This window comes from Amycolatopsis nalaikhensis (assembly GCF_030264295.1).
In the GTDB taxonomy this organism is placed as follows: domain Bacteria; phylum Actinomycetota; class Actinomycetes; order Mycobacteriales; family Pseudonocardiaceae; genus Amycolatopsis; species Amycolatopsis nalaikhensis.
The window spans coordinates 2,721,767-2,779,437 of the sequence record NZ_CP127173.1 but is presented as its reverse complement, the minus strand read 5'-3'; the positions used below and the strand labels follow the sequence as shown (position 1 = coordinate 2,779,437).

At 70.0% G+C, this 57,671-nt stretch carries 49 protein-coding genes, 2 tRNA genes and 3 pseudogenes (2 of these 54 running past the window's edge); 31 read left to right on the top strand and 23 right to left on the bottom strand.

Annotation, left to right across the window (positions count from 1 at the left end):
• Positions 1 to 1,009: the 3' end of an ADP-ribosylglycohydrolase family protein gene (locus QP939_RS13765; RefSeq protein WP_285457141.1), read on the top strand. Its footprint begins 1,823 nt before the window's first position; only the last 1,009 of its 2,832 coding nucleotides appear in the window; its start codon lies beyond the left edge, outside the window; its stop codon occupies positions 1,007 to 1,009.
• A gap of 35 nt (positions 1,010 to 1,044) precedes the next feature.
• Positions 1,045 to 2,952 carry a TNT domain-containing protein gene (locus QP939_RS13760; protein WP_285457140.1) on the top strand — a complete coding sequence of 636 codons (1,908 nt, stop codon included), beginning with the start codon at positions 1,045 to 1,047 and terminating at the stop codon, positions 2,950 to 2,952.
• Here QP939_RS13760 and QP939_RS13755 read toward each other — a convergent pair.
• The 3 genes and pseudogenes from QP939_RS13755 to QP939_RS13745 all read right to left on the bottom strand — a co-directional run bounded on the left by QP939_RS13755 (position 2,939) and on the right by QP939_RS13745 (position 6,665).
• Positions 2,939 to 3,781 (bottom strand): class I SAM-dependent methyltransferase, encoded by an 843-nt coding sequence (locus QP939_RS13755; RefSeq protein ID WP_285457139.1) that lies wholly within the window; start codon positions 3,779 to 3,781, stop codon positions 2,939 to 2,941. The two genes, QP939_RS13760 and QP939_RS13755, sit on opposite strands and share 14 nt — an antisense overlap.
• 12 nt (positions 3,782 to 3,793) lie before the next feature.
• A complete protein-coding gene (locus tag QP939_RS13750) occupies positions 3,794 to 5,122 on the bottom strand; it encodes a sensor histidine kinase (protein ID WP_285457138.1) in 1,329 nt (442 codons plus the stop codon).
• A gap of 101 nt (positions 5,123 to 5,223) precedes the next feature.
• Positions 5,224 to 6,665, bottom strand: a pseudogene (locus QP939_RS13745) (CCA tRNA nucleotidyltransferase).
• 100 nt (positions 6,666 to 6,765) lie between these two features.
• Here QP939_RS13745 and QP939_RS13740 point away from each other — a divergent pair.
• Positions 6,766 to 7,308, top strand: a complete 543-nt coding sequence (locus QP939_RS13740) for an NUDIX hydrolase (protein WP_285457137.1) — start codon at positions 6,766 to 6,768, stop codon at positions 7,306 to 7,308.
• Complete coding sequence (locus QP939_RS13735) at positions 7,305 to 9,461, top strand: DUF6049 family protein (protein WP_285457136.1); 2,157 nt, start codon at positions 7,305 to 7,307, stop codon at positions 9,459 to 9,461. Before QP939_RS13740 ends, QP939_RS13735 begins: the two co-directional genes overlap by 4 nt.
• Before the next feature lie 123 nt (positions 9,462 to 9,584).
• On the opposite strand, the gene QP939_RS13730 is transcribed toward QP939_RS13735, so the two are convergent.
• A complete protein-coding gene (locus QP939_RS13730; RefSeq protein WP_285457135.1) occupies positions 9,585 to 9,974 on the bottom strand; it encodes a hypothetical protein in 390 nt (129 codons plus the stop codon).
• A gap of 339 nt (positions 9,975 to 10,313) precedes the next feature.
• Between QP939_RS13730 and murJ the strand changes: the two genes are divergently transcribed.
• The 7 genes from murJ (at position 10,314) to QP939_RS13695 (ending at position 18,124) form a co-directional block, all read left to right on the top strand.
• Complete coding sequence (gene murJ / locus QP939_RS13725; protein WP_434219675.1) at positions 10,314 to 12,158, top strand: murein biosynthesis integral membrane protein MurJ; 1,845 nt, start codon at positions 10,314 to 10,316, stop codon at positions 12,156 to 12,158.
• A gap of 82 nt (positions 12,159 to 12,240) precedes the next feature.
• Positions 12,241 to 13,830: a hypothetical protein gene (locus tag QP939_RS13720; protein ID WP_414641800.1), complete on the top strand. Its 1,590-nt coding sequence runs from the start codon at positions 12,241 to 12,243 to the stop codon at positions 13,828 to 13,830.
• Between the two features lie 31 nt (positions 13,831 to 13,861).
• Positions 13,862 to 14,485 carry an RNA polymerase sigma factor SigM gene (sigM, locus tag QP939_RS13715; RefSeq protein WP_103353831.1) on the top strand — a complete coding sequence of 208 codons (624 nt, stop codon included), beginning with the start codon at positions 13,862 to 13,864 and terminating at the stop codon, positions 14,483 to 14,485.
• Positions 14,482 to 15,273, top strand: coding sequence for an RsmA family anti-sigma factor (locus QP939_RS13710; protein ID WP_285457133.1), 792 nt, complete (start codon positions 14,482 to 14,484; stop codon positions 15,271 to 15,273). The genes sigM and QP939_RS13710 overlap by 4 nt, the downstream gene beginning before the upstream one ends.
• 79 nt (positions 15,274 to 15,352) lie before the next feature.
• The gene (trxB, locus tag QP939_RS13705) at positions 15,353 to 16,345 is read left to right on the top strand and encodes a thioredoxin-disulfide reductase (protein WP_285457132.1); all 993 of its coding nucleotides are present in this window, start codon (positions 15,353 to 15,355) and stop codon (positions 16,343 to 16,345) included.
• Positions 16,346 to 16,378: 33 nt separating this feature from the next.
• Positions 16,379 to 16,702, top strand: a complete 324-nt coding sequence (trxA, locus tag QP939_RS13700; protein ID WP_285457131.1) for a thioredoxin — start codon at positions 16,379 to 16,381, stop codon at positions 16,700 to 16,702.
• Between the two features lie 273 nt (positions 16,703 to 16,975).
• Complete coding sequence (locus tag QP939_RS13695; RefSeq protein WP_285457130.1) at positions 16,976 to 18,124, top strand: N-acetylmuramoyl-L-alanine amidase; 1,149 nt, start codon at positions 16,976 to 16,978, stop codon at positions 18,122 to 18,124.
• A gap of 208 nt (positions 18,125 to 18,332) precedes the next feature.
• On the opposite strand, the gene QP939_RS13690 is transcribed toward QP939_RS13695, so the two are convergent.
• A complete protein-coding gene (locus tag QP939_RS13690) occupies positions 18,333 to 18,977 on the bottom strand; it encodes a GNAT family N-acetyltransferase (RefSeq protein ID WP_285457129.1) in 645 nt (214 codons plus the stop codon).
• A 188-nt stretch (positions 18,978 to 19,165) separates the two neighbouring features.
• Between QP939_RS13690 and QP939_RS13685 the strand changes: the two genes are divergently transcribed.
• Positions 19,166 to 20,485: an aminotransferase-like domain-containing protein gene (locus QP939_RS13685; protein ID WP_285457127.1), complete on the top strand. Its 1,320-nt coding sequence runs from the start codon at positions 19,166 to 19,168 to the stop codon at positions 20,483 to 20,485.
• 28 nt (positions 20,486 to 20,513) lie between these two features.
• Positions 20,514 to 21,458: a D-alanine--D-alanine ligase family protein gene (locus QP939_RS13680; RefSeq protein WP_285457126.1), complete on the top strand. Its 945-nt coding sequence runs from the start codon at positions 20,514 to 20,516 to the stop codon at positions 21,456 to 21,458.
• Here the strand turns inward: QP939_RS13680 and QP939_RS13675 are convergent.
• The 9 genes from QP939_RS13675 to rpmH form a co-directional block, all read right to left on the bottom strand.
• Positions 21,455 to 22,075: a hypothetical protein gene (locus QP939_RS13675; protein WP_285457125.1), complete on the bottom strand. Its 621-nt coding sequence runs from the start codon at positions 22,073 to 22,075 to the stop codon at positions 21,455 to 21,457. The two genes, QP939_RS13680 and QP939_RS13675, sit on opposite strands and share 4 nt — an antisense overlap.
• A 79-nt stretch (positions 22,076 to 22,154) precedes the next feature.
• Positions 22,155 to 23,153, bottom strand: coding sequence for a ParB/RepB/Spo0J family partition protein (locus QP939_RS13670; RefSeq protein ID WP_285457123.1), 999 nt, complete (start codon positions 23,151 to 23,153; stop codon positions 22,155 to 22,157).
• Positions 23,150 to 24,076 (bottom strand): ParA family protein, encoded by a 927-nt coding sequence (locus tag QP939_RS13665; RefSeq protein WP_160697572.1) that lies wholly within the window; start codon positions 24,074 to 24,076, stop codon positions 23,150 to 23,152. The genes QP939_RS13670 and QP939_RS13665 overlap by 4 nt, the downstream gene beginning before the upstream one ends.
• 77 nt (positions 24,077 to 24,153) lie before the next feature.
• Positions 24,154 to 24,816: a 16S rRNA (guanine(527)-N(7))-methyltransferase RsmG gene (rsmG, locus tag QP939_RS13660; RefSeq protein ID WP_285457121.1), complete on the bottom strand. Its 663-nt coding sequence runs from the start codon at positions 24,814 to 24,816 to the stop codon at positions 24,154 to 24,156.
• Between the two features lie 241 nt (positions 24,817 to 25,057).
• Positions 25,058 to 25,624, bottom strand: a complete 567-nt coding sequence (locus tag QP939_RS13655) for a Jag family protein (protein ID WP_285457120.1) — start codon at positions 25,622 to 25,624, stop codon at positions 25,058 to 25,060.
• 30 nt (positions 25,625 to 25,654) lie between these two features.
• Complete coding sequence (yidC, locus tag QP939_RS13650; RefSeq protein ID WP_285457119.1) at positions 25,655 to 26,770, bottom strand: membrane protein insertase YidC; 1,116 nt, start codon at positions 26,768 to 26,770, stop codon at positions 25,655 to 25,657.
• Positions 26,771 to 26,774: 4 nt separating this feature from the next.
• On the bottom strand, positions 26,775 to 27,110 hold the full coding sequence (gene yidD / locus QP939_RS13645) for a membrane protein insertion efficiency factor YidD (protein WP_285459737.1): 336 nt from the start codon (positions 27,108 to 27,110) through the stop codon (positions 26,775 to 26,777).
• A gap of 5 nt (positions 27,111 to 27,115) precedes the next feature.
• Positions 27,116 to 27,568: a ribonuclease P protein component gene (gene rnpA / locus QP939_RS13640; RefSeq protein WP_285457118.1), complete on the bottom strand. Its 453-nt coding sequence runs from the start codon at positions 27,566 to 27,568 to the stop codon at positions 27,116 to 27,118.
• 20 nt (positions 27,569 to 27,588) lie between these two features.
• Entirely contained in the window at positions 27,589 to 27,732 is a 144-nt protein-coding gene (gene rpmH / locus QP939_RS13635) for a 50S ribosomal protein L34 (protein ID WP_043787046.1), read from the bottom strand.
• 575 nt (positions 27,733 to 28,307) lie between these two features.
• Here rpmH and dnaA point away from each other — a divergent pair.
• The 9 genes and pseudogenes from dnaA (at position 28,308) to QP939_RS13590 (ending at position 40,304) form a co-directional block, all read left to right on the top strand.
• Positions 28,308 to 29,928, top strand: a pseudogene (dnaA, locus tag QP939_RS13630) (chromosomal replication initiator protein DnaA).
• A gap of 845 nt (positions 29,929 to 30,773) precedes the next feature.
• Positions 30,774 to 31,907 carry a DNA polymerase III subunit beta gene (gene dnaN, locus QP939_RS13625; RefSeq protein WP_072475326.1) on the top strand — a complete coding sequence of 378 codons (1,134 nt, stop codon included), beginning with the start codon at positions 30,774 to 30,776 and terminating at the stop codon, positions 31,905 to 31,907.
• 34 nt (positions 31,908 to 31,941) lie between these two features.
• Positions 31,942 to 32,832 carry a phosphogluconate dehydrogenase (NAD(+)-dependent, decarboxylating) gene (gene gnd, locus QP939_RS13620; protein ID WP_285457116.1) on the top strand — a complete coding sequence of 297 codons (891 nt, stop codon included), beginning with the start codon at positions 31,942 to 31,944 and terminating at the stop codon, positions 32,830 to 32,832.
• Between the two features lie 10 nt (positions 32,833 to 32,842).
• The gene (recF, locus tag QP939_RS13615) at positions 32,843 to 33,997 is read left to right on the top strand and encodes a DNA replication/repair protein RecF (protein WP_285457115.1); all 1,155 of its coding nucleotides are present in this window, start codon (positions 32,843 to 32,845) and stop codon (positions 33,995 to 33,997) included.
• A 136-nt stretch (positions 33,998 to 34,133) separates the two neighbouring features.
• On the top strand, positions 34,134 to 34,709 hold the full coding sequence (locus QP939_RS13610; RefSeq protein WP_285457114.1) for a DciA family protein: 576 nt from the start codon (positions 34,134 to 34,136) through the stop codon (positions 34,707 to 34,709).
• 197 nt (positions 34,710 to 34,906) lie between these two features.
• Complete coding sequence (gyrB, locus tag QP939_RS13605) at positions 34,907 to 36,874, top strand: DNA topoisomerase (ATP-hydrolyzing) subunit B (RefSeq protein WP_285457113.1); 1,968 nt, start codon at positions 34,907 to 34,909, stop codon at positions 36,872 to 36,874.
• Positions 36,875 to 36,916: 42 nt separating this feature from the next.
• Entirely contained in the window at positions 36,917 to 39,454 is a 2,538-nt protein-coding gene (gyrA, locus tag QP939_RS13600) for a DNA gyrase subunit A (RefSeq protein ID WP_285457112.1), read from the top strand.
• Positions 39,455 to 39,503: 49 nt separating this feature from the next.
• Positions 39,504 to 40,181 (top strand): DUF3566 domain-containing protein, encoded by a 678-nt coding sequence (locus QP939_RS13595; RefSeq protein WP_285457111.1) that lies wholly within the window; start codon positions 39,504 to 39,506, stop codon positions 40,179 to 40,181.
• Positions 40,182 to 40,230: 49 nt separating this feature from the next.
• A tRNA-Ile gene (locus tag QP939_RS13590) sits at positions 40,231 to 40,304 on the top strand.
• Between the two features lie 115 nt (positions 40,305 to 40,419).
• Here the strand turns inward: QP939_RS13590 and QP939_RS13585 are convergent.
• The 5 genes from QP939_RS13585 to QP939_RS13565 are packed head-to-tail and all read right to left on the bottom strand — an operon-like array spanning position 40,420 to position 44,263.
• Positions 40,420 to 41,652 carry a tyrosine-type recombinase/integrase gene (locus QP939_RS13585; RefSeq protein ID WP_285457110.1) on the bottom strand — a complete coding sequence of 411 codons (1,233 nt, stop codon included), beginning with the start codon at positions 41,650 to 41,652 and terminating at the stop codon, positions 40,420 to 40,422.
• On the bottom strand, positions 41,652 to 41,948 hold the full coding sequence (locus QP939_RS13580) for a helix-turn-helix domain-containing protein (protein ID WP_285457109.1): 297 nt from the start codon (positions 41,946 to 41,948) through the stop codon (positions 41,652 to 41,654). The genes QP939_RS13585 and QP939_RS13580 overlap by 1 nt, the downstream gene beginning before the upstream one ends.
• A 43-nt stretch (positions 41,949 to 41,991) precedes the next feature.
• The gene (locus tag QP939_RS13575; protein WP_285457108.1) at positions 41,992 to 43,380 is read right to left on the bottom strand and encodes a replication initiator; all 1,389 of its coding nucleotides are present in this window, start codon (positions 43,378 to 43,380) and stop codon (positions 41,992 to 41,994) included.
• Entirely contained in the window at positions 43,380 to 43,709 is a 330-nt protein-coding gene (locus QP939_RS13570; RefSeq protein ID WP_285457107.1) for a hypothetical protein, read from the bottom strand. Before QP939_RS13570 ends, QP939_RS13575 begins: the two co-directional genes overlap by 1 nt.
• On the bottom strand, positions 43,709 to 44,263 hold the full coding sequence (locus tag QP939_RS13565) for a hypothetical protein (protein WP_285457106.1): 555 nt from the start codon (positions 44,261 to 44,263) through the stop codon (positions 43,709 to 43,711). The genes QP939_RS13570 and QP939_RS13565 overlap by 1 nt, the downstream gene beginning before the upstream one ends.
• A gap of 169 nt (positions 44,264 to 44,432) precedes the next feature.
• Between QP939_RS13565 and QP939_RS13560 the strand changes: the two genes are divergently transcribed.
• From QP939_RS13560 to QP939_RS13550, 3 genes are all read left to right on the top strand, one after another.
• Positions 44,433 to 44,777 carry a putative quinol monooxygenase gene (locus QP939_RS13560; protein ID WP_285457104.1) on the top strand — a complete coding sequence of 115 codons (345 nt, stop codon included), beginning with the start codon at positions 44,433 to 44,435 and terminating at the stop codon, positions 44,775 to 44,777.
• Complete coding sequence (locus QP939_RS13555) at positions 44,770 to 45,972, top strand: helix-turn-helix domain-containing protein (protein WP_285457103.1); 1,203 nt, start codon at positions 44,770 to 44,772, stop codon at positions 45,970 to 45,972. The genes QP939_RS13560 and QP939_RS13555 overlap by 8 nt, the downstream gene beginning before the upstream one ends.
• A gap of 193 nt (positions 45,973 to 46,165) precedes the next feature.
• On the top strand, positions 46,166 to 46,441 hold the full coding sequence (locus QP939_RS13550; RefSeq protein WP_285457102.1) for a hypothetical protein: 276 nt from the start codon (positions 46,166 to 46,168) through the stop codon (positions 46,439 to 46,441).
• A gap of 528 nt (positions 46,442 to 46,969) precedes the next feature.
• On the opposite strand, the gene QP939_RS13545 is transcribed toward QP939_RS13550, so the two are convergent.
• Positions 46,970 to 47,626: a pentapeptide repeat-containing protein gene (locus QP939_RS13545; protein ID WP_285457101.1), complete on the bottom strand. Its 657-nt coding sequence runs from the start codon at positions 47,624 to 47,626 to the stop codon at positions 46,970 to 46,972.
• Between the two features lie 91 nt (positions 47,627 to 47,717).
• Between QP939_RS13545 and QP939_RS13540 the strand changes: the two genes are divergently transcribed.
• A protein-coding gene (locus QP939_RS13540) for an IS3 family transposase (RefSeq protein WP_434219586.1) occupies positions 47,718 to 48,877 on the top strand; the annotation gives its coding sequence in 2 pieces (ribosomal slippage) (positions 47,718 to 47,996 and positions 47,999 to 48,877; 1,158 coding nt in all).
• Positions 48,878 to 49,392: 515 nt separating this feature from the next.
• Here the strand turns inward: QP939_RS13540 and QP939_RS13535 are convergent.
• Positions 49,393 to 50,268, bottom strand: a pseudogene (locus QP939_RS13535) (helix-turn-helix transcriptional regulator).
• Between the two features lie 29 nt (positions 50,269 to 50,297).
• The gene (locus tag QP939_RS13530; protein WP_285457100.1) at positions 50,298 to 51,101 is read right to left on the bottom strand and encodes an SDR family oxidoreductase; all 804 of its coding nucleotides are present in this window, start codon (positions 51,099 to 51,101) and stop codon (positions 50,298 to 50,300) included.
• 405 nt (positions 51,102 to 51,506) lie between these two features.
• On the opposite strand from QP939_RS13530, the gene QP939_RS13525 reads away from it, so the two are divergent.
• The 4 genes from QP939_RS13525 to QP939_RS13510 all read left to right on the top strand — a co-directional run bounded on the left by QP939_RS13525 (position 51,507) and on the right by QP939_RS13510 (position 53,547).
• Positions 51,507 to 51,674 carry a DLW-39 family protein gene (locus tag QP939_RS13525; protein ID WP_020642567.1) on the top strand — a complete coding sequence of 56 codons (168 nt, stop codon included), beginning with the start codon at positions 51,507 to 51,509 and terminating at the stop codon, positions 51,672 to 51,674.
• Between the two features lie 31 nt (positions 51,675 to 51,705).
• Positions 51,706 to 51,778: transfer RNA gene (locus tag QP939_RS13520), tRNA-Ala, on the top strand.
• 99 nt (positions 51,779 to 51,877) lie between these two features.
• Positions 51,878 to 52,810: an ATP-binding cassette domain-containing protein gene (locus QP939_RS13515; protein ID WP_285457098.1), complete on the top strand. Its 933-nt coding sequence runs from the start codon at positions 51,878 to 51,880 to the stop codon at positions 52,808 to 52,810.
• Positions 52,807 to 53,547 (top strand): ABC transporter permease, encoded by a 741-nt coding sequence (locus QP939_RS13510; protein WP_285457097.1) that lies wholly within the window; start codon positions 52,807 to 52,809, stop codon positions 53,545 to 53,547. The genes QP939_RS13515 and QP939_RS13510 overlap by 4 nt, the downstream gene beginning before the upstream one ends.
• Here QP939_RS13510 and QP939_RS13505 read toward each other — a convergent pair.
• Entirely contained in the window at positions 53,531 to 56,650 is a 3,120-nt protein-coding gene (locus QP939_RS13505; protein WP_285457095.1) for an AfsR/SARP family transcriptional regulator, read from the bottom strand. The genes QP939_RS13510 and QP939_RS13505 overlap by 17 nt on opposite strands.
• 124 nt (positions 56,651 to 56,774) lie before the next feature.
• Here QP939_RS13505 and QP939_RS13500 point away from each other — a divergent pair, with 124 nt between their 5' ends.
• Positions 56,775 to 57,671: the 5' portion of a cytochrome P450 gene (locus QP939_RS13500; RefSeq protein ID WP_285457093.1), read on the top strand. 318 nt of this gene lie beyond the right edge of the window; 897 of the gene's 1,215 nt are visible here — the first part of the coding sequence; it begins with the start codon at positions 56,775 to 56,777; the stop codon falls past the right edge of the window.

Genomic DNA, 57,671 nt, shown 5'->3' with positions numbered 1-57,671 from the left:
GTTCGACTCGATCGACCGGATCCGCGAGATCGCCGGGCCGGACGGCATCACCGACTTCATCCCCGCGTACGGCGGCGTCGGCCGGATCACCGACGACACGCAGATGACGCTCTTCACGCTCGAAGCGCTGATCCGCGCGCACGCCCAGCGGCGGCGCACGGGTTCGGCCGACGTCGTGCACTCGCTGCAGCTGGCCTACCAGCGCTGGCTGCACACGCAGGGCGTCGCCTGGGACCGGGCGCGCGGGCCGCAGTCGACCGTCGAAGCGCCGGACGGCTGGCTGATCACGCACCAGGAGTTGTTCAGCCGTCGCGCGCCGGGACTGACCTGCTTCGGCGAGCTGGAGGCGTACGGCCGCTCAGGCGTCCGGGGCACGATCGAGCGTCCGGTGAACAACTCGAAGGGCTGCGGCGGGGTCATGCGGGCCGCGCCGATCGCGCTGTGGTCCGACGACCTCGCCGAGGTCTTCCGGCTCGGCGCCGAGAGCGCGGCGCTGACCCACGGTCACCCGAGCGGGTATTTGTCGTCGGGGTGTTTCGCCGTGGTCGTCCACGAGCTGCTGCACGGAAAACCGCTGCTCGAGGCGGTCGCGACCGCGCGGGCCGAGCTGGTCAAGCACCCGGGACACGAAGAGCAGAGCGACGCGCTCGACGCGGCTCTCGCGCTCGCGCGGCAGGGACCGCCGACGCCGGAAAAGCTCGAATCCTTGGGGCAGGGCAACGTCGGCGAGACCGCGTTGTCGATGTCGGTGTACGTCGCTTTGGCCACGACCGACGCCGACTCGGCGCTGCTCGCGGCGGTCAACCACAGCGGGGACAGCGACTCGACCGGCTCGGTCTGCGGCAACCTCGTCGGCGCGATGTACGGCGAGGAAGCCCTGCGGGGCGGCTGGCTGGACCAGCTCGAGCTCCGCGACGTCATCGTCGGCCTGGCGGACGACGCGCTCACCGAGTTCGGTCCGGATGCGCCGGACGACGACCGGTGGTTCGCTCGCTACCCGGTCGACTAAGTTTCCGGTGTCACTGGGGTCAGGGGAGGACAAACGTGCGTTACCGGGTAGAGGTGGCCGAACGCCCGGACGGCCTGTACGCGACGTGGGGCGAGGGGACGTTCCGCGCGCAGCGATCGACCACGGACGGCACCGTGCTGCTGTCCGTGCTGCCGGAGGAAGAGGCACCGGAGGGCTTCGACAAGGAGTACGAAGGCCGTCCGGCGAAGGTCGTGCCGGCGAGCGAGGTGCCGTCGACGTTCACGCTGCGCACCTTCGCCGAGTACGACGACGAGGTCTACGAGGTCGCGCCGGGCACGCGACCCGAGCTGACCTTGCGCTGGGTCCGCGACGACGCCGTCCGCGCGGCGCAGCTGGGCCTGACCGACTTCTCGGTCACGGTGCCGGCGAAGCAGCTCACGGCGTTGTGGCAGACGCGGCTGGACTTCACGGAGACGCCGGAGGCGCGGCCGCAGCCGGGCACCGGCGACCAGAACGCGCTGCTGCGCGCGATCGGCCGGACGTTGCTGCACACGGTGCCGGGCGGCTGGGCGCGGGTCGGCGCGCAGTTCCGGCAGGTCGGCGACTACTCCGAGATCGAGCTGCGCGCGGTCGGCGACGAGGACGGCCCGGTTTCGGTGTCGCTCCCGGCGGTGCCGCGGCTCGGCGGGCTCTTCGCCCGGCTGCGGGCGGCGATGTACGAGCCCGAGGCGGGCACCTGGTTCCAGGGCACGTTCACCCTCGACGCGCAGTCGCAGTTCGACTTCGACTTCGACGCCGACCGCGAGCCGGACTGGCGGGTGCCGCCGAACGACGGCGGCCGCCCGTCGACCGCCGCCTACGAGCTGGAGCTGGCGACCTTCCCGCGGAAGTCGAAGCAGCTGCCCGCGTGGCTGACCGCGAAGGCCGGGCTCCCGCTCGACGTCGTGTTCCGGCACGCGCGGCCCGCCGACTCGCACACCGAGGGCGAGCGCCCGGTGGTCAACCGGCCGCCGGTGCCGCCGGACCAGGTCCGCGGCGTGCTCGACTACCTGTTCCGGGCCCCGGTCGCGCTGCACCGGCCCGCGCCGCTGCCGGACATCTTCGGCGCGCCGGGCGCGAAGCCGGACGTGCCGAACGCGTTCCACACCGACGGCACCTGGATCTGGCCCGCCGCCGTGCCGCACTACCTGCGCAAGTACGGGGTGCCGCCGGAGCCGGAGCTGGTCGAGCACATCCGCGCGGCCGGGTTCCGCCCGCCGTTCGTCGGGGAGCTCGTCCGCGCGACGGCGGAGGCGGAGGTCCTCGGCCAGCCGCGGCCCGCGCAGACGACCGCCGACCTGCCGGACGAGCGCGCGCTCACCCGCGTCGCCCGCGGTGAGCCGGTGCGGAACCTGAAGGGCGCGGAGACGCTGGAGCTGCTCCAGCAGCGGCTCGCCGAGCACGGCGTGCCGCCCGCGGCCTACCGGATCGGGGCGAACGAGGTCCCCGCCGAGGGTGTCTGGACGCTTCGCCGGGCCGAGAACGGCTGGGAGGTCTCGCGGCCGCCGTCCGACGAGCCGGTCGCGTTCGGCTCGCTCGGCGACGCGGCCCGGTTCCTGCTCGGCGTGCTGCTGATGCTGCCGCCGCGGCCGGCGGAGGAGTCCGACCAGCCCGCCGACTGGCCGATCCTGCCGATGCGCGGCGAACCGCCGTTGAACTTCTACCGCGGCAAGCGCCTGATCGTGCTGGCTCCGGGCACGACGGTCGTCCGGTTCGGCAACGAGACCGGCAACCTGGTGCACGCCGAGGGGACGCGGTTCGCGGAGACGTCGCTGGCGTTCGAGCGCGAGCGCGAAATGCGGCTCTACCGGGTGCAGCGCACGCTGCGGGTGCTGACCGGCGTGACGGCGCCGTGGAGCGGGATGCCGGGCGGCGGCGTCGCCTACCTGCTGCCGCGGCCGCTCGCCCAGCACCTCGAAACGGGCTCGCTCAGCAGGCAGTGACCAGGACGGCGGGCGACCACCAGTAGTCGGCGAGCGGTTCGACGTCGACCTGCGTGAAGCCCGCCGTCTTCAGCTGCCCGGCCCAGACGGCGGCCGGGTGCTCCCAGTTCGTCCGCTCCCGCCCGGAGACGATCCCGAGCAGGACGGGCAGCAGGAATCCCTGCGCGACCAGGGAAGCGTCTTCGCCGTACTCGGCGAGCCCACGCTCGTAGCGCGCGACGAGCGAGCGAAGGTGTTCGACTGAGCCTTCGGTGAACTCGGGGACGTCGAACTCGGCGAGCACCAGCGTCCCGGTGCGCGGCTGCAGCGCGCGCAAGACGTCCGCGCGCTGCTCCGGCTCGATCGACTGCAGGGCGAACGTCGACTGCGTGAAGTCCCAGCCGAGGTCGTCGCGGGCGAGGAACTCCTGCGCGGTGGCCTGCCAGCAGGTCGCGGACGGCACGCGTTCGCGGACGCCGTCGAGCAGGGCGGCCGACGGTTCGACGAGGTCGATCCGCGTCGGCGTGTGCGCGGCCCGCTCCAGCGCGGGCACCACCGCGAGACCGTCGCCGCAGCCCAGGTCGAGCAGCGATTCCGGCTTCGAGGTGTCGTAGCGGGCGGCGAGCGCGTCGCTCAGCTTTTCGTAGAGCTCGACGTTGCCGCCGCCGCGGATGAACGCCGTGAACGCGCTCGGCTGGTCGTAGACGGCGGCCGAACTTTCCCCGGCGAGGTGGATCCGCAGTTCGTCGGCCAGCGGGGACCCGGCCCGGCGGGCCAGCTCGACGGCCCGGTCGCGGTCACCGGACCGGTGCGCGGCGAGGGCGTCGGCGAGCAGCTCGATCGAAGTCATGATCCGGGGATATCAGAAGGGCACCCACAACGTCACCCGCGTGCCGCCGCCGGGCAGGCCCGACTCGACCAGCGACGTGCCGCCGACCTCGGCCAGCCGCGCGGTGATCGACTCGCTGATGCCGAACCCGGCCGGCCGCTCGGCCTGGTCGAAGCCGCTGCCGTGGTCGCGGGTGATCACCGCGATCCCGCCGTCGCGTTCCTCGACGCGCACCACGACCCGGTCGGTGCCCGAGTGCTTCATCGTGTTCCGCAGCGCCTCGCGCACAGCGTCGCGGATGGCGATCTGCCGGACCTCCGACAGCGTGTCGTCGTCCAGTTCGGCCACCACGAGCTGGGCGCGCAGGCCGTCGCGCGCCATCTCGGCGGCCAGCGCGGCGAGCTTCTCGCCCAGCGGCCGGGCGCCGTCCTCGGCCCGCTCCGACTTCGCCGTCTCGATCGTGTGCCGGATCTCCATCGCCTGCGCCCGCGCGAGCCGCTGGATCTCGACCAGCCGCTCTTCGGCGTTGGACGTGCTGGTCAGTGCCATCGCTTCGAGGGTCTGCAGCACGGTGTCGTGCAACATCCGATGCTGTTGCGCGCGCTCGGCCAGCCGCCCGTTGCGGGTGCCGTAGGCCAGGGCCAGCCGGGTGCCGAGCCCGGTCAGCACCAGCGCGGCGGTGGCCAGGAACAGCTCGGCGAGCAGCGCCGAGTACGTCGAGAACGCGGCGGAGACGTGGAACCGACCGGTGTTCAGCCAGTTCGCCAGCATCCGCAGCGGGAAGCTCGCCAGCCCGAACACCAGCCCGGTGGGCACGCCGAGCGCGAGCGTCAGCAGCCCGGCCTCGCCGAAGAGGTGGACGCTGCTGACCGCGAGCGCGTCGAAGTACACCTCCGGCGGCACGGTCAGCGCGAGGACCAGCGGCGAGAGCACGGTGAAGACCAGGTCGACGGCCAGCAGCTTCCCCGCGTCCCGGCCGCGGTAGGGCGCCGAGCGGAACATCCAGCGGAAGCCGATCACGTTCAGCGCGACCGACAGCAGGCTGAACACCCCGACCGGCAGCAACCCGGTCGAGCCGTGCTGGAACGCGAAGACGCCGAACTGGCCCGGCACGGCCAGCAGCCGGTAGGCGAGCGGGATGAGCACGACGTACCGGGTGGCGCGCAGCAGCAGGCCGTCGCGACGGCTCGGGTCGATCGGCCCGGCCATCTTCGCGATCCGCTTCAGCGCGTGGATCGGGGTCGGGTCGCCGATCTCGTCCGCCAGCTCGCTGGTCGCCGTCGCGATCGCGGGTGCACCCTGCCGCAGCAACGCCACGAAGAAGCTGCCCGGTTTCGGCGGACCGGGCGCTTCAGTGGACATCGGCCGGACAACCCCCTGGTCACGTCGGTGAACCGAGGTTGGGAGTATCACCGATCCGCGGCCGCCAGGTCCAGCTTTCCCCGGAATTCACCGCGAGTTCGTCAGGAATTCCCGATGCCCTGCTCGGCCGCCCACTTCTTCAGCTCGGCCACGGCGTCGTCGTGCTCCAGCGGACCGCGGTCGAGGCGCAGCTCCTTGAGGAACTTCCACGCCTTGCCGACGTCCGGTCCTGGCTTGAGGCCGAGCAGCTCCATGATCTGCTCGCCGTTGAGGTCCGGCCGGACGCGGTCGAGGTCCTCCTTGGCCTTGAGGGCGGCGATGCGGGCCTCGAGGTCGTCGTAGGTCGCCTGCAGCGCGGCGGCCTTGCGGCGGTTGCGCGTGGTGCAGTCGGCGCGGACCAGCTTGTGCAGCCGGGTCAGCAGGTGGCCGGCGTCGGTGACGTACCGGCGGACCGCCGAGTCCGTCCACTCGCCCTTGCCGTAGCCGTGGAACCGCAGGTGGAGGAACACGAGCTGGGAGACGTCGTCGACGATCTCCTTCGAGAACTTCAGCGCCCGCAAACGCTTGCGGGCCATCCGCGCGCCGACCACCTCGTGGTGGTGGAAGCTCACCCCGCCGCCCGGCTGGAACTCCCGCGTCGCGGGCTTGCCGACGTCGTGCAGCAGCGCCGCCAGCCGCAGGATGAGATCCGGCTCCGACGTCGGCTCGTGCGACTTCTCCAGCTCGATCGCCTGCGCCAGCACGGTCAGCGAGTGCTGGTAGACGTCCTTGTGCTGGTGGTGTTCGTCGATCGCGAGCCGCATCCCGGGCACCTCGGGCAGCACCCGGTCGGCGAGCCCGGTGTCGACCAGCAGCTCCAGCCCCGGCCGCGGGTCGGCCGCGAGCAGCAGCTTCGACAGCTCGGCCTGGACGCGCTCGGCGGTGATCCGGTCGATCTCACCCGCCATCGACGCCATCGCGTCGACCACCCGCGGCGCGGCGGTGAAGCCCAGCTGCGCGGCGAACCGCGCGGCCCGCAGCATCCGCAACGGGTCGTCGGCGAACGACTCCTGCGGCGTCGCCGGCGTGTCGAGGGCCTTCTCCCGCAGCGCGCTCAAGCCGTCGTGCGGGTCGATGAACGTCTTCGACGCCAGCTCGACGGCCATCGCGTTGACCGTGAAGTCGCGGCGCAGGAGGTCGCCCTCGATGCTGTCGCCGAAGGTGACCTCGGGGTTGCGGCCGACGCGGTCGTAGCTGTCCGCGCGGAACGTCGTGATCTCGAGCTGCATGCCCTTCTTCGTCACGCCGACAGTGCCGAACGCGATCCCGACGTCCCAGACCGCGTCGCCCCACTCGCTGACGATCTTCAGCACCCGGTCCGGGCGCGCGTCCGTGGTGAAGTCCAGGTCACCGGAGCGCCGGCCGAGCAGCGCGTCGCGCACGCTCCCGCCGACGAGGTACAGGCGGTGCCCGGCCCGGGCGAACCTTTCGGCCAGCTCGTCCGCCAGGGGGAGAGCCGCATCAGCTCGACCACCGCGTTCTCCTTGGCGACCACGTCGTTCACGAAAAACCCACTACGCATCGGGTGCGATTACTACAGGCACCACCGGACAGGACACGGAGAGCCAGCCTACCGGGGCAACCGTTTGCTCTAGCATCGCAGCATGTCTGGATCAGCCGGCCGCCCCGGCGCCTCGAAGCCGCGGAGGCGGCGCAGGCGTCAGCGCGGCAGGCGCCTGACCACGGTCGACGAAACGTCGGCCGGTGGCCTCGTGGTGGACCCGGCGCGCGAACAGGCGGTGCTGATCGGCCGGCTCGACCGGCACGGCAGACTGCTGTGGTCGCTGCCCAAGGGCCACATCGAGGACGGTGAAACTGTGGAACAGACGGCCGTGCGCGAGGTGAAGGAGGAAACCGGCATCTCCGCGCGGGTGCTGCGCCCACTGGGGACCATCGACTACTGGTTCGTGGCGGAGAAGCGGCGGATCCACAAGACCGTGCACCACTTCCTGCTCGAAGCGCTCGGCGGCGAGCTGTCCGACGAGGACGTCGAGGTCACCGAGGTGGCCTGGGTCCCGCTGGCCGAGCTGGAGTCCAAACTCGCCTACTCCGACGAGCGCAAGCTCGTCCGGAAGGCCAAGGAACTTTTCGCGCGCCCGGACGTCCACGGACGAGACGAGCACGCCCCTGAGGGAGCCCCCGAGTGAAGCGGTTCGCCGCAGCCTTCCTTTCCGTCCTCTTCCTGGCCGTCCCCGCCCTCGCCGGAGCGACGGTGGCCCAGGCGGAGGAGGGCGCCCGCCTCCGCGTCGACCTGGCCGAGCTCAACCCGCGCGTGATCACCGGCTCGACGACGACGCTGACCGTGTCCGGCACGGTGACCAACACCGGCGACCGGAAGGTCACCCGGCCCCAGGTGCGGCTGCAGGTCGGGGAGCGGCAGACGACCTCGCGCGGGATCAACGACGTGCTCTCGGGCGCCGTCATCAAGGATGCCCCGCTGACCGAGTTCACGTCGGTCGCGGACGTGCTGGAGCCGGGGCAGAGCGCGCCGCTGAACATCACGGTGAACCTGACCGGGTCGAAGGCCGGGCTGTTCGGCCGCCCCGGCGTCTACCCGCTGCTGGTGAACGTCAACGGCACGCCGGAGTTCGGCGGGCCCGCGCGGCTGGGCGCGGTGAGCATGCTGATGCCGGTGCTGGCCGGGCCGGGCAAGACCGCCGGGCACTCGTCGGCGGGCGCGCCGAGCATGACGTTGCTGTGGCCGATGACCAGCAGCGTCCCGCAGGTCTACACGGCGCCGTACGGCCAGCCGCTGGTGCTGCGCGACGACCGCCTCGCCGACGAGATCGGCCCCGACGGCCGACTGAACGCACTGGTCACGGCGGCGACGACGGCCGTGCGCAGCGACCCGAACCTGGCGAAGTCGATGTGCTTCGCGCTCGACCCGGACCTGCTGGCGACGGTCAACTCGATGACCCTCGGCTACCAGGTGCACACCGACGGCGGGAACGTCCAGGGCAAGGGCGTCGAGACGGCGAAGACGTGGCTCGCGTCGCTCAAGTCGCTGCTGGTCGGCCGGTGCGTGGTGGCGCTGCCGTTCGCCGACGCCGACCTGAACACGGTCGCGCGGATCCGCCCCGGCGACTCGATCCTGGTGGCCCAGGCGGCCGCGGCGGCGGCCACGATCCAGCAGGTGGCGGGGGTGACGCCGCAGACCGGCGTGCTCTGGCCGGACGGCACGCTCAACGAGACGGTGCTCACCGCGCTGACCCAGGCGGGCGTCCGCACGGTGCTGACCGACGCGGGCAAGCTCGCCCCGGCCGCGGCCGGCGGCGGGGTCACGGTGCAGGGCAGCACGGTCCGGGCGCAGCCGACGGACTCGCTGATCTCCGCCGCGATGAACGGCGTCCCGAGCGTGCCGGACTCGGTCACCGTGCCCGCGACCACCGAGCGGGCGATCTCGAGCCAGAACGGGCTGGGCGCCCTCGCCTTCCGCGCGGGCCTCGGCCAGCCCGCCGGCCAGGACCGGCCGGACCACCTGCTGGTCGCCCCGCCGCGGCGCTGGGACGCGCCGGCCGCCGAGCTGACGGCGTACCTGCAGCAGGTCGGCGACTTCCTCAACGCGGGCGTGGTCACGGCCTCGTCGCTGCCGTCGCTGCTGGCGGCCGACCCGGCGGCCTCGGGCGCGGTCGGCGACAGCGGCCAGGACCCGAACGCGAACATCGACCCGGCGGTCGTCTCGACGCTGTCGGTCCTCGACGACCAGGCCACCGGGCTGGCGTCGTCGATGCGGCTCGACCCCACCAAACGGGTGAAACCGGAAGACGTCGTCGCCCCGGTCCGGCTGGCCGAGCTGCGCGGCGCGTCGGCGGGCTGGCGCGGCCTGCCATCGGACGCGGCGACCACGAACGCGCAGGCCGAGATCGCGGCGATCAGCTCGCGGGTGAGCGTCTCGCAGCCGCAGCAGACGATCGCGCTGGCGTCCGGCAACTCGCCGTTGCCGGTGTACGTGGTGAACGACCTGCCGGTCGCGATCAACGCGCGGTTCACCCTCAACAACAACACGGGTCTCCGTTCGGACAGCGCGAAGGACTGGTACTTCCCGGCGGGCGGCGGCAAGAACTACTTCCTCCCGGTCGAGGCGCTGCGGGCCGGCCGGTTCAGCGTCGATGTGTCGTTGCGCACGCCGAGCGATACCCCGCTCGGGTCATCCGCGCGCTTCGAACTGACGTCGACGGAGTACGGCGCGATCACCATCATCGCGACCGTCGCCGCAGGTGTGGCCCTGCTTCTGCTCGCTTCCCGGCGCATCTACCGACGGGTGAAGGACGCGCGAGCGGGCCGCGACGTCGTGGACTGATCCGTCGGCCTTCGAGTGTTCCGGGCCGTTCCCGATTACCCTTGGTCCGCACGTACGCGGCACCGGGCCGCGACGCCGGACCGAGCACCGAGGATTGGGCACGCGTTGGAGAGAGAGCCGGGCTTACCACCCGAGCGTGCGAGTCGTCCTCGGCGCGAAGGCGCCCCGCCCCCGCAACGGGGTGACGGACCCCCGCCGGCCCGCCGCCAGCAGCCGCCGCCTCCACCCCAGGAGCGCGGCCGCCGCCAGCCGCCCCGCAACGGCCACACGCGCCAGATGCCCGCGCCGGAAGAGGTGCACGACCAGCGCCCGCGGCGCGAGGAGCCACCGCCCCGGCGCCCGATGCGCGACGGACGGCCGGTGCGCGACGACGCCCGGGTTCGTGACCAACGCCCCCCGCGCGATGACGTACCGCCGCGGGATGGCCGCCCACCTCGCGACGACCTGCCGCCACGCGACGGGCGCCTCCCTCGCGACGGTCGCCCGGTCCGCGACGAGGGCTGGCCCGTCCACGACGAAGCCCCGGTCCGCGACGGCCGCCCGCCCCGGCGGGTCCCGCCGCCGCAAGGCCCGCCCCCGGGACCCGCGGGTCCGCCGCCGCAAGGTCCCCCGTCGCAAGGTGCGCCCCTGCAAGGTCCGCCTCCGCAGGGCCCGCCGCCCCGGGCCGGGCAGCCTCCGCGCGCCGGAGGGCCAGCGCCGACGCGCGTCCAGCCCGTGCCACCGCCGCCCGGTCCGCCCGGTCCGCCGTCGGTCCAGGGCCGTCTGCCGCAGCCCGCTCCTCCGCCCGTCCCGCCGCCGTCGACCCCGCCGCCGGGTATCCCGGCTCCCGGTACGCCGCCGCCCGGCACCCCGGTGCCGCCGCGGGGACGCGGGGCACGGCGGCCGGCGCCGGTCCGGCCGTGGCAGGAGGAAGCCCAGCGCCCGCCGGACCCCGAAGCCACGCGGTTCATCCCGCGCACCGCCGGGGTCCCGATGAACTCGCGGTGGCCGGTCGCCGACCCGGACGTCATGCGCCCGTACGACGCGCTGGCCACCCAGGTCATGCCGGCCCTCAAGGGGCCGCTGGTCAAGCCGAAGCCCGGCGAAGAGGCGCCGGAAGCTCCGGCGAAGGCGCCGTCGCTGGCGAAGGCGTCCGGCCGGATGGCGATCGCGTCACTGATCAGCCGGATCACCGGCTTCCTGTGGAAGCTGCTGCTGGTCGCCGCGATCGGGCAGGGCATCGCGAACGACTCGTTCAACGTCGCGAACACGATGCCGAACATCATCTTCGAGCTGCTGATGGGTGGCGTGCTCGCCAGCGTGGTGGTGCCGCTGCTGGTGCGCTCGCAGGACGACCCCGACGGCGGCACCGCCTACACCCAGCGCCTCATCACGGTGGCGTTCTCGCTGCTGCTGGTCGGCACGGTGGTGGCGGTGATCGCGGCCCCGGCGTTCACGAGTCTTTATGTCGACTCGTCCGGCAAGGCGAGTCCCGACCTGACCACGGCGTTCGCCTACCTGCTGCTGCCCGAGATCTTCTTCTACGGCGTGTTCGCGCTGCTCTCGGCCGTGCTGAACGCCAAGCAGATCTTCGGCCCGACGGCGTGGGCGCCGGTGATCAACAACCTGGTCGTCATCTTCACGATCCTGGTCGTCTGGATCATGCCGGGCGACATCAACACCGAGCAGGTATCGATCACCGACCCGAAGGTGCTGACGCTGGGCATCGGCGTCACCGGCGGCATCGTCGCCCAGGCCCTGCTCCTGGTGCCGCCGCTGCTGCGGTCCGGCTTCCGGTTCAAGTGGCGCTGGGGCATCGACAAGCAGATGAAGGAGTTCGGCGGGCTCGCCCTCTGGATCCTCGGCTACGTCGCGGTGAGCCAGATCGGGTACACGATCAACACGCGTGTACTGACCAGCGGTTCACCCGGTGGGGTTACCGCGTACAGCAACGCCTGGCTGCTCTTCCAGCTGCCGTACGGCGTCATCGGCGTCTCGCTGCTGACGGCGATCATGCCGAGGATGAGCCGCGCGGCGGCCGACGGCGATCACAAGAAGCTGATCGGTGACCTCTCCTACGCCTCGCGCATGTCGACGGTGATGCTCGTCCCGATCTCGGCGGTGATGACCGTGGTCGGCGGCTCGATCGGCATCGCGCTGTTCACCTTCGGCAAGGGCACGATCGACACCGCCGAGCGCCTCGGCGACGCCCTCGCCATCTCGGCGTTCGCGCTGCTGCCGTACGCGCTGGTGATGCTGCAGATGCGCGTCTTCTACGCGATGAAGGACGCGCGCACGCCGACGTTGATCATGATCGTGATGACGCTGGTCAAGGTGCCGCTGCTGTACTTGTGCCCGGTGCTGCTGTCGCCGGACAACGTCGTGCTCGGCGTGATGATGGTCAACGCGCTGACGTTCGTCGTCGGCGCGATCCTCGGCCAGGTGTGGCTCTGGGTGACGCTGGGCAACCTGCGCAGCAAGCGCGTGATCGGCGTGATCCTCTTCACGGTCGTCGCGAGCGGGCTCGGCGTGGGCGCGGCCTGGGTGGCCGGCCAGATCGTGCCGGACTCGTTCGGGCCCACCCTCGGGGCCTGGGTCAAACTCTTCCTGCAGGGCATCGTCGGCATCGCCGTCTCGTTCGGCGTGCTGATGGCGCTGAAGGTCGAGGAGCTGAAGCCGGCCACTTCGAGGTTCACCCGGTTGATCAAGCGCGGGTAACGATTCCGGTACGGAAGGCGACGACTCCCGCGTCGTATTCTGGGTACCCTCGACGACGGGGATCGAGCGGGAGCGAGTGAGGGTGGACACGAGGCGGAGCGAACAGGCGGGGGGTGCGAACCACGTGGGCAAGGCCCAGGTCGGATCGCTGGCCCCCGGGCGTGTGGTCGGCGACGGCCGCTACCGCCTCCTCGCGCAGTTCGGCGTGGACGAGCGGGGCGACGCGCACCTTTGGCGTGCCCGTGACGGGCAGCTGAAGCGCGACGTCGCGCTGACGCTGCTGGTCGGCGACCCGGCCGACCCGGAAGCCGCGCGGCTGGCCCGCCGGACGCTCGAACGCGCCACGCACGCCTCCAAGTTCGGTCACGGCGGCGTCGCCCGCGTGCTCGACGTCCTCGCGCTCGGCAGCGGCATCACCTCCAGTGAAGGCCTGCTCGGCGTCGTCGTCGCGGAGTGGACCAAGGGCAGTGACCTGGTCGACCTCGTCGCGCAGCGGCCGGTGGCGCCCGCCGCGGCCGCGCGGATGGTGCAGGCGCTGGCCGAAGCCGTCGAACAGGCCCACCAGAACGGGCTCGTCCTCGGGCTCGACCACCCGCAGCGGCTCCGCCTGACGCCGAACGGCGCGCTGAAGCTCGCGTTCCCCGGCCCGCTTCCCGAAGCGACGCTGCGCGACGACGTCAAGGCGCTCGGCGCGGTGCTTTACCTGCTCCTGACCGGCCGGTGGGCGCTGCCGGGCGGCCCGCCGGCGATCCCGCCGGCGCCGACCACGCCGCAGGGCCGGATCGTCCCGCCGCGCCAGCTCGTTCCGACGGTCCCGGCCGACCTGTCGTCGCTGGCCGTCCGCACGATCGAGGACGGCGGCAACGGCGGCATCCGCACCAGCGCGGCCATCCTCCGCGTGCTCGACCAGGTGGCCGAGGAAGAGGAACGCACCCAGCTGATCAAGGCCGTCGGCGGCGATCCGGCCGAGGCCGAGGGCACGGTCTGGACGACGAAGAAGCCGGTCAAGGACGTCGCCCGGCGGCGCAAGCTCGCACTGGGCGTCACCGTGCTGGTGGTCGCGACCGTCGTCATCCTCGCCTGGGGCGGGCTGATGCTGATCAACGTCTTCCAGGGCGACTCGAAGGCGAGCGGGCCGACGATCAACGTCGCCGCGCCGCCCGCCTCGAGCCAGTCCGCCGGGCAGCCGTCCTCGTCGTCGGCGCCGGCCCCGCCGCCGTCGCCGACCGTCGGCGCCCCGGTGAAGCCGCAGGCCGTGGCCGTCTACAACCCCGAAGGCAAGGGCGACAACACCGCGCGAGCGAAGTACGCGACCGACGGCAAGCCCGAGACGCAGTGGCGCACCGAGCAGTACAAGCAGCAGTTCCCGGCCATCAAGCCGGGCGTCGGGCTGGTCGTCACGTTCAAGGACCCGATCAACCTCAGTCAGGTCAAGGTGGCCGGGGGGACGCCGGGCACCAAGGTCGAGATCCGCTCGGCGACGGAGAAGAACCCCGACCTGGCCGACACGAAGGTGGTCGGCAACGGCGACCTGAAGGACGGCGAGACGACGATCGCGCTGGCCCAGCCGACGCAGGGCGAGTACTTCATCGTCTGGATCACCCAGCTGGGTGGCGCCGACGGGGAGTTCCAGACCGAAATCGCCGACCTGACCTTCCTGCCTGCGGGGTGACGCACCCGACAGGGTCAGTAGGCTCTGCCGGGTGACAGCTGCAGCTCCCACGGATGCGGATCTGATAGCGGCTCACGCCGCGGGGGACCCCCATGCGTTCAGCGAACTCGTCCAGCGACATCGCGACCGCATGTGGGCGGTCGCGCTGCGCACGGTCCGCGACCCGGAGGAGGCCGCCGACGCGTTGCAGGACGCGTTCATCTCGGCGTTCCGGGCGGCCGACAAGTTCCGGGCGGAGTCGCAGGTCACGACGTGGCTGCACCGGATCGTGGTGAACGCCTGCCTCGACCGGATCCGCCGCCGCCAGGCCCGGCCGACGGTGCCGCTGCCGGAGACCGGCTTCAACGAGCCCGCCACCCCGCGCGACTCGATGGCCGAGCGCGAGACGAGCCTGCTCGTGCGCGAGGCCCTCGACCAGCTGCCCGAGGAGCAGCGCGCGCCGATCGTGCTCGTCGACGTCGAGGGGTACTCCGTCGCCGAGACCGCGAAGATGCTCGGCATCGCCGAAGGCACGGTCAAGAGCCGGTGCGCGCGGGGCCGCGGAAAACTCGCGAAGGTTCTCGGGCACCTGCGGAACCCCGATGCGATTGCGAACGTCCCAACTCACGAAAGCAAACGGGCCGGGCGCCAGCCGGGTAGCGGGGAGGGACGATGACGGACGAAAGCCGGGGGATCGGGGGGACCGTCGGTCCGCCCTGGTCTGTCGACGTGCTCGCCGACCTCCACGCCGGCGTGCTGGACGACGCCCAAGCCGCCGAGCTGTGGCCGGTCGTCAACGCCGACCCGGAGGCCAGGGCGATCCTGGACGCTCTCGACGCGACGCAGGCCGACCTGGCCTCGCTCGCCGACGCGCCCGCGCCGCCGATGCCCGCGGAGTTCGCGGCCCGGCTGGACGCGGCGCTGGCCGCCGAAGCAGCGGCCCGCTTTCCGGCGGCGACCCAGCCTGATCGAACGCAGCCGAGTGCACCGCAGGGCGCCCAGGTGGTGGACCTCGCGGCGGCCCGGCGGCGCCGGAACAAGCGGCTCGGCTGGGCCGCCGGAGTCCTGACCGCGGCCGCGGCGGCGGTCGTCGCGGTGACGGTCGCGATCCCGAGCACGACGCAGCAGAACGGCACGCCGAACGTGGCGGCTCCCGCGCCGTCGGGCCCGACGGTGGGCAGTGACGGCAGCGGCGCGCAGGCCCTGATCGGCAAGGCGGTCGGCGTCCGCGACTTCGGCCCACTGCAGAACGAGGACCGGCTCGACGCGTGCATCGCCGCCGCCGGGCTCGACCCGAAGGTGCGGCCCGAGGGCATCCGCCCGGTCAACGTCGACGGCAAGGCCGGGGTGATGATCATCCTGACCACCGGCAAGCTCGCGCAGTTCCGCCTGGTGGCCTTCGGTGCGGACTGCGGACCCGGGAATCCGGCGGTGCTGTTCGACAAGGTCGTCGGGGAGAAGTAGCGGCTGTCACCCCTGGGAACATGGCCACCTACGATCGTGTTGAGCCTGGTACACGGGTCACTACGAGCGGAGGTCACGGGTGGCTGCCGAGGAAATCAGGAACCTGATCATCGTCGGGTCGGGTCCTGCCGGATACACCGCTGCCGTCTACGCGGCGCGGGCCCAGCTGGAACCGCTGGTGTTCGAGGGCACGCAGTTCGGCGGCGCGCTGATGACGACGACCGAGGTCGAGAACTACCCCGGGTTCCGTGACGGCATCATGGGTCCGGACCTGATGGAGGAGATGCGCAAGCAGGCCGAGCGTTTCGGTGCCGAGCTGCGCTCCGAGGACGTCGAGTCGCTGGAGCTGACCGGGGACGTCAAGTACGTCAACGCGAACGGCAAGCGCTACGCCGCCCGCGCCGTCATCCTCGCCATGGGTGCCGCGGCGCGGTACCTGAACGTGCCGGGTGAGCAGGAGCTCCTCGGCCGCGGCGTCTCCGCCTGTGCGACCTGCGACGGCTTCTTCTTCCGCGACCACGACATCGTGGTCGCCGGTGGTGGCGACTCCGCGATGGAGGAAGCGACCTTCCTGACGAAGTTCGCGAAGTCCGTCACCGTCGTGCACCGGCGCGACGAGTTCCGCGCGTCCAAGATCATGCTCGAACGCGCCCGCGCGAACGAGAAGATCAAGTGGAAGCTGAACTCGCAGATCACCGGGGTGCTCGGCGACGGCAAGGTCGAAGGCCTGAAGCTGAAGGACACGAAGGACGGCTCCGAGTCGACGCTGGACGTGTCGGGCTTCTTCGTCGCGATCGGCCACGACCCGCGCAGCCAGCTGGTGAAGGGGCAGGTCGACCTGGACGAGGACGGCTACGTCGTCACGAAGGGCAAGACCTCCTTCACGAACCTCGACGGCGTCTTCGCGGCCGGCGACCTGGTGGACCGCACCTACCGGCAGGCGATCACCGCCGCGGGTTCCGGGTGCAGTGCCGCGATCGACGCGGAACGATGGCTGGCGGAGCACGGCGAATCGGACGCGCACGAGGCGGCCGAGCTCGTCGGCGGCGGCTACGGCGCGGGCACCAACTGACTTTCCGGCGTACAACCACCTGAAGGAGAAACCATGGCCAACACCGTGAAGGTGACCGACAAGACGTTCGTCGACGAGGTCCTGACCAGCGAAAAGCCGGTCCTGGTCGACTTCTGGGCCACCTGGTGCGGCCCGTGCAAGATGGTCGCCCCCGTCCTCGAGGAGATCGCGGCGGAGAACGGCGAGAAGCTGACCATCGCCAAGCTCGACATCGACGAGAACCCGAACACGGCGCGTGACTACCAGGTGATGTCGATCCCGACGCTGATCCTGTTCCAGGGCGGCAAGCCGGTGAAGCAGATCGTGGGTGCCAAGCCGAAGGCCGCGCTGCTGTCGGACCTGGCCGACGTTCTCTGAGCTTGACCAACCCGGTGGACCCGGGGCCTGCGGGAACCCTCTCGCGGACCCCGGGTCTTCTTCGTTCGGGGGAATGTGACCGATGTGGGTGAATGGAGCGTGACGAGGGCCACCGTGGGTACTCCACTATCGGGCCCTTGACGCACCTACCGGGCCTGCGCTGTCACCGAGAGTTGGCAAGGCACAATAGAGGACCTGGGCCCGCCCCAGCGAAGGTTTTCTTGCCACGCACCGAGCCCCCGAGTCGGTGCCTTAGGAAAGAGCGAGGAGTGCATGCGGGTACTCCGCCGCGGTGACGCCGGTCCGGACGTCGCCGAGATCAGGTCCATCCTGGCCGGGATGGACCTGCTCCCGCCGGTCACCGGTACCGACGACTACGGCACGTTCGACGTCGCCGTCGAGCACGCCGTCCGTGCCTTCCAGCAGCGCCGTGGGCTGATGACCGATGGGGTCGTGGGCCCGGCGACGTTCCAGGCCCTCAAGGGCGCCAGCTACCACCTGGGCAGCCGTCCGCTGTCCTACATGATCGCCTCCCCGGTGCACGGCGACGACGTCTTCACGCTCCAGGAGCGGCTGACCGAGCTGGGCTTCGACGCCGGCCGCCCCGACGGCTACTTCGGCCCCCAGACCGAGCGCGCCCTCAAGACGTTCCAGCGCGACATGCGCCTGACGCCGGACGGCATGTGCGGCCCGGCGACCATCCGCGAGCTGCACCGCCTGTCCTCCCCGCGCGCCCGCGGCGGCCGTCCCGTGTTCCTGCGCGAGCAGGAGCAGGTGCGCCAGGCCGGGCCGCGGCTGCGCGGCAAGCGCATCGTGATCGACCCCGGCCACGGCGGTGACGACCTGGGTGTCGTCGCCGGTGGCCTGCGCGAGGCGGACATCGCCTGGGACCTGGCGCGCCGCCTGGAAGGCCGGATGAAGGCCACGGGCATGGAGGCGCTGATCTCCCGCGGCCCGAACCACAGCCCGACCGAGCTGGAGCGCGCGCGTTTCGCGAACGACGCGGGCGCGGACCTGTTCCTGTCCCTGCACAGCGACGGCAACCGCTCGCCGCGGGCCCAGGGCATCGCGAGCTTCCACTTCGGCACCGGGAATGGCACGACGTCGACGGTGGGTGAGCTCCTCGCGGGCTTCATCCAGCGCGAGGTCGCGGCCCGCACGGGCATGCTGGACTGCCGCACCCACTACAAGACGTGGGAGATCTTCACGCGCACCCGCTGCCCCGCGGTCCGCGTCGAGATCGGCTACCTGACGAACCCGGACGACGCCCGCAAGCTCGGCGACCCGGCGTTCCGCGACATCGTCGCGGAGGGCATCCTGATCGCCGTCAAGCGGCTGTACCTCCTCGGCGAGGGCGACCAGCCGACGGGAACGTTCACGTTCGCCGACGTCCTGGCGCACGAGCTCGCGAAGGCCGAATAGGGCCGACCACAACCCCTAGCGGCTCACCTTCACCTGCCCCACCACACCTGGGGACGCGCGCGTGCCGTCCCCAGGTTCAAGGGCAGTTCTCCACAGCTTGTCCACCGCCCCTATCAGCGCTCTGTGGATAACTCGGCACTTCTTCCACAGTTGTGCACACGGGCATTTCGGGCACGCTCATGCCCTGGCGCAAGCGTTTGCGGAGGGGTCAGGCGCGGCCGAGGCTGGGCTCGGCCGTGGTGATCGTCACCTGGCCGAGCAGGCGTTCCAGCGCCGCCTCGACGTCTTCCTTCCAGGTGATCGCCGAGCGCAGCTCCAGGCGCAGGCGCGGCCACTTCTGGTGGGGTCGGACGGTCTTGAACCCGACGCTCTGCAGGAACCCCGCGGGCAGCACGCAGCTGTGCCCGCCGTCCGGGTCCTGCTCTTCGGGCTTCGCGTCGCCGAACGCCTCGATCGCGCGCACCCCGCGTTTGGTGAGGTCCTTCGCGACGGCCTGCACCAGCATCCGGCCGAGCCCGCCACCGCGGAACTCGGGGAGCACCTGGAACGCCGTCAGCAGCACGGCGTCGGCGCTCGGCGGGGACGTCGGGAAGGCCAGCGCGCGCGGGACGGCGTTCGGCGGGGCGTACAGCACGAACCCGACCGGCAGCGTGTCGCTGTAGACGATGCGGCCGCAGGAACCCCACTCGAGCAGCACGCTCGAGACCCAGGCTTCCTTCTCGACCTCGGTCGCGCCGAACTCCTCGGCCTGGTGCTTGAGGTGCGGGGCGAGCTCCCAGTACACGCACCGGCGGCAGCTCTTCGGCAGGTGCTCCAGGTTGTCCAGTGTGACGCCCACGACGCGACGCGACACCCGCGACCTCCCTGACCTGCGCTCCCGACCGGCCGCCCGGCCGTCAAGCCGCGCGAAACCACAGCACGAACACGGGGGCCACGGTCGAGGATAGGCCGATGTGACGAGCGCCGAAAGCCCAGGGGGTCCGGATGGGTGCCCGGTTACACTCGAAGGAATCTGCCAACCGAGCCCCGGGTGAATCGTCGATGACCGAGAACCGCCCCAGTAAGCCGCACAGCGGCCGCCAGAACCTCGACCCGCATCTCGAGCGGTACGCCGCGCGCACCGCCGGGATGACCGCCTCCGAGATCCGGGCGCTGTTCGCGGTGGCCAGCCGGCCGGAGGTGGTTTCGCTGGCGGGCGGCATGCCGAACCTGGCGGCGCTCCCGCTCGACACGCTGTCGGCGCAGGTCGCGGAGATCATCGCGGAAGACGGCCTCGTCGCACTGCAGTACGGCTCGGCGCACGGTGTCCCGGTGCTGCGCGAGCAGATCTGCGAAATCATGGCCCTGGAAGGCATCAAGGCGCACCCGGACGACGTCGTGGTGACCGTCGGCTCGCAGATGGGCCTGGACATGGTCACGCGGCTGTTCTGCGACCCGGGTGACGTCGTGATCGCCGAAGGCCCCTCGTACGTCGGCGCGCTGGGCTCGTTCGCCGCGTACCAGGCGCAGGTCGTGCACGTGGCCATGGACGACAACGGCCTCGTCCCCGAGCTGCTGCGCGAGGCGCTCGCGCAGACGGAGAAGGCGGGCCGCCGGGTCAAGTTCCTCTACACGATCCCGAACTTCCACAACCCGGCCGGCGTCACGCTGGCCGTGGAGCGCCGCGCGGAGATCCTCGAGATCTGCCGCGAACACGGCGTGCTCGTCGTCGAAGACAACCCGTACGGGTTGCTCGGCTTCGACGGCCAGACGTACCCGGCGCTGCGCTCGACCGACCCCGACAACGTCGTGTACCTCGGGTCGTTCTCCAAGACGTTCGCCTCCGGCCTGCGCGTCGGCTGGGTGCTCGCGCCGCACGCCGTGCGCGAAAAGCTCGTGCTGGCCGCGGAATCGGCGACGCTGTGCCCGCCGACCTTCAACCAGATGATCGTGTCGCGCTACCTGGCCACGCACGACTGGAAGGGCCAGATCAAGAAGTTCCGCGAGAACTACCGCGACCGGCGTGACGCGATGTTGTCCGCGCTCGACCAGTACCTGCCGCCGGGCTGCTCGTGGACCAAGCCGGACGGCGGGTTCTACGTCTGGGTGACGGTGCCGGAAGGCGTCGACACGAAGGCGATGCTGCCGCGCGCGGTGACCGCGCGGGTGGCGTACGCGTCCGGAACCGGCTTCTACGCCGACGGTTTCGGCAGCCGCCAGATGCGGCTGTCCTACTGCTACCCGACGCCGGAGCGGATCCGCGAGGGCGTGCGGCGGCTGGCCGCGGTGCTGGAGTCCGAAATGGACCTCGCCCGCACCTTCGGTAACGTGAGCACGCGCCAGATCCAAGGACCGCAGACGCCGTATCCGGACACGGTCTGATTTTCTTTGTCACTAAGGAGTTTCCACGGTGGTCGACCGTACCGTTGCCGTGCTCGCCGGCGGGCTTTCGCACGAACGCGACGTCTCGCTGAGGTCCGGGCGACGGCTCTCCGCGGCGCTCAAGTCCGAAGGCCTCGGCATCGAGGAGTGGGACACCGACGCGGGTCTGCTGGAGCGGCTGCGCACGCAGCGGCCGGACGCGGTGGTCGTCGCCCTGCACGGTGGCGAGGGCGAAAACGGTTCGGTGCAAACGGTTCTGGAGATGCTGGACGTGCCGTTCGTCGGCACCGGCTCCCAGGGCTGCCGCCGCGCGTGGGACAAGCCGACCGCGAAGGCGTTGCTGCAGAACGCCGGGTTCGTCACGCCGGGCTGGGTGGTGCTGCCGCACAGCACGTTCCGCGAGCTCGGCGCCCAGGCGGTGCTCGACGCGATGGTGGAGCGCCTCGGCCTCCCGCTGATCCTCAAGCCGGACCAGGGCGGCTCGGCGCTCGGCACCCAGGTGGTCCGCGAAGCGGCGGAACTGCCCGCGGCGATGGTCGGCTGCTTCGCGTACGGCGACACGGTCCTGGCTGAGCGGTTCGTGGACGGAGTCGAGGTGGCCGTGACGGTCATCGAGGGCGAGAACGGGCCCGAGGCCCTGCCGGCGGTCGAAATCGTGCCGGAGAGCGGCGTGTACGACTACACGGCCCGCTACACGGCCGGCCTGACGGACTTCTTCACCCCGGCCCGCCTCGACGACGCCGCGGCCAAGGCGGTGGCGGAGCTGGCGGTCGCCGCGCACCGCGTGCTCGGGCTGCGGGACATCTCCCGCACCGACGCGGTCGTGACGCCGGACGGCACGGTGCACTTCCTCGAGGTGAACCCGTCGCCGGGCCTCACCGAGACGTCGACGGTGCCGATGGCGATCGAGGCGGCGGGCAAGTCGCTCGGCGCGGTGTTCGCCGACCTGATCGCGCGCGCGATCTCCCGCTAGGCCAAGCCGAAGTGGCCGGCCACCGTGTCGGCCACGGCTTCGGCGTCCGCAGAGCCGTCGATCTCCAGCACTCGGATGCCCAGCCGGCGTGCGCGACGAACGGCGTCCTCGGCGAGCAGGCGGTCTCGCGCGATGCGGTTCCGCTGAGCCCGCACGGGGTCGCTGACGTTCGGCGTGAACTTCGCGGCGCGCGGCAAGGTGCTCAGCTGGTGCTGCCGGAACTCCTCGGTCGGCACCATCACCACCATCCGGCGCGGAGAGTCGAGCAGTGGTGCGACGAACTCGGGTCGCAACCCCCAGCCCTCCGCGATGATCGGCCGGCCGGAGACGAGCGCGCGCAAGTCGTCGAGGGCCCACTCGAACCGCAACGCGAAAACCTCGCGCGCCGCGGCCGCCATCTCCTCCGGAGTCGAGCGCACCCACAGCCGTTCCGGATCACGCGCGGGCCCGCCGCGGGCGATCAAGCGATCGTTGTGAGCGCGCGCGTCGTGGAAGTCGTAGTGGTACGCCGTCAGCCCGTGCCGGATGGCGAGCAGCCGGGCGACGGTCGACTTCCCCGCCCACTGCGCACCGCCGATCCAGAGCGCGCGACCGAGCGAACCGGTCGGATCCCACACTTCTTCCCCCGTTGCTCAGCGTCGCGGCGGAGTGATCCCTCCGCAATCATCACCGTGACGAAACACCCCGGGGTGATCCCTAATCGGAATCCGGTGTCCGATTTGCCTCGTTCGCGTCGATGATCGCGACGATCCGCTCGAGGTCGTCGACCGAGCCGAACTCGAGTACGATCCGCCCCTTCCGGCGGCCGAGGTCGACCTTCACGCGGGTGTCGAAGCGGTCCGAAAGCCGGTTCGCGAGTTCCTGCAACCCGGGCGCCTGGATCGGCTTGCGCGGCGCGGGCTTCGGCTTGGCCGGCTTCTCACTCTTCTTGAGCGTGACGGCTTCCTCGGTCGCCCGGACCGACATGCCTTCCGCGACGATCCGCGCGGCGAGCTCTTCCTGGCTTTCGGCGTCCTCCAGCGACAGCAACGCACGCGCGTGCCCGGCCGACAGGACGCCCGCCGCGACCCGGCGCTGCACCGGCAGGGGGAGCTTGAGGAGCCGGATCGTGTTGGTGATGACCGGACGGCTGCGGCCGATCCGGCTCGCCAGCTCCTCGTGCGTGACGGCGAACTCGTCGAGCAGCTGCTGGTACGCCGCCGCCTCTTCGAGTGGGTTCAGCTGGACGCGGTGGATGTTCTCCAGGAGCGCGTCGCGCAGCATCGACTCGTCGGCGGTCTGCCGGACGATCGCCGGGATCGCCTCGAGCTCCGCCTGCTGCGACGCGCGCAGGCGCCGCTCGCCCATGACGAGCTCGTACTCGTCGTTGCCGAGCTCGCGGACGACGATGGGCTGCATGAGCCCGAACTCGCGGATGGAGTGTTCGAGTTCGGCGAGCGCGTCTTCGTCGAAGACCTGGCGCGGCTGCTTCGGGTTCGGCTTGATCGAGCTGACCGGGATCTCGCGGTAGACCGCGCCGGCGACCTCGCCGCTGTGCTGCTTCGCCTGACCGTTCGCCGCGAACCAGCCCTTGTCCTCGGCCGTCTTCTTGTCCGCGGGTCCGTCACCGGGCGCGGGCAGGGGCCCGCCGGCGGCGGGCCCGGTCGGGATCAGGGCGGCGAGGCCGCGCCCCAGCCCTCCTCGGCGCTCGGTCATGTCGAACTACCCCTTTCCAACTTGGCACCGCGCTCGGCGATCTCCTTCGCCGCGTCGACGTAGCTCATCGCACCGCGCGAACCCGGATCGTAAGCGAGGACGGTCTGGCCGTACCCCGGCGCCTCGGACACCTTCACGCTGCGGGGGATGACGGTCTTCAGGACCGTGTCGCCGAAGTGGTTGCGCACCTCGTTCGTCACCTGGTCGGCCAGCTTGGTCCGGCCGTCGTACATGGTGAGGAGGATCGTCGAGACGTGCAGTTCGCGGTTGAGGTGCTGCTGCACGAGCTCGATGTTGCTCAGCAGCTGCCCGAGACCTTCGAGCGCGTAGTACTCGCACTGGATCGGGATGAGCACCTCCTGCGCGGCGACCATCGCGTTGACGGTGAGGAGGCCGAGCGAGGGCGGGCAGTCGATGAAGACGTAGTCGACGCCGATCTCGTTGAGGATCTCCGAGGAGATGGCCTCCTTGAGCCGGGACTCGCGGGACGCCATCGAGACGAGCTCGATCTCCGCACCGGCGAGGTCGATCGTCGCGGGGACGCAGAAGAGGTTGGGGGACTGCTCGGTGGGCTGCGCCGCGTCCGCGAGCGTCACCTCGCCGATGAGCACCTCGTAGATCGAGGGCGTCCCGGACCGGTGGTCGACGTCGAGCGCGGTGCTCGCGTTGCCCTGCGGGTCGAGGTCGACGACGAGCGTCTTGAGCCCGTGGACGGCGAGCGCGGCGGCGAGGTTGACCGTGCTGGTGGTCTTCCCGACGCCGCCCTTCTGGTTGGCGACGGTCAGCACCCGACGGCGGCCGGGCCGGGGGAGCTCGCCCTCCTTGGGGTGCAGCAGACGCGCGGCGCGAGCGGCTTCTTCGGCGATCGGGGTCCAGCCCACGTCGGGGGTGGTCTCCGTGGAGTCGGACGGCGGGGGATTCACCGGTCTCGACACCTCCTCCATGTAGACGTCTGGTCGGTGGTCGAGTCGCGTCGTTTCACGTGGAACATCGCGGCCCGTTAGCGCTTCTTGCTCCGTGCCCTGGGCTTGGTCGCGGCCGGCAGGCGACGGATCTTCACAACCGTGCTGGGGACCTCTAGTACTGCGGCACCACACTCGACGATCAGTGGATCGGCCCCGCCGGCCTTCTTGATGGCGGCGCCGTCCCGATCGATCTCGTCCGCCGCGCTGGCGCCCTTGAGGGCGACCAGGAAGCCGTCGGGACGGACGAGCGGGAGACACCAGTCCGCGAGCCGGGCGAGCGGGGCGACCGCGCGAGCGGTGACGATGTCGGCGCCACCGAGCTGCTCACGCACAGGCCGCTCCTCCGCGCGTCCACGGACGATGGTGATCGGGAGTTCCAGCTTCTCGGCCACCTCGGCCAGCCAGTCCACCCGGCGGGCCATCGGTTCGAGCAAGACGATATCGAGGTCCGGTCGCGCGATCGCGAGCGGTACTCCCGGAAGCCCCGCGCCGGACCCGACGTCGACGACGCGGGCGCCTTCGGGCATCTGCTCTCCGATGACGGCCGAGTTGAGGACGTGCCGCTCCCACAGCCGCTCGACCTCCCGCGGCCCGATCAGCCCGCGCTCCACGCCGTGACGTTCCAGGAGTTCGACATACCCAGCGGCTTGGTCGACGTGCTCTCCGAACACCCGCTTCGCCGCCTGCTCCAAGCTCACTCCGTCTACTCCTCGTCCGCCGGTTTCACGTGAAACCGCGCTCGTTCGATTGTCCCCGATGAACCGGAGAAGACGAGCCGACAGTCCGAAGATGTGGACAACTCCACTCGCCCGGTCGCGCTCGCCGCCGGTTCCACGTGAAACATCACGCGTGTAATTCGCCCGACCCAGCCGCGCCGCACACAAAGAAGCGGCCCCACCCGAACCAGTCGGATGGGGCCGCTCTCCAAGCAACCAGGGCTCAGGACTCCGGGAAGATGACCACCCGGCGCTTGGGGTCCTCGCCCTCGCTCTCGCTGGTGACCCCGGCGACCGTCGCCACCGCGTCGTGGACCACCTTGCGCTCGAACGGGCTCATCGGCTGCAGGCGCACCCGCTCGCCGCTCTGGAGGACCGACTCCGCCGTCGACCGGCCGAGCTCCTTCAGCTCCTCACGGCGGTCCGCGCGCCAGCCCGCGATGTCCAGCATCAGGCGGCTCCGCGAACCCGTCTCCTGCTGGACCGCCAGGCGGGTCAGCTCCTGCAGCGCTTCCAGCACCGTGCCGCGGGGGCCGACGAGCTTCTCGAGGTCCTCGCCGCCGTCGATGCTCACGATCGCGCGGCCCGCCTCCACGTCCAGGTCGATGTCACCGTCGTAGTCGAGCAGGTCGAGCAGGCGCTCGAGGTAGTCGCCGGCGATGTCACCCTCCCGCACGAGGATGTCGTCGTCGCCTCCCGCCTTCTGCTCCACCACTGTGTCCGCAGAAGCGGCCGTCGCCGGGGTCACGTCGTCCTGATCGGCTTCGATCGTGTCGATCGTCTCCGACATCATTCGTCTCCTCTCCGAACCGGTCGCGCCTCAGCGGCGCTTCCGGCCCGACTTCCTGGTCGAGTCTTTGAGAAGGCCCGGCACGCCCGTGCCGTTGTCCTTCGAACCGTTCTGGCCGTTCGTGTCGGCCGGGGCCTTGTCGCCGTCACCGGACGCGGTGGCGGGGGTGGTCTGCGCGAAGCCGTGCGCCGAGCCGGCCTTCGTGACCTTCTTCTGGCCACCGGTCTGCGCGGGCTGGTTCTTCTTCTGCTGGACCGGCTTCTGGCCGACCTTCGGCGCGGTCGGCTTCTGACCCGGCTTCGGGCCGAGCGACGCGCGCTTCTCCGCGGCCTCCGCCTTGCGGGCCGCCTCTTCCTTGTCGATCTTCGTGTAGACGAGGCGCTGCTGCATCAGGGTCCAGCCGTTGTTCGCCAGCCAGTAGAAGAGGAGGCCGAGCGGGAACAGGGCACCGAAGACGAGGACACCGAGCGGGAAGATGTACATCGTCAGCTTGTTCATGATCGCGGTCTGCGGGGTGGCCGACGCGGCGTTCTGCCGGGCCACCGAGTGGCGCGCGGTGAGGTGCGTGGCGATCGACGCGACGATCATCAGAGGCAGCGCGACCGGGAGCACGCCCCAGTGGAAGCCGACGTTCGTGGCCCCGCCGCTGACGACGCCGACACCGTTGTAGACAGCCTCACCGAGGTTGACGCCGAAGAGCTTCGCGTTGACGTACGACTCGACGTCGTGCTGGCTGAAGAAGTAGTTCTCGGTCTTCGGCCCGCCACCGGGCGGCGGCATCGTGAACGCGCGCAGGACGTGGTTCAGGCCGATGAAGACCGGGATCTGAAGCAGCATCGGCAGGCAGCTGCCCAGCGGGTTGACGCCGTGCTCCTTCTGGAGCTTCTGCATCTCCGCGGCCTGGCGCTGCCGGTCGTTCGCGTACTTCTTCTGGATCTTCTTCATTTCCGGCGCGAAGTCCTGCATCTTCTTCATCGACCGGACCTGGTTCACGAACGGCTTGAACATGATGCCGCGGACCGTGAACGTCAGGAAGATGATGCCGAGGATCCAGGCGACCGCGGTCGATTCCCCGAAGACGAACCCGAAGACCTTGTGCCAACACCAGAGGATGAAGGACACGGGGTAGTAGATGAAGTCGAGCACTGAGCTACTCCTCGATCGGTGTTTCAGGTCCGCGGTGGCGCCACGAGAACTTCTCGGGCACGGGGTCACGGCCGGGCGGGGTCCACGGGCCGCAGCGCAGCAGCCGGCGCAGCGCGAGGTAGGAGCCGCGGCCGGCACCGTGCCGGGTCAGGGCTTCGACTGCGTACGCGCTGCAGCTCGGGTAGAACCGGCAAGCCGGGGGGAGGAAGGGCGAAATCGCCTTGCGGTAGAGCTTGATGGGGAGCAACAGGACCCAGGCGACGGGGCCGGGCCGCGGGGGCTCGGCAGCGTCGTCGTGGACGTGCGCGTGTGCTGAGTCGTGCTCGGGGGTGGCTCGCATGCCGGTCACACCGCTGATCCGTGGTCGGGGGCCGCGTCCGCGGGACGCGTCGGGCGGGGGACATCCCCGGCCGGACGGCGCGACGACAGAAGCCCCAGCCTGCGGAGCGCGGCGTCGAGATCGGCTCCGAGCTCGGCGCTGGACGCGGACGCGGACGGCGGCAATGCCCGTACGACCAACGCACTGCCGGCGGGCAGGGTTCCGAGGCGGGCCGAAACGAGGTGACGCAGGCGCCGGGTGACGCGGTGGCGGACCACCGAGTTGCCGACGGCCTTGCTCACCACAAAACCCGCCCTGGCCGCCGGCACCGTGCCATCGAACTGCACAGTGTCGGCGGCCCCGGACGGGTCCGTGGTCAGCGCGTGGACGACGAGGCGACGCCTGCCTGCCCTGGACCCGCGACGGAGAACCACGCGGAAGTCCTCACTCCGCCGCAGACGTGCGGCAGCCGGCAGCACGGCGCGCCCCGACGAGCGGATCAGGCGGACAGCGCGGCGCGGCCCTTGCGACGGCGGGCCGCCAGGATGGCCCGGCCGGCGCGGGTCCGCATGCGCAGGCGGAACCCGTGGGTCTTCGCGCGGCGGCGGTTGTTCGGCTGGAAGGTGCGCTTACCCTTGCTCACTGCTTCTCCTGTGTGTCGCGTCGGGCGGGAAGAATCTCTTCCCCCACCTGGCGTGTCGTGCGGGCGCACGGCAGTCTCTGGTGTCTCCTACCAACGTGTGGCCTCGTCACGACGAGCGACGACAACGTGGGCGCGCGAAACGCACCCGTCGCATACGGGAGACCTTACGAGGGTACGCACCCCCGTCGGGCGGCCGGTAAGCACCCCCTCGGCCACGGTCCGCGACCGGCTCCGGGGGCCGGGATCCTCACCGCCGCGGCACCGAATGGCAACACGCCGTACACCGTGAAATGCTGGCGGCCCAGGATGCCTTGTGGCAGCGGGCGGGGCTTGTTAGCGTGCCTCTCTCGGGTCACCGGTCGAGGTGCACGAGTATCCGGGTGGTGGAGTGCCCACCGGCGTACGACGAGCCCGCAGGTGGCGTCGCCGCGGGTCGCCGTACATTAGTGCACAGCTGTGGACAACTATGTGGATATTCGCTGTGCCGGTGCGCACGTGGGTCCGCCGGGAGTGCCGGACCGCGTGACCAGGGGCGTTCGGCCGTCCACGCCGACGAGGGGAGGGGAGCCAGACAGGTGTCGGAGCACCAGCACAATCTGGGCGTCATCTGGGAACAGGTGGTACGCGAACTGTCCGACGGGACCCTGTCCCCCCAGCAGCGCGCCTGGATGCGGGTGACGCGCCCGATCGGCCTGCTCGACGGCACCGCCCTCCTGGCGGCCCCCAGCGATTTCGCGAAGGAAGCGATCGAACGCGGTCTGCGCGGCGCGATCACCGACGCGCTGTCCCGGCGGCTCGGCCGCGCCATCTCGCTCGCGGTGAAGGTGGACAGCGCCGAGGCCGTCGCCCCGGCGCCCGCGCCCCGCTACGCGCCGTCACCCGGCCGGGTGGAAAACGGCGCGAGCCCCGAGCCCGCTCCGCCGCTGCCGGGCAACGGCGCGCCGATGATGCCGCCGCCGCGTCCCGAGCCCGCCCAGCCGATGCCCCCGATGCCGCCGCACCAGTCCGTCGCGGCGAAGCCGGACGACGGAGACGACACCGACGAAGAAGTGGACGAGGAAGGCGAGGCGCTCGCCGCCGTCCACGAGATCTGGCCGACGTTCTCCGGGCAGCCGATCGCCGGCCAGCCCTACACCGCGCCGGCGCAGCCGCAGACGTCGAAGACGAAGCTGAACGAGAAGTACACCTTCGACACCTTCGTCATCGGTGCGTCGAACCGCTTCGCGCACGCCGCCGCGGTCGCCGTCGCCGAAGCGCCGGCCCGCGCGTACAACCCGCTCTTCATCTGGGGTGAGTCCGGGCTCGGCAAGACGCACCTGCTGCACGCGGTCGGCCACTACGCGCAACGGCTGTTCCCCGGCATGCGCGTCCGGTACGTCTCGACCGAAGAGTTCACGAACGACTTCATCAACTCGCTGCGCGACGACCGCAAGGTCGCCTTCCAGCGGCGCTACCGCGACATCGACATCCTGCTCGTCGACGACATCCAGTTCCTGGAAGGCAAAGAAGGTACGCAGGAAGAGTTCTTCCACACCTTCAACACCCTCCACAACGCGAACAAGCAGATCGTCGTCAGCTCCGACCGCCCGCCGAAGCGCCTCGAAACGCTGGAAGACCGGCTGCGGACGCGGTTCGAGTGGGGCCTGATCACCGACATCCAGCCGCCCGAGCTGGAGACGCGCATCGCGATCCTCCGGAAGAAGGCGGCGCAGGACAGGCTGGCGGTGCCGGGTGAGGTCCTGGAGTTCATCGCTTCGCGCGTCGAGGCGAACATCCGGGAAGCTCGAGGGCGCGCTCATCCGCGTCACGGCCTTCGCGTCGCTGAACCAGCAGCCGGTCGACGTCGGCCTCGCCGAGATCGTGCTGCGGGACCTGATCCCGGATTCGCACGCGCCGGAGATCACCGCGCCGACCATCATGGGCGTCACGGCGGAGTTCTTCGACGTGACGCTCGACGACCTGTGCGGCCCCGGCAAGACGAAGGCGCTCGCCACGGCCCGCCAGATCGCGATGTACCTCTGCCGCGAGCTGACCGACATGTCGCTGCCGAAGATCGGGCAGACGTTCGGCGGCCGCGACCACACGACCGTCATGCACGCGGACAAGAAGATCCGCAAGGAGATGGCCGAGCGCCGGCGCATCTACGACCAGGTGCAGGAGCTGACGTCGCGCATAAAGCAGCGCGCTCGCCAGTAGCACATCCCTTATCCCGCAACGACTTCGGGGCGTCCGCTCAATGTGGACGCCCCTTAGTCGTCTTTGGAGTGTCCGAAGCACGCGTACGCGCGCGAAGCAGCGAAGGCGCGTACGCACGCTTCGCCAAACTCGCGGAAATTGTTTGTACACAAGGAAGTTTCCCCATGGTGTGGGCGGATTGCCCACAGTGCCAACGGATCTCCCAGCAGCGACGACGCCGAAACCGTCCACATCCCGCCCACAGGTGATCCACAGGGAATCCACACCCTTGTCCACGCTGATTCCACAGGTTGCCCACATTGTGTGCACAGGACGGGCCGATCACTCGGTAGGGCGATTCGGAGGCCTCCGCGCACCCCCAGACCCTGGGGACGGAACGCCCCACACCTGGGGACAACCGTGGGGACAACTGGGGACAGCTGTGGACGAATCGGGGGTCGCCCGAAACCATCCACGGACGCCCCGATCTGCCCACAGGTCCGCCACCACGGTTACCCACATGCCCGCGAGCGCTCCGACCTGCGCGAACGAGCTCGATCCACACAATCCACACCGCTTACTACTGCTACTGCCTTTAGATCTCTTCTAAGAGAGAACAAAACAAAAACAGGCGGAGGACGAAGTTGGGGACAGCCGCGAGATCGTGTCGGCAAGTCGACAAAGTCAAGGGGAGGCCGAGGTGACGGCGGCCCCCGCGACGGCCTAACGTGGACGCCTGCACCTGGTCCGTGCTCCGGCCGCTGATCGCGGAGGGCGGACCGGCCGGAGGGGGCAGCCGGTCACTGTCCCGCGAGAACGAGGCCTGGCCCGAGCCGGCAGCGCTCGGTCGTCGAAAGGATGCGCGCATGAAGATCCGCGTCGAGCGTGACGGGCTCGCCGACGCCGTCGCGTGGGTGGCCAGAAGCCTCCCCTCCCGGCCTCCCGTGCCGGTCCTCGGCGGTGTCCTCCTCGACGCCGGTTCGGACGGCGACACCGACGCGCTGACGGTCTCCGGTTTCGACTACGAGGTCTCCGCCACGGTCGGCGTCCCGGCGACGATCGCCGACGGCGGCCGCCTGCTGGTGTCCGGGCGCCTGCTCGCCGACATCACCAAGGCGCTGCCCGCGCAGCCGGTCGAGATCTCCGTCGACGGCGCGCGCGCCACCATCACGTGCGGCAGCGCGCGCTTCTCCCTGCCGACCATGCCGGTCGAGGACTACCCGCAGCTGCCGTCCCAGCCCGCCTTCGCGGGCGAGCTCGCGGGCGACGCGTTCGGCCAGGCCGTCACCCAGGTCGTCGTCGCCGCCGGCAAGGACGACACGCTGCCGATGCTGACCGGCATGCGGCTCGAGATCTCCGGCAGCTCGCTGACCCTGGTCGCGACGGACCGCTTCCGGCTCGCCATGCGCGAGTTCACCTGGCAGCCCGCCGAGGGCCTGGCCGACGCCGCGGTGCTCGTCCCGGCGCGCACGCTCGCCGAAGCCGCGAAGACGCTCGGCGCGAGCGGCGCCACGATCCGCCTCGCGCTCGCCAGCGGCGAGGGCCTGCTCGGCCTGTCCGGTTCCGGGCGCTACACGACGACCCGGCTGCTCGACGCGGAGTTCCCGCCGTACCGCCAGTTGCTGCCCGCGTCGCACACCTCACGCGCGGTCATCGACGTGTCCGCTCTCACCGAGAGCATCAAGCGCGTTTCACTGGTCGCGGAGCGGGGGACTCAGGTACGACTGGAGTTCGGGGACAACACGCTGCGGTTGTCCGCGGGCGGCGACGACGAGGGAAGCGCCGAAGAAGAGCTTCAGGTCGAGTACGAAGGTGAGCCGGTGACGATCGCGTTCAACCCGGGTTACCTCGTCGACGGCCTCGGCGCGCTCCACAGCGACCGGGCGGAGCTGACGTTCACCACGCCGAACCGCCCCGCGCTCATCAAGCCCGCCGACGCCGAGGGCAACGTCGTCCCCGGCTACCTGTACCTCCTGATGCCGGTCCGCCTGCCGGGCTGACCCGCAACTTTTCGTTAGCACGTAAGGGGATCTCATGGTTCAGCTCGGTCTGATCGGCCTGGGCAAGATGGGCTTCAACATGCGTGAGCGGCTGCGTGCGGCCGGTCACGAGGTGGTCGGCTACGACCGCAACCCGGACGTCACCGACACGACTTCGCTCGAAGACCTCGTGTCCAAACTGGACGCCCCGCGGATCGTGTGGATCATGGTGCCCGCTGGCGAGCCGACCCGGCAGACCGTCACCGAGCTGAGCAACCTCCTCGCCGAGGGCGACATGGTGATCGACGGTGGCAACTCGAAGTACACCGACGACAAGCTGAACGCCGATCTGCTGGCGGCCAAGAACATCGGCTACCTCGACTGCGGCGTGTCCGGTGGCGTGTGGGGCAAGGACAACGGCTACGGCCTGATGGTCGGTGGTGCGGCCGCCGACGTCGAGAAGGCGATGCCGATCTTCGACGCGCTGCGCCCGGAAGGCCCGCGCGAAGAAGGCTTCTCGCACGCCGGCGACGTCGGCGCGGGGCACTACGCGAAGATGATCCACAACGGCATCGAGTACGGCATGATGCAGGCCTTCGCCGAAGGCTTCGAGCTGCTCGAGGCCGCGAAGGTCGTCAAGGACGTGCCCGCGGTGATCAAGGGCTGGCAGCGCGGCACGGTCGTCCGGTCCTGGCTGCTCGACCTGCTCGTACGCGCGCTCGACGAAGACCCGGAGCTGGACGACCTCGAGGGCTACGTCGAGGATTCCGGCGAGGGCCGGTGGACGCTGGAAGAGGCGATCAACAACGCGGTGCCGGCGCCGGTCATCTCGGCCGCGCTGTTCGCGCGGTTCGCCTCGCGCCAGGAGCACTCGGCCGCGATGCGCGCGGTCGCCGCGCTGCGCAACCAGTTCGGCGGGCACGCCGTGAAGAAGGTCGGCGGGTAGAGGATTCCTGGTGTATCTGCGTCACCTGCAGGTCACCGACTTCCGCTCCTGGCCGCAGGCCGATCTCGCGCTGGAACCGGGGCCGACCGTGCTGGTCGGCCAGAACGGTCGCGGCAAGACCAACCTGCTCGAAGCGATCGGGTACGTCGCGACGCTGGGCTCGCACCGCGTCGCGACGGACGCGCCGCTGATCCGGCACGGCTGCGAGCGCGCGTTGGTGCGCGTCGCGGTGGTCAACGACGACCGCGAGCTGACCGTCGAGCTCGAGATCACCGCCGGGCGCGCGAACCGCGCCCGGGTCAACCGCGGTGCGGTCGGCAGGCCGCGGGACGTGCTCGGGATCCTGCGCACGGTGCTGTTCTCCCCGGAGGACCTGGCGCTCGTGCGCGGCGATCCGGGTGAGCGACGCCGGTTCCTCGACGAGCTGCTGGTGCTGCGCGCGCCGCGGTACGCCGGGGTCCGGGCGGACTACGAGAAGGTGCTGAAGCAGCGCAACGCTCTGCTGAAGACGGCCGGGAAACGGCGTACGGGCCGCGAAGACCCGTACGCGCTCTCGACGCTCGAAGTCTGGGACGACCACCTCGCGGTGGCGGGCGCGGAGCTGCTGGCCGCGCGCCTGAACCTGGTCGCGGACCTCGCGCCGTACGCGGCTTCGGCGTACATGGGAGTCGCGCCGGACTCACGCCCGGCGAAGATCTCCTACCGGTCTTCGCTGGGTGACGCGCTACCGGAGACGTACGGCGTACCGGATGGCGAGCGGGCGCAACCCGAAGTCCTCAAAGACGTCTTACTCAAGGCGCTCGGTGAAGCCCGGAAGGCCGAGCTCGAGCGCGGGATCAGCCTGGTCGGCCCGCACCGGGACGAGCTGGAGCTGATCCTGGGCCAGGCGCCGGCCAAGGGCTACGCGAGCCACGGGGAGTCGTGGTCGTTCGCGCTGGCCCTGCGGCTCGGCAGCTACGAGCTGCTGCGCGGGGAAGCCGGCGAGCCAGTGCTGCTGCTCGACGACGTGTTCGCCGAGCTGGACCGCAAGCGCCGGGCCCGGCTGGCCGAGGTGGCCGCGAGCGCCGAACAGGTGCTGGTGACCGCGGCGGTCGACGAAGACGTGCCGGGGGAGCTGACCGGGAGCCGGTTCGTGGTGGCGGATGGGGAGATCACGCGTGGCTGAACCCGCCGGTCGAGCACCGCGTGTGACGGGCGACACAAATCGCACCCGATCTGGGGACAAACCTGTGGACAGTGTGGATAACACGGTGAATGAGTTATCGCCCCGCGTGACCGTGCGGCCGGATGGGTGGCGCAAAATGCCCAAGGACGACGCCAAAACCGCCACCGGTACTGAGCGTGACGGTGACGCTGGGCCGAACGAGCCGCCGACCACGGGACGCGACCTCGCGCACGCCGCGCTCGAGGCCGCGAAAGCCAAGGCCAAGGAGCGGGGCGCCCCGCCGGGACGACGACGGCCGTCGATCGGCGGCGGCCAGAACCCGCGGCGTCGTCGCTGGTCAGGGCCCGGCGCGGACGCGCGTGACCCGCAGCCGCTCGGCCGGCTCGTCTCCCGGCTGGTCGCCGACCGCGGCTGGAACGAGAGCGTCTCCGGCGCCCGCGTCTTCGCGCAGTGGGGGCGGCTGGTCGGCGAAGACGTCGCCGAACACGCCCAGCCGGTCGCCCTGAAGGACGGCGAGCTCACCGTCCGCGCCAGCTCCACGGCGTGGGCGACTCAGCTGCGGTTGCTGCAGGGAAAGCTGCTGGCCAAGATCGCGGCGGGGGTCGGCAACGGCGTCGTCAAGCGCATGCGGATCCAGGGTCCGACCGCCCCGAGCTGGCGGAAAGGGCCCCGGCACGTGCCGGGGCGCGGCCCGCGTGACACGTACGGCTGACCCGGGTTGCGCGATGCTCGGTTGAATGCCCCGAGAACGCATCCAGACCTCCTGAAATACGTCAAGACTCGGCTCGGACCGATTTCGTCCGTCTGTGACGCGCTCAGGGGTGTCCTTGCCGCATGCCAGCGGACGCGGCCAAGTACACTGGGAGGGAGCGAGCGTCCGCTCGGGCGAGACGAGGAGAAACAACGCCGGTGACCGAGAACAAGAGCGAGTACAACGCGTCGTCGATCACGGTGCTCGAAGGCCTCGAAGCGGTCCGCAAGCGCCCCGGCATGTACATCGGTTCCACCGGTGAACGCGGGCTGCACCACCTCGTCCAGGAGGTCGTCGACAACTCCGTCGACGAGGCCATGGCCGGGCACGCCACCAAGGTCGAGGTTACCCTCCTCGCCGACGGCGGGGTCCGCGTCGTGGACGACGGCCGCGGCATCCCGGTCGACATGCACCCCAAGGAGCAGAAGCCGACCCTCGAGGTCGTGCTCACCGTGCTGCACGCGGGCGGCAAGTTCGACAGCGACTCCTACGCGGTGTCCGGCGGCCTGCACGGCGTCGGCGTCTCGGTGGTGAACGCGCTGTCGACGAAACTGCTCGCCGAGGTCAAGTACGGCGGCCGCAGCTGGCGCCAGGAGTACACCGACCAGGTGCCCGGCCCGCTCGAGGACCTCGGCCCGGCGTCGGAGACCGGCACCACGATCACCTTCTGGGCCGACAAGAACATCTTCGAGACCACGACGTACAACTTCGAGACCATCTCGCGCCGCCTCCAGGAGATGGCGTTCCTCAACAAGGGGCTGACGCTGTCCCTGCGCGACGAGCGCGTCGCCGACGAGGAGACCGAAGAGGACGCCGAGGGCAAGGTCGCGCGGGTCAAGGAGAAGACCTACTGCTACCCGGGCGGGCTCGAGGACTTCGTCAAGCACATCAACGGCAGCAAGGACCCGATCCACCCCAGCGTCATCTCCTTCGACGCCAAGGGCACCGGCCTCGAGGTCGAGGTCGCGATGCAGTGGAACACCGGGTTCACGCCGTCGGTCTACACGTTCGCCAACACGATCAACACCCACGAGGGCGGCACCCACGAAGAGGGCTTCCGCGCCGCGCTGACCCGCGTCGTCAACGCGTACGCGCGCGACAAGAAGCTGCTCAAGGAGAAGGACGCCAACCTGACCGGTGACGACGTGCGCGAGGGGCTCGCCGCGATCGTCTCGATCAAGCTGTCCGAGCCGCAGTTCGAGGGCCAGACCAAGACCAAGCTGGGCAACAGCGAGGCCAAGACGTTCGTGCAGCAGACGTCGAACGAGTGGCTGGCGGACTGGTTCGAGCGCAACCCCACCGAGGCGAAGACGATCATCAACAAGTCGATCTCCTCGGCGCAGGCCCGGATGGCCGCGCGCAAGGCGCGTGACCTGGTCCGCCGCAAGGGCGCGCTGGAGATCGGCGGCCTGCCCGGCAAGCTCAAGGACTGCCGCTCGACCAACCCGTCGGAGTGCGAGCTCTACATCGTCGAGGGTGACTCCGCCGGCGGCTCGGCCAAGGAGGGCCGGGACTCGATGTACCAGGCGATCCTGCCGATCCGCGGCAAGATCATCAACGTCGAGAAGGCCCGCATCGACCGCGTCCTCAAGAACACCGAGGTCCAGTCGCTGATCACCGCGCTGGGCACCGGCATCCACGACGAGTTCGACATCCAGAAGCTGCGCTACCACAAGATCGTGCTGATGGCCGACGCCGACGTCGACGGCCAGCACATCACCACGCTGCTGCTCACCCTGCTGTTCCGGTTCATGGCGCCGCTGATCGAGCACGGCCACGTCTTCCTGTCGCGGCCGCCGCTGTACAAGATCAAGTGGCCGCGCTCCGAGCCGGAGTACGCGTACTCCGACCGCGAGCGCGACGCCGTCATCCAGGCGGGTGTCGAGGCCGGCAAGAAGCTGCCCAAGGACGACGCGATCCAGCGCTACAAGGGTCTCGGCGAGATGAACGCCGAAGAGCTGTGGGAGACCACGATGGACCCGGCGAACCGGCTGCTGGGCCAGGTCACGATGGACGACGCCGCCCAGGCCGACGAGCTGTTCTCGGTCCTGATGGGCGAGGACGTCGAGGCCCGCCGGTCGTTCATCACGCGCAACGCCAAGGACGTGCGCTTCCTGGACGTGTAGGCGTCCCCCTCCCGTCCGACACCCCGCACCTGAGAAGGACCCATGACGGAAACCTTGCCGCCGGCTCCGGACCACGACCGGATCGAACCGGTCGACATCCAGCAGGAGATGCAGCGCTCCTACATCGACTACGCGATGAGCGTGATCGTGTCGCGGGCGCTGCCGGACGTGCGCGACGGCCTCAAGCCGGTGGCGCGCCGCATCCTGTACTCGATGTTCGACTCCGGCTTCCGGCCGGACCGCGGGTACAACAAGTGCTCCCGCGTCGTCGGCGACGTCATGGGCAACTACCACCCGCACGGCGACTCGGCGATCTACGACGCGCTCGTGCGGCTCGCCCAGCCGTGGTCGCTGCGCTACCCGCTGATCGACGGCCAGGGCAACTTCGGCTCGTCGGGCAACGACCCCGCGGCCGCCATGCGGTACACGGAGTCCCGGCTCGCGCCGCTGGCCATGCAGATGCTGGCCGACATCGAAGAAGACACCGTCGATTTCTCCGACAACTACGACGGCCGCACGCAGGAGCCCGACGTCCTGCCGTCGCGGTTCCCGAACCTGCTGGTCAACGGCGGTTCCGGGATCGCGGTCGGGATGGCGACCAACATCCCGCCGCACAACCTGCGCGAGGTCTCCGACGGCGTCGTCTGGGCGCTGGAGAACCCGGACGCGACCGACGACGAGCTGCTGGCCGCGCTCCTGGTCCGCATCAAGGGCCCGGACTTCCCGACCAAGGCGATGATCCTCGGCACGTCCGGCATCGAGGACGCCTACCGCACCGGCCGCGGCTCGATCCGGATGCGCGCGGTCGTCGAGGTCGAAGAGGACGCGAAGGGCCGCACGATCCTGGTCGTGTCCGAGCTGCCCTACCAGGTCAACCCGGACAACCTGGTCGAGAACATCGCGAACCTGGTCCGCGACGGCAAGCTCACCGGCATCGCCGACATCGCCGACGAGTCCAACAGCCGCTCCGGCATGCGGATCGTCGTCACGATCAAGCGGGACGCGGTCGCGAAGGTCGTGCTGAACAACCTGTTCAAGCACACCCAGCTACAGCAGAACTTCGGCGTCAACATGCTGGCGCTGGTCGACGGCGTGCCGCGCACGCTGCGGCTCGACCAGATCATCCGGCACTACGTGAAGCACCAGATCGAGGTCATCGTCCGGCGGACCAAGTTCCGCCTGAAGAAGGCCGAGGAACGGGCCCACATCCTGCGTGGGTACGTCAAGGCCCTCGACATGCTCGACGAGGTCATCGCCCTCATCCGGCGGTCGCCCTCGGCGGACGAGGCCCGGCCGGCCCTGATGGAGCTGCTGGACGTCGACGAGATCCAGGCGACCGCGATCCTCGACATGCAGCTGCGGCGCCTCGCCGCCCTCGAGCGCCAGCGGATCATCGACCAGCTGGCCGAGATCGAGCTCGAGATCGCCGACCTGAAGGACATCCTCGACAAGCCGGAGCGGCAGCGCGCGCTGATCCGCGACGAGCTGATGGCGATCGTCGAGAAGTACGGCGACGACCGGCGCACGAAGATCATCGGCTTCAGCGGCGACGTCACCGACGAAGAGCTCATCGCCGTCGAGGACGTCGTCGTCACCATCACCCGCACGGGGTACGCCAAGCGGACGAAAACGGATCTGTACCGCTCGCAGAAGCGCGGCGGCAAGGGCGTGCAGGGCGCGACGCTGAAGCAGGACGACATCGTCCAGCACTTCTTCGTCTGCTCGACGCACGACTGGATCCTGTTCTTCACGAACAAGGGCCGCGTCTACCGGACCAAGGCGTACGAGCTGCCCGAGGCCAACCGCAACGCGCGCGGCCAGCACGTGGCGAACCTCATGGCCTTCCAGCCGGACGAGCAGATCGCCCAGGTCATCGAGATCAAGAACTACGAGGTCGCGCCGTACCTGGTGCTCGCCACCAAGCGCGGCCTGGTGAAGAAGACCAAGCTCACCGACTTCGACTCGAACCGCTCGGGTGGCCTGATCGCGATCAACCTGCGCGAGGGCGACGAGCTGGTCGGCGCGGTGCTGGCGGGGTCCGAGGACGACCTGCTGCTGGTGTCGGCGGAGGGCCAGTCGATCCGCTTCCACGCGACCGACGAGGCGTTGCGGCCGATGGGCCGCCCCACCTCCGGCGTGATGGGCATGCGCTTCAACGACGGCGACGAGCTGCTCGGCATCAGCGTCGTCAAGGAGGGCAAGTTCCTGCTGGTCGCGACCGACGGCGGGTACTCGAAGCGCACCCCGATCGAGGACTACCCGGTGCAGGGCCGCGGCGGCAAGGGTGTGCTCACCATTCAGCACGACCGCAAACGTGGCAGGCTGGTGGGTGCGCTCATCGTCGACGCCGAGGACGAGCTGTACGCGATCACCTCGAGCGGCGGCGTGATCCGCACCCCGGCGGGCGACGTGCGCAAGGCAGGACGGCAGACGAAGGGGGTCCGGCTGATGAACCTCGGCGAAGGCACCACTCTTCTCGCTGTCGCACGCAACGCGGACGAGCCCTCGGACGTCGCCAATGGTGACGCTCCCGAAGCACCTGAAGCGGGTGACGAAACGACGGCGCCGCCGGAGCAGTAAGTTCAGCTACGGACGGCGACCCCACGGCACGGGTAAGGACTGACTCTTCGTGACACCATCCGAGAATCCCGAGGCAGCGGGTTCGAACGGGACTCCGGCGAGCCCGCCCTGGCAGCGGGTCGGCAAGGACGGCGACTCCGAAGCGACGGTCGGGATCGCCACGGACGAGTCGCTCTACAAAGCCGACCCGGCGTCGGGCGAGACGCAGCCCGTCTCGCCCGAGCAACGCCCGGTGGTGACCGGAAGCGCGGCCCCCCGCCTGTTCGGCGGGGGCGGCGACGCCGAGCCGACCGCGGCGGCTGTCCCGTCGGCATCGTCGCAGCGAGCCCGCCCGAGCGCCCTGAGGCGCCCGGGCCGCGGCCCGCGCCGCGCGTCGCTGCAGGTGAAGCGGTTCGACCCGTGGTCGGTCCTCAAGCTGTCCCTGGTGCTGGGCGTGGCGATGTTCTTCGTCTGGCTGGTGGCGGTCGGTGTCCTGTACACGGTCCTCGACGGCATGGGCGTCTGGGACAAGCTGAACGGCACGTACTCGTCCCTGGTCGGCGGCGAAGGCGCGAACGCGTCGGCGGAACCGCTGATCAGCGCGGGCCGCGTGTTCGGCATCGCGGCCATCCTCGGGGCGATCAACATCGTCCTGGTGTCGGCCTTGGCCACGGTCAGCGCGTTCATCTACAACGTGTCGGCGGACCTCGCGGGCGGCCTCGAGGTCACGCTGTCGGAGCGAGAGTAACCCGGTTGCAGGGCCCCTTCGGGGGTCCTGTAAAGTTCTCCTCGTTCAAGGGCCTATAGCTCAGGCGGTTAGAGCGCTTCGCTGATAACGAAGAGGTCCCAGGTTCAAGTCCTGGTAGGCCCACGCACAAGAACAACCCCCGTGACCAGCAAGTTCACGGGGGTTGTGTCGTTTGTGGACTATGGAATTTTGGGCCGGATCTGAGCCGTAGGCAGCGAAAAGGCAGCATGGCCCGGCGCTACACGGCCGCGAGCACTCCGCCGCCGTCGTCGTCCGAGTCGCCGTCCAAGGCGCTGAGGATGGCGTCGTGGTCCTCGGTCTTGCGCACGTAGAACTTGAGCGTCGTGGTGACGTTCTCGTGCCCCATGACGCGCTGGAGCTTGTTCACCGGGACGCCGTCGTCGGCCAGCCAGGTGCCGTAGCTGTGACGCAGGTCGTGGAAGGTGAGCCCGCCGAACTGGTTGCGGGCGATCTCGGTCACGGCGTCCCGCTCGCGCTCCCAGACGGTCGTGTGGGCGTCCCCGGCCCGGCCGGTCCAGGTGGCCTCGAACCGGTCGCCGTTGTGCTCCAGGTGCCCGAGCAGGCCAGCGCGGACGAGTGTCGGCCGCCAGATCCGGGCGCGGAAGAGGGTGCGCCGCAGCGCGCCACCGGCCTCGTTGGTGAACAGCATCCGGGCCGGTCCCTCCACCGGGTAGCGCTCGAGGTGGGCTCGGATCTCGCTCACCACCCACGCCGGCAGGGGCACGGTCCGACGCCCGGCCCGGGACTTCGGGTAGGGCTTGAACGAGGTCGACCCGGCCACCTCGATCACGGTCCGGATGACCTGGAGGTTCCCGGCGTCGAGGTCGACGGCGTCCATGCACAGGGCGATGACCTCGCCCCAGCGCAGGCCGGAGAAGGCGGCCGTGGCCACCAGTGCCCGGTACCGGTCCGGCGTGGCGGGCAGGATCATGTCCCGCACCTCACGCTGGGTGGCGATCTTGTCGTCGGTGTCGTGGACGCGGCGGCGCGGGACCTTCACGTCGTCGGCCGGGTTGTGCCCGATCAGGCGGTTCCGGACGGCGGAGCGCAGGACGCCCGAGGTCAGCCGCTTGCACTCGGCAACGGTCGACCGGGCGAGCGTCGTCCTGGTCAGCTCGGTGACCCACGCCTGGACCGACAGGTGGTCGATCTTGCCGAGCTGCCAGCCGCCCCACTTCGGCAGGACGTGCGTGCGCATGATCGAGGTGTCCCGGGCAACCGTGGTCGCCTCGTTGTTCCACGACTCCATCCAGGCTCGCGCGTGGTCCCCGAAGAGGGTCCGGCCGGCATGGGGCGAGACGTAGACGCCCCCGGACTTGGACGTCTCCGCCTGAGCAAGGAAGGTCAGCGCCTCCCTCTTGGTCGCGAAGGTCTTCGAGCGCTGCTTGCCGGAAGGCTCGCGCCAGAACGCCTTCCACTTCCCCGAGTCGCTGCGGTTGACGAAGCCCATCAGGCGCCCACCTCGACCATCTCGTCGAGCCAGGCGGCGAAGCGCTTGCGGGAGATCACCCAGCGGCGACCGACCCGGAACGCGGGGATCGTGCCGTCCTTGACGTACTGGTAGGTGACGCCCCGGGACAGGTTGAGCAGGTAGGCGACCTCCAGCACGGTGTACGTGGCCTTGTGCGGGTCGATCACCGGGGCGTCCCCGACGAACGGCGCGTCACCGTGGCGCTCCACGTGGAGCTGGTCGGCGGACGCGTCGGTGGTGGCGTAGCGCGGCAGGCGGATCAAGTGCCCGTTCATGGTTTTCCCTTTCGTAACAACGGTTTCCGGTGACACGGGTGTGTCAGCCGGGGGAGTCGTCCTGGCCGTCCAGGCGACGTCTGGCGAGATGAAGCTCCGCGAACACCGCAGCGAGACGGCGCTCAGCGTCGTTGAGGTAGCCGATACCGGTCATCGACCAGTCGTTGACCACGGTCAGGACCTCGTCGTCGGCGATCCCGAGGGCCTCGCGCTGCTCGTCCAGGCGGTACTCCGCCCGGGTCCGGCGGATCTCGCCGAAGGTGGTGGAGTAGCGGCGGGACTTGGTCAGGAAGTGGCCCCGGAACCCGAGCATGTGCGCCCACTTCCGCAGGTTCAGCTCCTCGAACTCCGCCAGCCCACCGAGCCGCCACGCGGTCCGCATGAGCTGCTTGTGGTGCTCGGTCACGGGAAGCTGTTCGATGTGCTCCGCCGAGCGGATGCGGTAGTCGCTGCCCTCGGTGAGGCGGGTGCCCTTGGTGGCGTACTTGGCGACGTAGCCCGCGACGCGCCGGTCGTGCCAGCCGCCGTCGGACTCCTCCGAGGTGCCTTCGGACGTGGCGATCGGTTCGACGTCGACCTGCTCACCCCACGTCAGGGGCAGGACGCCCACGGCCGGGGACTCCGGGGTCCGGACGACGACGGACGCAGCGGCGGCCTGCATCACGGCCGTGAGGACGTCCTCGGTCACGGCGGCCGGCGGGCGCGGTCCCTCGGGTCCGTCCGGGCCGTCGATGCGGACGACGGCGTGGAAGTGGATGAGCCCGCGGCGCTGGTACTCCGCCACCTTCGCGTAGGACAGGCGCATCACGTCGCGCAGCTCACCGGCGCGGATGCCGAGGGCGCGGGCGAGCTTGCGGCCGACGGCGATGGTGAAGCGGCGCCACAGCTCCCCGGCGTGGGCCTGCCACAGCACCGAGCCCACGTAGTCGTAGGTGGACGGGTCGACGGCGGTGCCGAGGGCGTCGTCGTACTGGGAGTGCAGCTCACCGCAGGAGCAGCGGCGCACGCGTCCATTGCGGACGGGTCGCGAGTGGACCTTCCCGAACGACGGCGCGGTCAGCGTCGCCAGCACGCGCAGGTGACCGGTGACGGTCTCGGGGACGCCCTTGCCCCCGGCCATGCCCGCGCGGATCAGGTGGAACGTGTCGTGCGCGTAGTGGGCGGAACAGGACTCGCACACCGCAGCACGGCGGTTCTTGCACGGGACGAACACAGAGCCGGACAGCTCGGACACGATCTTGCCGGAGGAGTCGACCACAGTGGACGACCCGGCCATCCGGACCGGCTTCGCGCAGCCCCGAGCGGCCTGGACCTTCGACGCCCAGGTGTCGAAGCTGGCGCGGGCGAGGACGTGCGCCATGCCCGGGTCCAGGGTGCCGGACTCGGTGAAGGCGGCCGCGATCTCGCGCAAGCCGTGCGGAGCAGCCACCATCAGCCGATCACCTCGATGATCTCCTCGGGGACCTCACGCGGGGCCATCAGCGCGGCCGGTACCACCACGACGGAGGAGCCGTCAGCGCGGACGTCTTCGCAGCGCACGGCCCCAGGGATCGGGTACTCGTCATCCACCCCGGTGAAGTCGAACGCCTCATCGTCGGCCACGAGGATGTTCCACTCGCCGGGCTCCAGGGCGAGCGCGCCGGTCACGATGTCGGCCGCGTAGCCGGGCAGCTCAGCGAAGGTCGACCGGGCGTAGGTCCGCTCGGTGATCGGGTTGACGTCGGCGAAGGTGAACGTCACCAGCGACTCGGCGGCGGACATCAGGCAGCCACCCCCGCGCTTTGACGCTTAAGTGTCAACGACCCGGCACCGGGCCAACCCGCGCAGGTGGACCGGCGGGCGCCCCACACGACCGGCGGGAACACGGTGTGCACGCCGTCCAGGCAGGGCAGTTCGAGGACTTCCCCGCGCTCCACGAGGGCGTTCCAGCGCTCCGGCGACACGCCCATGTTCAGGATCAGGTCCTGGACCAGCTCGGGAAGGTCGACGAACCGCAGATCGCAGAACCGGCGGCCGGTCTCCGTGTCCACGTCGGACAGCCGGAACCGCTCGCCAGGCAGGCGGCGAACCTGGGCGCAGTGGCGTTCCTGCTGGGCCACGACCATGTCGGAGTAGGAGCCGAACCGGCCCTCGCCCCGGCAGGTGCGGCAGGCGATGCCGGAGCCGGGCGTGAGCGTGCCCATGCCGGAGCACGACCAGCACGGCGTCCACGCGATCACGGGTGCCTGGACGTGCGGCTGCCCGCAGCGGGAGCAGTCGAAGGTGAGCACGTCACCGAGCTGCATGGCCGCTGCTTTGTCGATCAACGCTGACATCGAGAACCCTCCCTGACCAGCCCGTCCTGTCCTTAATCAAGCTACGTGATACTCAAGTACGTGTCTAGTACTTAAGTACGGATCAGTACCGCTGAATTTTGATGAGGACGTCTGACCTGCGGAAACGCCAGCCAGTCATCCGTACTTAAATCCGGATGGAGTACTATCAGTGCGGGACTACGACAGCGAGGAGCCCGCCATGTACGCACTGGTTGTGCGGTTCGACCTGAAGGACGACGCGAGCGCCGCTGGCTTCGACCAGTTGGTCAAGGAGACCGGCGAGGGGATCGCCAGGGACGAACCCGGCACGCTCGTCTACGCCACGCATCGGGTAGACGGCTCACCGCTGGCGCGCGTCTTCTACGAGGTGTACCGGGATCGAGAAGCCTTCGAGGAGCACGAACGCCAGCCCCACACGCTTCGCTTCCTGGCGGAGCGAGACCAGTTCATCGCAGCAACGCGAGTCGAGTTCCTCGCGCCTGCCACCTCGAAGGGACTCCCCGCCGATGGCTGAGGAGGACGTAGAACTCGGCCGGAAGATCGCGTTCTACAGAGGACGGCGGGGCTTGTCGCAGCGGGAGTTTGCTCCCCTGATCGACCGCTCAGAAGCTTGGTTGTCGCAGGTTGAACGAGGCGTACGTGCCGCGAAGAGCCTCGACGTGCTGGAGCGTATCGCGCGCGTCCTTGACGTGCCTCTGGCTGAGCTTGCACCGACAGCCCCGGCGGCAGCGGCGACCGAACGACCGGCGAACGCGGTGCCGCTCCGACTCCTCCTGAGTGCGAACTTCGCCCTTCGCGCCGTACTGGGGAAGCAGCCACAACCGGACCTCGATGCCCTCCGCAGTGACACAGACCAGGTCTGGGTACTCGCGCACGAATCGCGGTACGAGGAGCTTGTTGGCCTCCTGGAGACGCTCCTACCGCGACTCGAAGCGGCGGCAGGCAGTGACGACGCGTCCGAGGTGTTCGCGCTCCTCGCACGGAGCTACCACGCCTGCGCTGCTGCCCTCGCGAAGCTGCAGCAGTTCGACGCCGCGTGGGTTGCGGCTGACCGGGCAATATCTGATGCCGGCCGGGCTGGTGATCCGCTGCTCATGGCAGAGGGAGCCTTCCGGCTGACCCTCGTGTTCCAGGGGGCGCGGCAGCTCGATCAAGCTGAGCACACCGCCACTACAGCGAGCGTGGCTCTGGAAGGGCTTGTGGAGCAAGGGATCCCGGAGGCGCTGAGCGTCTATGGCGCACTCACCCTGCAGCGAGCCGTCATCGCAGCGCGGACCGAGAGGGCGGAGGAGGCTTGGCAGCACCTGAGCCGTGCGCGCGAGATCGCCTCAAGGCTGGGTGAGGACCGGAACGACTATCACACCGAGTTCGGTCCGACGAACGTCGCGCTACACGAGGTGGCCGTAGCGGTTGACCTGGGGGACGCGGGTGAAGCTGTACGGCGAGCCGCCACGATCGACGCGTCCAGGCTCTCTCACGAGCGGCGAGGCAGGTTGTTGATCGACGTGGCGCGGGCATGGACACAGCGCCGCAACGTCGAGCGAGCCCTTGCGGCACTTGAGGATGCGGAGCAGATCGCACCCGAGCAGGTCTACCGTCACCGGCTCGTGCACACCATGGTCCGCGATCTTGTCCGGATGGAGTCCGACGTGCCGCCAGCGCTTGAGGACTTCGCGCGTCGAGCTGGAGTGGCCCTCGCCGGTCGGTGACGGTGAGGTCTGTGGTGGTGAGAACTTTCTCTACAGGATCAAGGCGGCCCCTGCGGGGCCGCGCCGCTTCGGGCGGATCGCGCGGGGCCCGCCTCCGGCACCCACGCGACCGCCCGGCGGCGGGACCGAAGGCCGCTTATCCGGGAGCGCGTCACTGCTCCTCCACCAGGCGCAGCGCGCCTAGCATGGCCGGATGACGTTCTACACCGCGTGGACCCAGGCGGGGCGGCCGCCGCAGACAGGCGGTCGTCAGCGACCGATCAGTCCCGATTTCCCCGGTGGACCACTGCATGCGATCACCGCCGAGAGCCTTGCCGCCTACGGACGGGGCGAGCCGGTTCACACGCTCTGCGGATTCAGGGTTCTTCGGACGCAGGGCTTGGAGTGGCCGCCTTCTCTCGGAGGCGATCGGTGCCGAACCTGCACGACCAAGATCGACGACTTCAGCAGAAACCATGCGCTTGACTGAGGACAGGGCACTGTCCTCGCCGGACGGGCAGGTCTCCGAGATGGCCGGCGGGGGAGCACCGGTCACGTCCGTGACTGGCCTGTCGCCATCTCGTCGACCTCCCGGAGGGCTATCGCACCGCGTCAAGGGGGCGACTCGCAGGGGTACGCTCAGCCAGGCGGAAGGTGCCCCCTTGACCCGGCACGATCGGGCGTTGCCAGGTCGACGAGATGGCGAAGAGGCCACCCACTTGCAGGGGGGAGATCAGGCAGCGGAGAGGCAGCGAACGCAACGTCACTCGCCGATCTTCCATGATCCGCAAAAGCACATCACCGCAGCTCAGGGGCACTGAACGGCACGACCCGGCAGTCTGGATCATCACTGATAACGAAGAGGTCCCAGGTTCAAGTCCTGGTAGGCCCACGCAGGTCAAAGCCCGGTTCACCGTGTTGGTGGACCGGGCTTCTTGCTACCTGCCTGACTACCCGCCATGTGCCAGCAGGCTCGTCTTGTCGGGCGATGGCGCGAGCTGCGGTTCACCTACGAGCGTCACTTGGGTGCAGCGTCTGGGGAGGCCTGCTGGCGCACCAGTTCGTCCGCGTCCAGTGTGAAGAACTCTGGCGGAAGGTTGATCCGCGTATCTTTGTCGATAAGCACAGCGGCGAGGTTAGTGCCTTCCAGTTTTGCAAGCTCGACGTTTGCGCCTCTGAGGTCGGCCCGAGTGAGATCCGCGCCGGTGAGGTCTGCGCCTTGGAGATTCGCCCGGCTGAGGTTCGCGTGGGTGAGGTCAGTCTCACAAAGCGATGCTCCAGTGAGTTCTGCATCGCTGAGGTTTGCATGCGTGAGGTCCGCCCCATCGAGTACCACGGAACGCAACTTGGCATCGCGGAGATCTGCATGCCCGAAAGTTGAGTAGGAGAGATTCGACTTCAGGAAGTTCGCGTCAGCAAGCCTTGCATGCGTGAAGTCCGCAGCTACGAGCTTCGAGAGGGTGAGGTCGGCGCCGGCCATGTTCGCGTGAGTGAGGTCGATGATGATGGCGACGTCATCCCAGAAGGTTGGGCTCGTTGAGGGTAGCTCGCGATGCCGATGAAGGATGCGCTGCGCGGTAATGCGTACTTGAGCTTCTTGGACTCGGTCTTCGTAGCGGTCAAGTTGGTCGGGACTCGCGTCTTCAGGCGGCTCCGCCGGAACCGTATAGCGCATCCGCAGGTATGCACAGATGACGTTGGGTCTGCCCAGGGTTCGGTTAACACCTCACCTGTGAGGCTCCGGCCTCGCCTGGAAGGATGTCACCGTGCCCAAGCCCTACCCCCGCGAGTTCCGCGACGACGTGATCGCCGTCGCCCGCCGCGGCGAAGCCCCGTTGAAGCAGGTCGCGAAGGACTTCGGAATCTCCGAGTCGTGCCTGGCCAACTGGCTGCGCGCCGCCGACGTCGAGGACGGCACCCGGCCCGGCGTGACTCGCGATGAGTCCACCGAGCTACGGGAACTGCGCAAACGCAACCGCCTGCTGGAGCAGGAGAACGAGGTCCTGCGCAAAGCGGCGGCCTACCTGGCCCAAGGCAATCTGCCGGGAAAATAGTCTTCCCGCTCGTCCGTGAACTGGCCGCGGCCGGCGCCCCGATCAGGGTGTCGGTCGCGGTGACGTGCAGGGTGCTGGGCATCTCCCGGCAGGCCTACTACCAATGGTGTGCAGCGCCGGTCTCGCAGCGGGACTACGACGACGCGCACCTGATCAACGCCGCGCTCGAGATCCACGCCGACGATCCGGCCGACGGGTACCGGTTCATCGCCGACGAACTCGCCCGCCGGGGCTTCACCGCCTCGGAGAACCGGGTGTGGCGGATTTGCTCCATGCAGCAGATCTTCTCTTCGCACGCCAAGAAGAAAGGCCGTTCCCACAAGGCGGGGCCACCGGTGCACGACGACCTGGTCCGCCGGGACTTCACCGCCACCGCACCGAATACCAAGTGGCTCACCGACATCACCGAACATTCCACCGGTGAGGGCAAGCTGTATTTGTGTGCGGTCAAAGACTGCTACTCCAACAAGATCGTCGGATACTCCATCGACTCGCACATGCGGGCCTCACTCGCCGTCAGCGCGCTGCGCAACGCGATCGCCCTGCGTGACCCGGCCGGAACCGTCGTCCACTCCGACCGCGGCGCCCAATTCCGGTCGGCAGCCTACCGGCGTCTGCTGCGCAGCCACAGGCTGACCGGGTCGATGGGGCGGGTCGGGGCCTGTGGTGACAACGCCGCGATGGAATCATTCTTCTCGTTGCTGCAAAAGAACGTTCTCGATACCCGGCGATGGCGGACCCGGGAAGAACTCCGGTTGGCGATCGTGTCCTGGATCGAGACGAAGTACCACCGCAAACGCCGCCAACGCGCCCTGGGCAAGCTCACCCCGGTCGAGTTTGAGACCATCTACACGACCGCAGCAGCGGCCTGAGAAGTAGTCAGCTCCGGTGTCAACCGAACCCTGGGCAGACCCGTTCTCCATAGAGAGACAGTCGTCGCAGGTTGACTCACCGCTACATCTCAACTGCGGACGACGAGCAAGCCCCGCTGAAGATCGGTTCTCCGTAGACGGACGAAGAGAGGGAGATTCGCGATTCGGTCTCCCACTTACGTGCCGGCGAAGATGCTGTCCATCGCCTCGGCGCCGTGTTAGATCACTCTGCGAGCGGTGACGTGAGTCACCACTCGCACGGTACCGGGTCGGTCGCTGCGAGGTAAGGGAATGCACGCAAGCGAGGTAGTCACTCTTAGTCAGAGTGGTAGTTGCAGCCTGACGAGCCGCCTGACAATCAGGCTGCATCACCAAGTACCTCGCAGGACGTCTGCGGACGTTCGAGTCCCAGATCAACGGCATGCGCCTTGATCGCGAACGGGTGGTCTTGGCCTGATAACGAAGAGGTCCCAGGTTCAAGTCCTGGTAGGCCCACTCCGAACCAAAAACCCGGCTCACTCGGTGAGCCGGGTTTTGTGCTTTTCCTGGCTGGCCGCCCAAGACGCCAGCAGGGCCAGACCGTCCGCGGCCGCAGTGCCCGCGGGTGCGGTGTAGACGGTCAGGAGCAGGCCGGGTTCGGCGGGCAGCTCCATCGACTCGACGTCCAGGTCGAGCCGTCCCACCACCGGGTGGTGCATCCGTTTGCGTCCGGACCGGTGGAGCCGGACGTCCTGGGATGCCCACCGTCGCCGGAAGAGTTCGCTGCGGGTGGACAGCTCGCCGACCAGGGCGATCAGGTCCTCGTCGTGCGGGTCGCGCCCGGCTTCCATGCGCAGCTTCGCGGCCACGTCGCGGGCGATCCGGTCGTAGTCGACGAAGAACGCCTTTGCCGCTTCGGGATCCAGGTACACGAACCGCGCGGTGTTCGCCGGGCGTCGCGGGTCGGCCAGCACCGGTGAATACAGCGCGCGGGCGAGCTGGTTCACGGCCAGGACGTCGTAACGGCCGTTGCAAATCCACGCCGGGGCATCCGTGATGGCGTCGAGCACCTGCTGGAGTGCCGGACGCACCGTCGCGGCGGGCCGACGGCGACGTGGACCGCCGGACCGCCGCGCCAGGTGGTACAGGTGAGCGCGCTCGGCCTCGTCGAGTTGCAGGGCGGAGGCCAACGCGTCGAGCACCCCGTCGGAAGCGCCGGTGAGGCTTCCGCGTTCCATGCGCACGTAGTAGTCGACCGACACCCCGGCCAGCAGCGCCACCTCTTCGCGACGCAGACCCTTGACCCGGCGGTTGCCGCCGTAGGCGGGCAGTCCGGCCTACTCGGGCGTGATCCGCGCGCGACGGGAGCTCAGGAATTCCTTGATCTCAGCGCGCGGATCGATCTTGGCCACCTCCGTCACGGTAGTCCTCGCGCCGACGCTCAGGTACCCGTCGCGGTCGTGGCGATGCCGCCGTCGACCGGGATGACCGTGCCCGTGAGGTACGCCCCAGCCCGGCTGGCGAGGAACACCGCGATCCCCGCCATGTCGTCGTCGCGGCCGAGGCGGCGCAGCGGGGCCTTCGCCGCGATCTGCTCGCCGACGGCGTCGAGCGTGGCCGCCATCATCCGCGACGGGAACGGTCCCGGGGCCACCGCGTTCACCGTGACGTGCTGCGGGCCCAGTTCCCGGGCCAGCACCCGGGTGAGCTGGTGGAGTCCCGCTTTGCTGCTGGCGTACGAGTAGTTCGGCGACTCGGCGACGTGGATGGCGGCGATGCTGCCGATGTTGACGATCCGCGCGGGATCATCGGCCGTGCCCGCCTTGCGGAGTGCCGGAAGCAGCGCCTGCACCAGCCAGAACGGCGACTTGAGGTTGAGGTCGACCACCGCGTCCCACGCCTCGGCCGGGAACGTCTCCAGCGGCTCGCGCCACATCGCTCCCGCGTTGTTGACGAGGATGTCCAGGCGTTCCGAGTCGGCCTGGATGAGCTCGGCGAGGCGCTGGCACTCGTCGTACCTGGACAGGTCGGCGGGGATGGCTTGAACGTCGCCGAATTCGGACAGGTGACGCTGTGCCTCCGCGCACGCGTCCGCGTCGCGGGAGCTGACGACGACGCGGGCGCCCGCCTGCAGGAGGCCGCGCGCGATCATCGTCCCGATGCCCCGGGTGCCGCCGGTGACAAGTGCGTGTTTTCCACTCAGATCGAAAAGTTCCGGGTGCGTGGTGAAGTGGTTGTGCGCCATTCGAACAACGTGACAGGTGCCCTGGACGTCGGGGAGACCCTGGCGATCCAGGTACCGCGAGGGCCACCTTGCCGCCGGATACAGGTCAGCCCTGCCGGGAAGAGAATGAACCGGCAGGGCTGAGATGTCGCGGTCGGCGCGCGCCACGGTCGCCTCTCGGCGAGTGGCTCATCGCGGCTCCAGCCGGGCGGTATTCCGCGAAGGCAGTGGTTGCGGCCCGGGGGACACGGTGGGCACGTCGACCACTCACTTCAACAGGACCGCCCAGGCTGGTATTTCCCCGTACGTGTGACGTGCGTTACCTGCGGAATCGTGGTTCCACGTGGAACCACCGCGCCCGACGGCGTCCCGTGGCGGTGCAGTAACATCACGGGGTAAGGGAAGCAAGCTGAGAAGGGGGCTTCGGTGAAGAAGCTGCTGGCACTCGCGGTCATCGCGGGCGGCGTCCTGTTCGTCGTGAAGCGCAACAAGGCGGCCAAGGCCGAAGCCGACCTCTGGCGTGAGGCGACCGCGCCGGTCCCCTCCAGCAACGGCACCACCCCGGCCAAGCCGGCGGGCGCGTCCCACAACTGATCTTCCGGCGGGTGGTGCGCCACCCGCTTCCGGGGCTGTAGCTCAATTGGTAGAGCACCGCCTTTGCAAGGCGGGGGTCAGGGGTTCGATTCCCCTCAGCTCCACAAGCGAAAACCCTCTCGTCCGAGAGGGTTTTTTCGTGTCAGGGCCCGTGTCAGTCCGGGGTCAGGTCCGTGTCAGGACCGACCTCGAAAGTCATGCCCATGACAGACGCAGCGATCACGGCCGCCGGCTTGCGGAAGGCCTACCAGGACAAGGTCGTGCTCGACGGCATCGACCTCGACGTGCCCACCGGCACCATCTTCTCCCTGCTCGGCCCGAACGGAGCCGGCAAGACCACCACCGTCAACGTCCTCACCACCCTGCTCAAGGCCGACGGCGGCACCGTGCGCGTCGCCGGGCACGACGTCGCCACCCAGGCCAAGGCCGTCCGGTCGGCGATCGGGGTCACCGGGCAGTTCGCGGCCGTCGACGAGCTGCTCACCGGGCAGGAAAACCTGCAGCTCATGGTCGACCTCAGCCCCGGTTCGCCGAAGAACACCGTCCACGACCTGCTCGAGCGCTTCGAGCTCACCGAGGCGGCGCGCAAGCCCGCGTCGACCTACTCCGGCGGTATGCGCCGGAAGCTCGACCTGGCCATGACGCTCGTCGGCGACCCGCGGATCATCTTCCTCGACGAGCCGACGACCGGCCTGGACCCGCGCAGCCGCCGGACGATGTGGACCATCATCCGCGAGCTCGTCGCCGACGGCGCCACCATCTTCCTCACCACCCAGTACCTCGAAGAGGCCGACCAGCTCGCCGACCGCATCGCCGTGCTCGACCGCGGCCGGCTGGTCGCCGAAGGCACGCCCGACGAGCTCAAGCGCCTGATCCCCGGCACGCACGTCCGGCTGCGGTTCGCCGCCGCCGCCGAACTCGACGCCGCCGTCCGGGTGCTGCCCGGCTCCACGCGGGACGACGAAGCCCTGACCCTGCGCGTTCCCGGCGACGGCGGGACGAAGTCGTTGCGCGCCCTGCTCGACCGGCTCGACGAATACGCGATCAGCGCCGAAGAGCTCTCCGTCCACACCCCCGACCTCGATGACGTTTTCCTCGCCCTGACGGGCCACGACACGGAAGCAGCCGCGAAATGAACCACTCACTCGTCATGGTGCGCCGCAACTTCAAGCACATCGCGCGCAACCCGACCTCGGTGTTCAACGCCGTCCTCATGCCCATCGTGATCATGCTGATGTTCGTCTACATGCTCGGCGACGCGTTCGACGTCGGCGTCGATTACGTCGACTACGCGACACCCGGCCTGATGCTGCTGGCCGTCTGCTATGGCCTGGGCGCCACCGCGACGTCGGTGAACTCCGACATGACCAAGGGCATCATCAACCGGTTCAAGGTCATGGACGTTTCCCGCGGCGCGGTGCTGACCGGGCACGTCGTCGCCAGCGTGCTGACCAACCTGGTCGCCATCGCCGCGCTCGTCGGCGTCGCTTTCCTGCTCGGGTTCAGCCCGTCGGCGAGCTTCCTCGGCTGGCTCGGCGTGTTCGGCATCGTCGTGCTGCTCGCCGTCGCGGCCGGCTGGCTCACCATCGCCCTCGGCCTCGCGGCGAAGTCGCCGGAGACGGCGGGGCTCGCCTCGGTGCCGCTGGTCATGCTGCCGTTCTTCAGCAGCGCGATCGCGCCCGCCGACAAGATGGGTCCCGGCCTGCGCGAGTTCGCGGAGTACCAGCCGTTTACGCCGATCATCGAGACCGTGCGTGGCCTGCTCAACGGAACGCCGTCCGCCGGGTACGCGATGGCCGCTGTCGGCTGGTGCGTCGGCATCGCGCTGGTCGGGTACCTGTGGGCGCGGTCGACCTTCAAGAAGCGAGCGTGACCGCGGCGAGTTCGCGCCAGTCCGCTTCCGCCCCGTCCCGCGTGGCCTCGGTGAACCCCGTGTCGCCGAGGCCGCGCCGTGCGGCTTGCTCGATCCGGGCCTCGTCCGGGAGGGACCGATCCGGCAGGCCGCGCACGGCCGTGCTCGCCGCGAGCAGTCGCGCGGCTTGCGCGTACTGCTCCTGACGCAGAGCCAGGTCCGCGACGCCGACGAGCACCCGCGCGATCAGCGGCGCGTTCACCGATTCCGCCACCGCGCGGAAGGCTTCGGCGCGGTGCTCGCGTGCTTCTCCCAGGTCTTCGGCGAGGTAGCCGAGCAGGTCGTGCTCCACGGCTTGGGTGTAGGACTCGCCGCGCTGCACCGCGCGGGCGTGGGCGATCTGCTGGTGCGCCTGCTCCGGGTCGCCCTGGCGGCGGGCGAGTTCCGCCTTCGCCAGTGCCAGCTCGGCCAGCGCGTCGGGCCAGACGATCCGGTCCGCGCAGCGCTGCGCCTCTGCCATCGCGGCCGAGCTCGCCCGGGCGTCGCCGGAGAGCCAGTACGCCTGGGCCTGCCCCGCGCGGATGCGCAGCACGTCCTCGATGGTTCCTACCTCGGTGACGGCGTCGGCTGCCTGCTCGTAGTGCAGGCACGCGCGGTCGAACTCGCCCCGCACCGCGAGCCGGTCGGCCAGCGCGGTCAGCGCCGACGAGATGCCCCAGCGTTCGCCCAGCTCCTGGAACTCGGCGAGCGCGGTCTCGATGTCTTCGTCGGCTTGACGTTCGTCGCGGCCGAGCATGATCCGCATCCGGCCGAGCGTCAGCCGGGCCTGCGCGCGCGTCCACGGGTCTTCGTCGTCGAGCAGCTCTTCGAACGCGGGCAGGAATTCGGCCGGTTCCCGCAGCATCCGCTCCAGCGGCGCGACGAACCCCAGCGCCGGGTGGCGGTGCGGGATCCGCCTGCTGATCGCGTAGGCCTGGTGGATCCAGTCCTCCGCCTGGAACTGGTCAGCCTGGCCTGCGGTGATGAAGTACGCGGCGAACGCGTACGCCGTGGCCCGGACTTCGTCGGGGACTTCGCCTTCGGTGCTCGCGGCCGCGGTGGTCAGCTCGGTGCCTTCGGCGCGGTGCCCGCCGAGCAGCCAGTACCAGCCCGCGGCTGCCGCGAGCCGCATCGCGCCGTGCGCTTCGCCCGCCGCCAGCGCGCCCCGCATCGCGGCCGCGATGTTGTCGTGCTCGGCCTCGAGTTTCGCGAGCCACGGCAGCTGGTCGGCTCGGCGGAGGTGCGGCTCGGCCGCCTCCGCGAGTTCGGTGAAGTACGCCAGGTGCGCGTGGCGGGCGACGTCCACTTCGCCCGCTTCGGCGAGCCGCTGCTCGGCGTACTCCTTGATCGTGCCGAGCATCCGGTACCGCGGCGCCTCTTCGTCGCCGGTGACCACCAAAGACTTTTCGGTCAGCGCGGTGAGCAGCTCGAGCACTTCCCACGCCTCGACGCCGTCGTCCGCGCAAACCCGCTCGGCCGCTTCGATGCTCGCGCCGCCGGAGAACACCGAAAGCCGGCGCAGCACCACGCGTTCGGCGTCGCTGAGCAATTCCCAGCTCCAGTCGATGACCGCGCGCAGCGTCCGGTGGCGCGGCAACGCGGTGCGGCTGCCGCCGGTCAGCAGGCGGAAGCGGTCGTCGAGTCGGTGCGCGAGCTGGTCGAGCGACATCGTGCGCAGCCGGGCGGCGGCGAGCTCGATGGCCAGCGGCATCCCGTCCAGCGCGCGGCAGATGCGAGCCATGGTCGCCGATGTGCCGTCGTCGGCCGCGAGGTCCTTGCGCACCGCGCTCGCCCGGTCCCGCAGCAGCCGGACCGCCGGGGACGACTCGATTTCCGCGGACGTCGCGGACTCCGCGGGCAGGACCAGCGGCGCGACCGCCCACAGCGCCTCACCGGTGATGCCGAGCGGCTCGCGGCTCGTCGCGAGGATCCGCAGCCGACGGCACTCGCCGAGCACCCGGTGCGCGAACGCCGCCGCGGACTCGATCACGTGCTCGCAGTTGTCGAGGATCAGCAACGCTTCCCGGTCGCGGACGGCGGCGATGACCCGGTCGGTCGGCTCCGCGTCGGGGACGTCGCCGAGCAGCGCGTCACGCAGGCTGAGGGCGGCGAGCGTCGCCTGGGCGACGTCCCCACCGGCGCCGATGGCCGCCAGTTCGACCAGCCAGACGCCGTCCGGCAGGTCGCCGAGCAACCCCCGCGCGGTTTCCGTGGCCAGCCTGGTCTTCCCCGAGCCGCCCGGCCCGATCAGCGTGGTGAGCCGGTGCCCGCCGACGAGCTCGCGGACCTCGGCGACGTCGGATTCCTTGCCGACGTAGCTGGTCAGCTCGGCGCGCAGGTTGGTCTTCCGCGGCTCTTCGCGCCGCCCGAGTTCACCCCGCAGCAGGGCGACGTGCAGTTCGGACAGTTCAGGTGAAGGGTCGACGCCCAGCGCGTCGGCGAGTTCTTCCCGCGTGCGCTGGTAAACGAGCAGGGCTTCGTTGTCGCGGCCGCCCGCGGCGAGGGCCCGCATCAAGGCCGCGACGAGCCGTTCCCGCATCGGGTTCGCGGCGACGAGGTCGGTCAGCTCGGTGACCAGTTTGGCGCCGTGGCCGAGCCGGATCTCCGCGTCGTACCGGTCTTCCAAGGCCGTCAGGCGCAGCCCTTCGAGCCGCGTGACGGCGGCGTCGAAGGCTTCGCTCTCCTGCAGGCCGACGTCCTGCATGGCCGCACCACGCCACAACGCCAGCGCCTCGCGCAGCCGCCGCGGATCTTCATCGTCGCGGGCTTGGCCGAGGAGGCGTTCGAACCGCACGGCGTCGACAGCGTCGGGGTCGACGCGCAGCCGGTAGCCGTCCGGCTGGCCCTCGACCACGCCGTCGGGCAGCGCTTTCCGCAGCCGGGAAACCAAGCGCTGCAACGCGTTCGCCGCGTCGGCCGGCGGCTGCTCGCCCCAGATCCAGTCGACCAGCGTCGCCTTCGGGACCACGCGGCCCGGGTCGAGCGCGAGGGCGACCAGCAGGCCGCGCAGACGGGCGCCCGGCACGTCGGCGGGGACGCCGTCATCCGTGCGAGCTTCGAACGGTCCGAGCATCCCGATCTGCACGCGGCGATTTTGCCACGGGCGCGCCGCGCGCATACCCGCCTTGGCCGATGTCAGAGCCGTGTCAGGCGCGTGTCAGGTCTCCCGGCGACCGTGAACGCAGCGAACCACCACGAAAGGACATCCGATGAGCCAGACGGCCGCCATCCCGAACGGTCTCCCGATGCACCGCGACGCGGGCCCGTTCGACCCGCCGCGCGAGATCTCCCGGCTGCGCGAGTCCCGGCCGGTCAGCCCGCTGGTCTTCCCCGACGGGCACGAAGGCTGGCTCGTCACGGGCTACGAAGCGGTCCGCCAGATGATGGCCGACATACGGTTCAGCTCGCGGTTCGACCTCGGTGTCGTCCACGTGCCGTACGAGACGGGCATGCCCGCCGCGACCGAGCCGTCCCCGCAGATGCCCGGCTTGTTCATCTCGATGGACCCGCCGGACCACGGCCGGATGCGCAAGCGCCTGACGGCCGCGTTCACGGTGAAGCGCATGAAGCAGCTCGAAGAGCACATCGCCGACATCGTCGAGCGGCAGCTGGACCACCTGGCGAGCCTGACCGCGCCGGCCGACCTGGTGAAGGAGTTCGCGCTGCCGGTGCCGTCGCTGGTGATCTGCGAGCTGCTCGGCGTCCCATACGAGGACCGGGACACCTTTCAGGCCAACTCCGCCCAGTTCATGGTCCGCGACCAGACGCTGGAGGAGAAGATGGCCGCGATCGGCGCGCTGACCGGCTACCTCGCCCAGCTGGTGATGAGCAAGCGCGCCGAGCCGGGCGAGGACATCCTGTCCGACCTGGCGCGCCACGAGGACCTGACGATCGAGGAGCTGACCGGCGCCGCCTTCCTGCTGCTGCTCGCGGGCCACGAGACGACCGCGAACATGCTGTCGCTGGGCACCTTCGCGCTGCTGGAGCACCCCGAACAGCTCGCCGAGCTGCGCGCGAACCCGGAGCTGATGCCCGGCGCCGTCGAGGAGCTCCTGCGCTACCTGTCCGTCGCGGACATCTTTTTCCGCTACGCCACCGAAGACCTC

Bases quoted from the DNA above. Each gene is read 5' to 3' on its own strand.
- dnaN (WP_072475326.1), top strand. From the start codon at position 30,774: ATGAAGATCCGCGTCGAGCGTGACGGGCTCGCCGACGCCGTCGCGTGG.
- QP939_RS13580 (WP_285457109.1), bottom strand. From the start codon at position 41,948: ATGAACGGGCACTTGATCCGCCTGCCGCGCTACGCCACCACCGACGCG.
- QP939_RS13755 (WP_285457139.1), bottom strand. From the start codon at position 3,781: ATGACTTCGATCGAGCTGCTCGCCGACGCCCTCGCCGCGCACCGGTCC.
- QP939_RS13550 (WP_285457102.1), top strand. From the start codon at position 46,166: ATGACGTTCTACACCGCGTGGACCCAGGCGGGGCGGCCGCCGCAGACA.
- QP939_RS13585 (WP_285457110.1), bottom strand. From the start codon at position 41,652: ATGGGCTTCGTCAACCGCAGCGACTCGGGGAAGTGGAAGGCGTTCTGG.
- QP939_RS13610 (WP_285457114.1), top strand. From the start codon at position 34,134: ATGCCCAAGGACGACGCCAAAACCGCCACCGGTACTGAGCGTGACGGT.
- QP939_RS13545 (WP_285457101.1), bottom strand. From the start codon at position 47,626: ATGCGCTATACGGTTCCGGCGGAGCCGCCTGAAGACGCGAGTCCCGAC.
- QP939_RS13515 (WP_285457098.1), top strand. From the start codon at position 51,878: ATGACAGACGCAGCGATCACGGCCGCCGGCTTGCGGAAGGCCTACCAG.
- trxA (WP_285457131.1), top strand. From the start codon at position 16,379: ATGGCCAACACCGTGAAGGTGACCGACAAGACGTTCGTCGACGAGGTC.
- QP939_RS13685 (WP_285457127.1), top strand. From the start codon at position 19,166: ATGACCGAGAACCGCCCCAGTAAGCCGCACAGCGGCCGCCAGAACCTC.
- QP939_RS13510 (WP_285457097.1), top strand. From the start codon at position 52,807: ATGAACCACTCACTCGTCATGGTGCGCCGCAACTTCAAGCACATCGCG.
- QP939_RS13575 (WP_285457108.1), bottom strand. From the start codon at position 43,380: ATGGTGGCTGCTCCGCACGGCTTGCGCGAGATCGCGGCCGCCTTCACC.
- QP939_RS13750 (WP_285457138.1), bottom strand. From the start codon at position 5,122: ATGTCCACTGAAGCGCCCGGTCCGCCGAAACCGGGCAGCTTCTTCGTG.
- QP939_RS13670 (WP_285457123.1), bottom strand. From the start codon at position 23,153: ATGACCGAGCGCCGAGGAGGGCTGGGGCGCGGCCTCGCCGCCCTGATC.
- yidD (WP_285459737.1), bottom strand. From the start codon at position 27,110: ATGCGAGCCACCCCCGAGCACGACTCAGCACACGCGCACGTCCACGAC.
- gyrA (WP_285457112.1), top strand. From the start codon at position 36,917: ATGACGGAAACCTTGCCGCCGGCTCCGGACCACGACCGGATCGAACCG.
- QP939_RS13740 (WP_285457137.1), top strand. From the start codon at position 6,766: ATGTCTGGATCAGCCGGCCGCCCCGGCGCCTCGAAGCCGCGGAGGCGG.
- QP939_RS13565 (WP_285457106.1), bottom strand. From the start codon at position 44,263: ATGTCAGCGTTGATCGACAAAGCAGCGGCCATGCAGCTCGGTGACGTG.
- QP939_RS13695 (WP_285457130.1), top strand. From the start codon at position 16,976: ATGCGGGTACTCCGCCGCGGTGACGCCGGTCCGGACGTCGCCGAGATC.
- QP939_RS13530 (WP_285457100.1), bottom strand. From the start codon at position 51,101: ATGGCGCACAACCACTTCACCACGCACCCGGAACTTTTCGATCTGAGT.
- QP939_RS13710 (WP_285457133.1), top strand. From the start codon at position 14,482: ATGACGGACGAAAGCCGGGGGATCGGGGGGACCGTCGGTCCGCCCTGG.
- QP939_RS13655 (WP_285457120.1), bottom strand. From the start codon at position 25,624: ATGTCGGAGACGATCGACACGATCGAAGCCGATCAGGACGACGTGACC.
- QP939_RS13570 (WP_285457107.1), bottom strand. From the start codon at position 43,709: ATGTCCGCCGCCGAGTCGCTGGTGACGTTCACCTTCGCCGACGTCAAC.
- gnd (WP_285457116.1), top strand. From the start codon at position 31,942: ATGGTTCAGCTCGGTCTGATCGGCCTGGGCAAGATGGGCTTCAACATG.
- QP939_RS13555 (WP_285457103.1), top strand. From the start codon at position 44,770: ATGGCTGAGGAGGACGTAGAACTCGGCCGGAAGATCGCGTTCTACAGA.